Raw genomic sequence first — 57,099 nt, 5'->3', positions numbered from 1 at the left:
GCGTCGCGGGTCATCACCCGTCTCGGCCCGGCCCGCCTGATGGTGATGTCGGTGGCTCTAAGCCTGGCGCTGTTCCTGCTCCTGCCCGTCTTTCCGAACGTCTACGCCTGGTTCCTGATCCGCTTTCTGCTGGGTTCCGCCAACGCGTTTCTATGGATCGCCGGCGAAGTCTGGGTCAACGAGATTGCCGAGGAACGCTCGCGCGGCCGTATCGTGGGTTTGTACAGCGCCGCGCTGGCCGGCGGCTTCGCGCTAGGACCGCTGGTGCTGGCGCAATCCGGCAGCGAGGGCTGGCTGCCCTTCATCCTGGCCGCGTCCTTGATCGCGGTTTCAGCGATACCCCTGTTGTTCGCGCAATCGGTCGCGCCGGTCATGCATGGCAAAACGTCGGCGCGCCTCTTCATGTTCCTGCTGCTGGCGCCGGCGGCGATGTTGGCCAATTTCACCGCCGCCGCCGTCGACAGCGTCCTGATCACCTTTCTGCCGCTCTATGCCATTGACCGAGGTCTGATGGAGGATCTCGCGCTCTATATGATCGTCGCGATGGGTGTCGGGGGTATCGCCTGCCAGGTACCGATCGGCTGGCTGGCCGATCACATGGACCGTCGCCTTTTGCTCGCGGTCAGCGTCTTTGTCGTCGCGGTCGTTTTTGCCGCGCTGCCGCTTGTGGCTGCTGCCATACCCTGGAACTGGCTCTTCATGTTTGTTGTCGGCGGCATCCTCGGCAGTTTCTACACGCTGGGCCTGGTGCTGTTGGGCGAGCAGTTTCGCGGTGCCGATCTGGCGGCCTCCACCGCCGTCTTCAGTTCCATGTGGGGCATCGGCAGCATTGTCGGTCCGCCGGTCGCCGGTGCCGTCATGGATCTGTTGCCGCCCCACGGTCTGCCGATCGCGGTTGTCGGCCTGCTGCTGATTTACCTGCCGTTTCCGATCGTCTCGTTCATGAGACGCCGGAAGGCCGGCGACGAAAACGACGAGACCGGAACCTAGGCGGCGGATTGCGTCGCTGACGCGAAACGGAAGGTTCGGAACGGCGTGATCGAGGCCGGACCCGCGGCAAGGTGTAGCGCCGGCGGCTCGTCAAGCTGATAGACCGCCGTGCCGGCTGTGTAGCTCGTGGCATCCCGGTTGTCGGGGTCGAGCCGGCGCGCGATCGGGAAGCGCCCGTCGTCCTCCGACGCAAGCGCCGCCTTGACGTCGTCGAGGCTGGCCGGACGCCCGAGTTCACCAAAACGCTGCGCCATTGTGGCGAAGCGGGTCACCGTGTTGTCGTCCAAGCCCTCGGGATCGCGGTTGCTTCTCGCCAGACGATCCTGGAAGTGGCCGGTATCGTCGTTGCTGAGCGGATGGTTGGTGTGCCAAAGGCGGGCGCCGCCATCGTCGGGCGTATAGGCCGCGACGCTCGAACCCGAGCATTCCAACGAGACGACCTTGCCGGAACTGCCGATGACGTAGTTCTGGCCCGACGCATGCTTGATCTGACGCACGAAGGCGGCCGCCTCATCCACGTCGCGGCGGGCGAGTACGCCGCGTACGACGGCCGCCACGGGCAGACCATCGTCACTGTGATCAAGCTGCAGAAGCGCGTTGCAGCAGATGCCGACGCCATGGCTATTCATGCCGAGCAGGCCGAGATAACCGGCGAAGGTGAAGATGAAGGTCTCCGACCCGTCCTCCTCGCGCACGTGAAGCAGGGCCTGCAAGCCTTCCGACCAGGACTCGATGTCCATGGTCTGGCCGACAAGCGTCGCGTCGCCGGCTTCGCCGAATGCGGTGCAGCCCTTGCCCTGGGCCGTGATCGCCTTTGCCTCGACGTCGGCCTTGCGCTCCTGGTCGAACCACCATTGTTCGTCGCCGAACTGGATGGCCAGGATCTCGCGCTCCGCCTGGCCGGCGCCCTCGGCGATGCCCTCGATCTCATCCATCAGCCCCGGCGTCCAGCGCTCGAGCGCGGCCGGAAAGCGGTTGGCGTTCAGGAAGGCGTCGATGAAACCATCGACATCGGGGTCGTAGTCTGCCGCGATGGACTCACGCCAACGCGCGACCGTCTCGGTGATCGATGGGCGCAGCGCCTCGCCATGCGCTTGACCGCGTTGGCGCGCTGTGCCCTTGATCTCGACAACCGGCATGTTGGCTGTATCCACGATCGCCTCCTTAGCGGCATGCGTGCCGCGCTCTTGGCGCCACGGCGCGGTTGCGGCACGACCATCAAGTGATCGCGAAGTGTCTTTCACCAGACGACGTGATGTCGAGTCCGTTGCGGTTACGTTGCGCCGGAGGGACGCGGCTTACGCGCTGACCAGCGCCGCAACGCCGGGCAGCTCCTTGCCTTCCAGCCATTCCAGGAACGCGCCGCCGGCAGTCGAAACATAGCTAAAGTCCTGAAGCACGCCGGCATGGGCCAAGGCGGCGACCGTGTCGCCGCCGCCGGCGACAGAGAGCAGCTTACCTGCTTTTGTCAGTTCGGCGGCCGCCTGGGCAACGCGGTTGGTGCCGTGGTCGAAACCTTCCAGTTCGAAGGCGCCGATGGGGCCGTTCCAGACGAGGGTGCGGCAGTCCGCGAGGCGGCAGGCCAGGACCTCCGCGCTCTTCGGGCCGACATCCAGGATCATGGCATCGCCCGTTACGTCGGCGACACCGACGACGGTTGACGGTGCGCCGGATTCGAACTTGGTCGCCGTCACCGCATCGTTCGGTAACACGATCTCGCATCCCGCGTCCTTGGCGCGTGCCAGAACGTCGCGGGCGGTGTCGGCCATGTCGCGTTCGCACAACGACGCGCCGACCTCGACACCTTGCGCGAACAGGAACGTGTTCGCCATGCCACCGCCGATCGCGAGCAAATCGACCCGGCCGACCAGGTTGGCCAGCAGATCAAGCTTGGTGGAGACTTTGGCGCCGCCGACCACTGCCGCCACCGGGTGTTCGGGGTTGCCGAGCGCCTTATCGAGCGCGTCCAGCTCTTCCTGCATCAACCGCCCGGCCGCGGCAGGCAGCCGCTCGGCCAGCCCAACGACCGAAGCATGGGCGCGGTGGGCCGCGGAGAAGGCGTCGTTCGTATAGAGGTCGCCGAGCGCAGCCAGCGCGTCGCCGAAAGCCGGGTCGTTGGCTTCCTCGCCGCCGTGAAAGCGCAGGTTTTCGAGGAGCAGGACATCGCCGTCCTGCAAGCCGGCGACGGCTGCAGCTGCCGTCTCGCCAATGCATTTGCCCGCAAAGGCGACCGGCTTGCCGAGCGCGTCGGCAAGCGGATGCTGAAGCGGCGCGAGCGACATGTCGGGAACGACCTTGCCTTTGGGCCGGCCGAAGTGGCTGAGCAGGATCACGCGGGCGCCGCGGTCGGCGAGGTCGCGGATGGTGGGGACCGCGCGTTCGATGCGGGTGGCGTCGGTCACCCGGCCGTCGGCCATCGGTACGTTGAGATCGAGGCGTACGAGGACGCGCTTCCCGGCGACGTCCAGGTCGTCGAGGGTGCGGTACGCAGTCATGGCGGCGTCGTGCGGCTTAGAGCAGCTTGCCCATGGCGACGGCAGTGTCGCTCATGCGGTTGGAGAAACCCCATTCGTTGTCGTACCAGGCGAGGACGCGCACGAAGCTGCCGTCGATCACTTTGGTCTCGGTCAGATCGAAGGTCGAGCTGGCCGGACTGTGGTTGAAGTCGACGGAGACAAGTGGCGCGTCGTTGACGTCGAGGACACCCTTCAGCTTGCCCTCGGCCGCCTTGATCATGGCGTTGTTGATTTCTTCGCCCGTGGTCTTGCGTTTGGCTTCGACCTTGAAGTCGATCAGGCTGACGTTGGGTGTCGGCACGCGCACCGAGGTGCCGTCCAGTTTGCCGGCGAGCTGGGGCAGGACAAGGCCGACCGCCTTGGCGGCACCGGTCGACGTCGGGATCATCGAGACCGAGGCGGCGCGGGCCCGGCGCGGGTCCTTGTGCAGGGTGTCGACCGTGCGCTGATCGCCGGTGAAGGCGTGGATCGTTGTCATGAAGCCGTGTTTGATGCCGACCGCCTTGTCCAGAACCATGGCGACCGGAGCCAGGCAGTTGGTCGTGCACGAGGCGTTGGAGACGACCTTGTGGCTCTTGCGCAGCTTGTTGGAGTTGACGCCGTAGACGACGGTCAGGTCGGCGTCGGCGCAAGGGGCTGAGACCAGGACCTTCTTGGCACCGGCATCCAGATGCATCGACGCCTTTTCCTTGGTCGCGAAGATGCCGGTGCATTCAAGCGCGATGTCGACGCCCAGGCTGTCCCAGGGCAAGGCCGAGGGATCGCGCTCGGAAAACACGCGCACGCTTTTGCCGCCGACGCGGATCGACCGCGAGCTCGCCGAGACCTTGCCCGGGAACCGGCCGTGCACGGTGTCATACGCCAGCAGGTGCGCGTTGTCGGCCGGTGAGCCCAGATCGTTGATGGCGACGAACTCGATGTCCTTGCGGCCGGATTCCATGGCGGCGCGAAACACCAGGCGGCCGATGCGGCCAAACCCGTTAATGGCGACACGAACGGTCATGCTGATCTCCCGATGGCGGTAAGGCGTTGCGCGCGTCGGCGCGACTTGATGGCGCCTTCCTAGCCAGCGCCGTGCGGCAGGTCAACGACAATGGGCGCGGCCTCAAGCGAGCATGGTCGGCGCGCTGCCAAAGGGTATTGTTTGTTATATCATAACATGCCATGGATGCTGAGAATTCAGGGAGCTGACGTACAACCATGAGAAACTATCTGCTAAGCGGTGTAGCCGCGCTTTGCCTCGTTCCGGCTGCTGCTGTCAGAGCCGCGGACGCACCCAACGTGGTGGTCTCGATCCAGCCGATCCATTCGCTCGTCGCCGGCGTGATGGACGGTGTCGGCGAGCCCGCGCTGATCGTGCGCGGCGCCGGATCGCCCCATGCCTACGCGCTCAAGCCGTCGGAAGCGGAAGCATTGCAACAGGCCGATCTCGTGGTTTGGGTCGGCGAAAATCTGGAGTCTTTCCTGGTCGACGCCATTCCGAACCTGGCGACCAATGCACATGTGGTGGAACTGGTCGAAACGCCCGGTGTTATGACGCTGGAGTATCGCGAAGGCGACAACTGGGAGGATCACGCCCACGACGACCATGACGATCATGCGGAGCACGATGATCACGACGATCATGCGGAGCACGACGATCACGACGATCATGACCACGACGATCATGCGGAGCACGACGATCATGACCATGACGATCATGCCGAACACGACGATCATGATGATCACGACGAGCATGGCGAACATGACCATGACGATCACGGCCATGACGATCATGCCGAACACGATGACCACGATGGTCACGACGACCACGCTCACGAAGGCGCCGACGCCCACATTTGGCTCGATCCCGACAACGCCAAGGCGATTGTCACGATTGTCGTCGATGAACTGGTCGAGATGGATCCCGACAACGCCGCGGCCTATCAGGCCAATGGCGATCGGTTAACGGGCGAGATTGATGCGATGTCTGCCGAGATTGCCGCCAAGCTTGAGCCGGTCGGCGATCGGCCCTACCTGGTGTTCCACGATGCCTATCAGTATTTCGGCGATCATTTCGGGGCGGACGCCGTGGGCTCGGTGGTCGTCTCTCCGGAACGCCAGCCGGGCGCCGCGCGCATCGCGGCGATCCAGGATCGTCTGGCCGATGAGGAGATTGTCTGCGTGTTCCGCGAGCCGCAGTTCTCGCCGCGCGTCATCGACACCATCATCGAGGGCACAGATGTCAGGGTCGGCGTTCTCGACCCGTTGGGCGCGGAGTATGAGCCGGGTCCAGCGCTCTACGGTCAGCTGATGAACGGCATCGCCGACGGCCTGGTCGATTGCCTGGTCGAGGGGTAGAGCAGCTGCGCTTTAGCGTTTCGCGTCAGACGCGCTGCTTGACCGCCGCGACCACCGCGTCGGCGGTGATGCCGAAGTGGTTGTAGAGGTCGCCGGCCGGCGCTGAGGCGCCGAAGCCGGTCATGCCGACAAAACCGCCGTCGCCGCCCAGGATCTCCTGCCAGCCAAAGCCGGAGGCGGCTTCGACGCCAACCTTGGCAACGCCGTTGCCCATGACGCCGTCGCGGTAGGCGGCGTCCTGATCGGCGAACAGCTCCCAGCATGGCATGGAGACGACCCGGGTGCCGATGCCGTCGGCCTCCAGGCTGTCGCGAGCGTCGCAGGCCAACGAGACCTCCGAACCGGTCGCGACGATGGTCGCCTTGTGATCGCCGCCTTCGGCCCGCAGCACATAGCCGCCGCGCGCGCAAGGATTGTCGTCGCTGGGTTCAAGGCGCAGTTGCGGCACGCCCTGGCGGGTTAATGCCAGAACCGAAGGGGTCTTGGCCGCCCCAAGCGCGACCTGCCAGCACTCCAGTGTCTCGACCACATCGGCCGGGCGGAACACGTTGAGGTTCGGCATGGCGCGCAGCGACGCCAGGTGCTCGACCGGCTGATGGGTCGGCCCGTCCTCGCCAAGGCCGATCGAGTCGTGGGTCATGACGTAGATGACCCGCTGTTCCATCAACGCGGCAAGCCGGATCGACGGGCGGCAATAGTCGGTGAACACCAGGAACGTGCCGCCATAAGGGATGATACCGCGATGCAGCGCCATGCCGGACATGGCGGCGGCCATGGCATGCTCACGTACGCCGTAGCGCACGTAGCGACCGGCGAAGTCGCCGGGGGCGATGTCCTTCATGTTGCCGGTACGCGTGTTGTTGGAGCCCGTCAGGTCGGCTGAGCCGCCGATCATTTCTGGGGCGGCCGGAATCAGAACGTTCAGCGCCAGCTCGCTCGCCTTGCGGGTCGCGACCTTCTGCGGCTCGGCCATCAGGTCCTTCTTGTAGGCCGCGACGGCCTTGGCGATGTCGCCCGGCAGGTCGCCGGCGATGCGCCGGTCGAACTCGTGGCGCAGCGCGGCGCTGGTGCCGTCATGGGTTTTCAGCCATGCCGTCCGCGCTTCTGCGCCTCGGGCGCCTGCCTTGCGCCATGCCTGGACGACCGCATGGGGAATGTCGAACGGTTCATGCGGCCAACCGAGTTCGTCCCGGGTGGCGGCGACCTCGTCGTGACCAAGCGCCGCGCCGTGGGTCGCGGCGGTGCCCTGTTTGTTGGGAGCGCCGTATCCGATAATCGAGCGGCAGGCGATCAGGCTCGGCTCACTAGTCTTCTGGGCCGCCTCGATGGCCGCGGCGACTGCATCGTTGTCGTGGCCGTCGACCGCCATGGTGTCCCAGCCATAGGCATCGAAGCGCTGCAGCGTATCGTCGGATTCGGCGAGCGAGGTCGGCCCGTCGATCGAGATCTCGTTGTCGTCGAACAGCACGATCAGCTTGCCGAGCTTGAGATGGCCGGCCATGGAGGCAGCCTCGTGGCTGATGCCTTCCATCAGGCAGCCGTCGCCGGCGATGACATAGGTGTAGTGGTCGACGAGATCGGAAAACTCGGCGGCCATGATGCGTTCGCCAAGTGCCATGCCAACGGCGTTCGCGAAACCCTGGCCGAGCGGACCGGTGGTTGTCTCAATACCGGCGGCGTGGCCGAACTCAGGATGGCCAGCCGTCTTGCTGCCGAGCTGACGGAAGTTGCGCAGCTCGTCCATCGTCATGTCCTGATAGCCGGTCAGGTGCAGGAGCGCATAAAGCAACATCGAGCCGTGGCCGGCCGATAGGATGAAGCGGTCGCGGTCAGGCCATTCGGGCGCGCCGGCGTCGAACTTCAGGAACCGGGTGAACAGCACGGTCGCAACATCGGCCATGCCCATGGGCATGCCGGGATGGCCGCTATTGGCCTTCTGCACGGCGTCCATGGCCAGCGCCCGGATCGCGTTGGCCATGTCGCGTTCCGAAACCTGGCTTGTGGATTCGCGCGTCATTCGATGGATGTCCCGAAAGAAAAAACCGCCGCGATTGGCGCCGGTCGAAAGCGGGCGCAACATGGCGTCACCGGCCCAGAGCGTCAACCGACTTATCCCGCGCAAGACCCGCATTTCAGGGGCGGTCGATAGGGATCACCAGGTACTTTATCGGCACGCGATAAGGCGCTATGGTAGAAAGCCAAGGCAACGTATTGAAAAGTGCCGCAAATGACGGTTGAGGACACCGCCCTTAGAAAGCTGGAACGTGCGATCACCCACCTTGAGGCCGCGCTGACGGAGCGTGCGCAACAAGGAGGCGACGCCAAGCTTGGGCAGATCGAACAGGAAAACGAGCAGCTTCGCGCCGCGTTGAGCGAGGCCAAGGCCGCCCGCGCGGATCTTGAAGGCCGGGTGCGCGATGCCGGCAAGCAGATCGACGGCGCGATCAACGACCTGCGCACCGTGCTTGGCGCCTGACATGGCTCAGATACAGGTCATCATTAACGGGCGCGCGTACTCCGTCTCCTGCGGCGATGGCGAGGAGCAGCGGATCGAACAGCTCGCCGCCTATGTCGACAGCAAGATCGCCGGCCTGAAGGGTTCGCTCGGCAATCTCGGCGACCAGCGGTTGCTGGTCCTGGCGGCGCTGGTGATCTCTGACGAGCTGTGGGAAGCCCGTGAAACCGCCGGTCAGCCGGTCGTCGATCAGGTCTCGGAAACCCGCGCCGCGGCGATCGAAAATCTGGCCGGGCGCATCGAGGCGCTTGCGGGCCACCTGGAGAGCCACTAACTAACATAGCTTGGACGGGCGCTGCGCGGTGCGATGGCCGTATCCGTTCCCTGGGGCCAATGCGCTTTCACTGGGAGCTGTCTCTGTCGGGGGTCTTGCCCTCGTTACGCGGCGCCCACCTGCTGATGCAGGCCACAGTGGAAGGTAGACTGCGGTTGCCGGCCGAGGCGGCCCCGTCCAGACCGATCCGGGGGCTATGGACGTCAAGAAGCAAAAAAAGCTCATGCGCGCCGAAGCGCGCGCGCGCCGCGCCGAGGCTCATAGCCGCCAAGCCGGCGCGACGGAGCGTGCGCTCGGACACTTTCAGGACGCCATAGGTTTTCCCAACGGTGCCGTCGTGTCGGGCTACTTGCCGGTCGACGACGAGTTTGACGTCGTGCCGTTTCTCGCCGCCGCCAACCAGCATGGCTGCGCGACCGGACTGCCGTTTGTGCCGGGCAAGGCCGAGCCCCTGGTGTTCCGCGCCTGGGCGCCCGGCGACCCGCTGGTCGACGGTGCGCTCAACATCCCGGTGCCGCCCGATGACGCGCCGGTCGTCGCGCCCACCTTGCTGCTGGTGCCGATGCTAGCCTTTGACTCCGTCGGCTACCGCCTGGGTTACGGCGGCGGCTTCTATGACAGAACGTTATCGTTGCTGAAGGCGTCCAACTCGTCGACGCTGGCGGTCGGCGTTGCCTATGCGGCGCAGCGGGTCGATGCGGTGCCCCGCAATCACTTCGATCAACCGCTGGATTGGATCGTTACCGAGGAGGGCGCGACGGCGTTCGAGCGAGCATGATTTGTCCCGATCCCAACGAGCCTGCCGTCATCACCGACTTCCCCTGCGCGATCAAAGAGATCGAGCACCAGTGGATACCGATGGGCGACGGTGTTCGTCTGTCCGCGCGCATCTGGCTGCCCGACGACGCCGAGACCGATCCGGTGCCGGCGATCCTGGAATACATCCCCTACCGCAAGCGCGACGGCACGCGCGGCTGGGACGATCCGCGCCACGCCTATTGGGCGGGCCACGGTTACGCGTCGATCCGTCTCGACATTCGCGGCACCGGTGAATCGGAAGGCCTGATTACCGACGAATACACCCTGCAGGAACAGGACGACGCGGTCGAGGCGATCGCCTGGATCGCCGCGCAGCCCTGGTGCACGGGCAATGTCGGCATGACCGGCATCTCCTGGGGCGGATTCAACAGCCTGCAGGTCGCCGCGCGCCGGCCGCCGGCACTCAAGGCGATCATCACCCACTGCTCGACCGACGACCGGTACGCCGACGACGTGCATTTCATGGGCGGTTGTGTGCTGTCGGACGGCTTCTTTTGGGGCTCGGGCTTCCACATCATCTCGTCCAAGCAACCCGACCCGGCGATCGTCGGCGACGGCTGGCGCGAGGCATGGAAGGTGCGTCTGGAAAACGCCGAACCGGCGCTGACGTCGATCTGGATGCAGCACCAGCGCCGCGACGCCTACTGGAAACACGGCTCGGTGTGCGAGAACTATGACGACATCACCTGCGCGGTTTACGCGGTCGGCGGCTGGAACGACGGATACTCGAACGCGGTTCCGCGGATGCTGGCGAACCTCACGTGCCCGCGCAAAGGTCTGGTCGGGCCGTGGGGACACAAGTACCCGCAGGACGCGATCCCTGCGCCCTCCATCGGCTTCCTGCAGGACTCGCTGCGCTGGTGGGATCACTGGCTGAAGGACCAGGACACCGGCATCATGGACGAGCCGATGTACCGCGTCTGGATGGGCGAACCAGCCAAACCGGAGGCCAGCCAGGCGGTGGTTCCCGGTCGCTGGGTCACCGAGCCGACGTGGCCGTCGCCGAACATCGCGACCGAGACGCTCGCCATCAATGCCGACGGCTTGGCGGATAAGGCGGGCGACGAAGCCGTACTGGAGCACCGCTCGCCGCAGACGGTCGGTGTCGCGGCCGGCGTCTGGTGTCCTTATGGCCTGGGCGGGTCGAGCCCAGATCTGCCGATCGATCAGCGCGAAGACGACGCACGCTCACTCTGTTTCGATGGCGCGCCGCTGGCCGAACCGATCGCCATCATGGGCGCGCCGGTGGTGCGCTTGAAACTCGCCATCGACCGGCCCCAGGGTTTTGTCGCCGTGCGCCTGAACGATGTGCACCCGGACGGTCAGGTGCAGCGGATTACCTTCGGCGTGCTGAACCTGAGCCACCGCAAGAGCCACGAGTTCCCCGAGCCGATGACGCCGGGCGCATTCGACGAGGTCACCGTGCAGCTCAATGACATCGGTCACGTGTTCCGGCCGGGCCACAGGATCCGCGTCGCCATCTCGACAACCTATTGGCCGATGGTCTGGCCATCGCCGGAACCGGTCACCCTTTCACTGGCTGCTGGGACCAGCGCGCTGGTCCTTCCGGTGCGCGGTACCGATACGGACGTCACGGCCTTCCCGGCGCCGCAAATGGCGCCGCTGGTTGAAACGCGGGTCATCGAAGACGGTGCTGGCACGCGCACGGTCGAACGCAATTTGGCGACGGCCGAACAGCTTGTGCGCGTCGTCGAGGATGGCGGCGTCTGGTACCTGGCGCCGGTCGATGTCACCTGCGCCGACGGCGTGACGTGGGAAGCGTGCATCCAGGACGACGACCCCTTAAGCGCGCAGATCACCTATCGCTGGCACAACGGCAGGCGGCGCGACGGCACCGACTATGACGTTGAAACCCGCAGCGCCATGACCATTCATGCGACCGCCAAGGACTTCGTTTTCGCGGCGGACATCGACGCCTTCGATGGCGGCAGGCGCATCTTTTCCCGGCGCTGGGACGAGACCATTCCGCGCGACAACGTGTAGACTGCCGCCGCCCGCATCCATAGGAGTTCTACCATGTCCCGGGAGACCATAACCAACGCGACCGCAGATCGTTTCCGTTATCAGCGCTTGATGGAAACCTTCGACACGCCCGCCGCGCCCGCGTTCGAGGATGCCGGCCAGCAGGAGAAGATCTGGGGCGCCGTCTGGGGCGCAGACAGCGAAGTCGGCACGTTGCGCACCATCCTGGTCCATCGGCCGGGCGACGAGATCAAGCGGGTGACCGAGGACTGGTACGATCCGGAGCTCGAGAGTTACTGCAACCGCGAGGAAGGGATCTGGTGGCGCGGCCGCAACGGTCCCGATCTGCCGGCGATGCAGCAGGCGCACGACCAGTTCACATCCATTCTGCGGGAGAACGGTGTCGAGGTCGCCTATATCCACGAGAACGGCCAGCCGACCAACCGGCCGGTGCCGATCAAGCAGATGTCGCCGCGCGATATCGTCATCGGTGTGCCCGGCGGCGCGATTGTCTGCCGCCCCAACGCCAAGGGACGCCGTGAGGAGAGTTTTTGGGCGGCGCGCCGGGTGATGGAGATGGGTTGCCCGATCATCCGCACGATATCGGGCACCGGCATTGTCGAAGGCGGCAGCTTCATGTGGATCGACGCGAAGACCGCTGCGCTCAGCACCGGCCTTTGCGCCAACCGGGAGGGGGTCGAGCAGGTGCGCGAGGTGCTGGCCCATGTCGGAGTCGATCTGATTACCGTCCAGGTGCCGGGCTATGGCCAACACCTTGACGGCTTTTGCTCGATGATCGACACCGACAAGGCGCTGATCAATCCGACGCTGCTACCCTATGACTTCGTTCAGGTCTTGCAGGAGCGCGGCATCGAGCCGATCGCGCTGTCGCCAGAGGATCCGCCCTTTGCCGTCAATCTGGTGCCGCTTGGGCCGGGCCGCGTGATCGCCAGCGAAATGTCGCCGCGCACCCGCGAAACGCTGGAGGCCCGAGGGGTCGAGGTCATCCAACTTGACTATGAGGCGTGCTGGAGTTCCGGCGGCGGTTTGCGCTGCAACTCCGCGCCGCTTGCCCGCGATTCCGTCTAACGCAAGGAAAACACCATGGCGAAGAAGGAAACCGCTCTCATCGTCGGTGCCGGATCAGGCCTCAGCGCCTCGGTCGCCCGCCTCTTTCAGATCGAGGGCATGGATGTCTCGTTGTCCGCCCGCAACACGGACAAGCTCAAGGACCTCGCCAGCGAGATTGGCGCCAAGACCTATGCTGTCGACGTCGCCGATCCGGCCTCGGTCGCGGCGCTTTTCGAGGCCGTCGACGCCGACACGGGAACTCCGGACGTCGTCGTCTTCAACCCCAGCTACCGCGTGCGCGGGCCGGTCGCTGAACTTGATCCCGAGGAGGTTCGCAAGACGCTGATGATCACCTGCTTCGGCGGTTTTCTGGTCGGTCAGCAGGCGACACGGCGCATGGAGGAAAAGGGCGGCGGCACCATCCTTTTCACCGGTGCGTCGGCCGGCGTGAAGGGGTATCCCAACTCCGCGCCCTTCGCGATGGGCAAGTTCGGTCTGCGCGGTCTGATCCAGAGCATGGCGCGCGAACTGCAGCCCAAGAACATCCACGTCGCGCACTTCGTGATCGACGGCGGCATCGGCAAATCGGACGACGACACCAAGCTCGATCCCGATGCCATCGCCAAGACCTATCTGGATGTCCATCGGCAACACCGCAGTGCCTGGACCTGGGAGGTCGAGCTCAGACCATGGAAGGAAACGTTCTGAGAGCCGCACAATGAAACCGTTCGAGCCGATCGATCCGATCGAGGCGGGGTTCGCCGCCGATGCGCTGGCTGAGGCTGTTGCCCATGCCGAAGCGAACGAGACGTCGTGGCCTCGGGACGTCGGCCAGCACCTGGAGAATGGCCGGTTCCTGGACCGCGAACACGGCGCCATCATTGGACCGACACGTCCGCGCGGCGGCCCCGCCGGTCTGATCGTCCGCGACGGCCGGCTCGTCACAACATGGGGTGATGTCGGACGCGCCGATATGACGTTCAGTGTCACCAAGAGTGTGATGTCGGCGCTCGCCGGCATCGCTTACGACCGCGGCCTGTTGCCCGATCTCGATGCGCCGGTCGCCGAGCTGGTCGACGATGGCGGTTTCGACAGTCCGCAGAACGCATCGATCACGTGGCGCCATCTGCTCCAGCAGACCAGCGAGTGGGAAGGCACCTTGTGGGACAAGCCCGATCTGGTTGACCGCAACCGCGATGTCTCCGGCGGCGACAACAGCCGCAAGGGCGAGCACCGCGACTTGCAGGCGCCGGGTACCTATTGGGAGTACAATGACGTCCGGGTCAACCGGCTCAGCCTGGCCCTGATGCGGTTGTTCAACCAGCCGCTGCCGGTCGTGCTGAAGGAGGCGATCATGGAACCGGTCGGCGCTTCGGACGGCTGGGAGTGGCATGGCTACGAGAACTCGTGGATCGAGCTCGACGGCGAACGCCACCAGTCGGTCTCGGGCGGCGGCCACTGGGGCGGCGGCATGTTTGTCTCAGCCTCGGACCTTGCACGGCTGGGTCTGCTTTACCTGAACGACGGACGGTGGGGCGAGCGGCAGATCCTGACAAAGGCGTGGATCGACCTCACCAGGACACCATGCGACATCTATGCGCCCTATGGCTTCCTTTGGTGGTTGAACACGGGCAGGGCGATGTTTCCGGCCGCGCCGGAGAGCAGCTACTTTGCGTTGGGTTCCGGCGGCCACGTGATCTGGGTTGATCCCGACCGCGACATGGTGGCGGTCATGCGCTGGCTCGACGACGAGGCCCAGGACGGCTTCATCGAACGCACTTTAGCGGCGGCAAGATAGGATCTTTCTGGCGCGCTGCCGCGCGCAACCCCTCACCCCACCCCTCTCAGAGAGAGCGCGGCTTTGTTTCCCTCGCCCCTGGAGGGAGAGGGATGTGAAGGGTTAGGCGCGTAGCGCCTTAGCCGGAGCTGGGTGAGGGGGTATCGCGACCTAGCCCATTGCCGCCAAGCCGGCGAGCATGCGGCGCTGGGTGTCGTGGGCGCGCTGCCAGACATCGCGCTTCCAGGCATCGTCGTCGCCATAGAAGCAGCGGCGGATCTCCGCCTTGATGGCGCGGCCCTGGTCGCTGTCCAGATCGCCGTGGTTGTGCAGCCAGCAGTCGGCGCGCAACGAGCCCAGGACCTCCGGTACAGGCTGCGTGCCATATTCGAGCGTCACCAGAGTATGGCTGGCATGCGGCGAGGCCTCTTTGATGGTCACCGCGTTGACCCCGGTCAGGGGTGCGGAGGTCGAGGACCCATCATCGGTCGATGTCACATCATCGCCGATCCACTGTACGAGGCGGTCGTGGCCAGCCTCGCCGGGCGTGTGATCGGAAATCGGCTCGCCATAGCCATAAGGCCCAAGGCCGGTGTGATAGTCGATGAAACCGACATGACGGGCGCCCGTGGCATGGCGCGCGACGATGTCTCGCATGCGGCCGGCCGACCAGACCTCGAACTGACCGCCGAAGAAGAGGCCTTCCGGGTGAACGTGCTGGCCCTGCGAGATCGCGCCCTGAAGCGCCATGTCGCCATGCTTGTCCGCATAGGCCTGCAGGATCTCGTCGGCCGCGGCGCGCGCGTCGTCCGACCAGTCGGCCGGGCAGATGGCGTGCTGCAGTTCCACATAGCCGTGGTTTTGGGGATAGGGCGCTGAGTGATCGACATGGTTGCGGTTCAGGTCGACATTGTCCTCGTTGACCCGGCGCAGCCACGAAAAGCCGTGGGGATTGATTGCGTGGATCAGCACCATCGCGGTGTTGTCAGGCAGTTCGCCGGCCTGACCAGAGACCAGCGTGCCGACCTGCGCGCCTGAGCCACAGAAACCTTCGACCCCATGGGTCGCCGACATGGTGAAGAGAACGATATCGGCGTCATCGGGCCCGATGCGCACGACATCGGTCGCGATCTCCTCACCCGCCATGCCCTTGTTGGGATTGACGTGATGCTCGGGCTCAAGCCCGGCCTCGGCCGCGGCACCAAGAAACTTGCGCCGCGCGTCGTCATAGGAAGCGGAGAAGTAGTCGCTGGGGTTAGCCATTACGTTGATCCGTTCGAGTGGTGCCAGCCGAAAGCTAGCACGCGCCCAGACGGGGTGTTCAACCCCGGCGTGTCGAATCAGGCGGTCTGGTGGCGCGCGCGTGCGCCGCGCTCGATGGCGGCGGCGGTCAGGCGGTCGATGCTGAGCCGCCAACGCAGCTGCTGCAGGACCGTCATTTCCGATTCCACGATGTCCAGGTCGGCGGCCGCCACGTCGCAGGCCAGCGCATAGGCGGTCTCACGCAGCTTGGCGGGCAGCGCCTCGAAGATGACGGTCAGCACGGTCTCGAAGCCGTCATCCTCGTTCAGCATGGTCGCGCAGGACTGGGCGATCTTGGGCAGCTCGTCCTCGTTAAAGTCCGTGAAGACCGGCAGCCGGCGGACGATGTCGCCAATCGCGTGCAGTTCGCTGTCGGTCATATTGCTGTCGGCCGCCGATACCATGACCATGGTGTAGATAAGCGCGGCGTGGTGGTCGAGCTGCGTCATGGCGCGTCGCTAACCTCTTGAACGTGTTGACGGGATGTCCCCTGAAACAGATGGCTGAATCCGCCCTAACCGCTTGGTGTCTGGCGGACTCGGGGCGGAATGTAGGTATTGAAGAGCCCCTTGTCGAGGGCAGTCGATTCAAGGTTCTTTCGGCAGGAATTCGGCGATATCGGCAATCGCCTGGGCCAGCCCGACGCGCTCTACCTCGACCTCCGCTGGAAAGGCGGTCAGCAGCCTTGAGGGAAGCGCTTTGTCGAGCATGACAAAGACGCCTTTGTCGTCGGCCCGGCGCACCAGCCGCCCGAAGGCTTGGCGCAGGCGCAGCCGGGTCAAAAGATCGTCATAGCGATTGCCGCCAAAGACCTCGCGCCGGGCCTTGTGCACGATATCCGGGCGCGGCCAGGGCACGCGGTCGAAGACGACCAGGCGAAGGGATCGGCCGGGGACATCGACACCATCCCGTACCGCGTCGGTTCCCAGAAGGCAGGAATCGGTCTCGGCGCGGAAGATATCGACCAGGGTGCCCGTATCCATGGCATCGACATGCTGGGCATAGAGTGTCAGGCCCGCGGCATCGAGGTCGGCGGCCATGGTCTTGTGCACGCGGCGCAGGCGGCTGATGGCGGTGAACAAGCCGAGCGCGCCGCCGCCCGCCGCCTTGAACAGCTCGCGATAGGCGGCAGCGACCTGGTCCGGCTGGTTGCGTCCGACATCGGTGATGACGAAGACGCGGGTCTGGGTGGCGTAGTCGAAGGGTGAGAGCACCTCCGCCACGTCAGCCGGTTCGGCCAGATGACGCAGGCCCGTGCGCAGCCGCGCGGAATCCCAGTCGTCGGTTTCCTCATCGCCGGCGCGGTCGCGCAAGGTCGCGGAGGTGATGATAAGGCCGTGACTGCGTTCGGCGACGTGGTTGGCGAAGGGCAGGCCGGGATCGCGCCAGTGCCGGTGCATACCGACATCAAGCTCGCGGCCATCGATGCGGTCCAGGCTAAACCAGTCGACAAAGGCCTCCGGTGTTTCCTGTTCGAGCTCCGCCAGCATGCGACGCCATGCCGCGAGCGTGACCAAACCGCGCCGCTTGAGGCCGCGGATCACCGCTTCCATGCGTACCCGCGTCGATGACTCCAGGCTGTCCGCATTGTCGTCCAACTGGGCCTTGATGTTCTGGGCCAACCGCAGCAGCGGCTCGAGCAGATCCTGAAGCGCGCCATCCAGGACGCGCGCCGCGTCGATCAGCCCGTCGACGGCGGGCGTCACCTGGCACTCCAGGTTATAGCCGCGATCGTCCTCGCCGACGCGGGCCAGGACCTGGCGGCGGATATGGGCCAGGAACTTTTCGGCCGGTGTGCGCGGCACCTCGTCCACCAAGCGCTGGCGCCAGCCCTCCGCCGGCAGGCAGCGGGCTGCCTGGAGCGCGGCCTGAAGATGCTCAAGCCCCTCGTCGTCGATCAGGTCGGAGACGCGCCGCTCCAGACCGCGCGCTCGGGTGCGCCTGCCCTCCGCGCCCAGGATCCAGCGGCGCAGTTCGGCGCCTTCCATGCCGGTGATATGGGCGGAGAAAGCGCCATCGGCGGCGTCGAACAGGTGATGTCCCTCGTCGAAGATGTAGCGGGTCGGCAGCAGACCGTCGTTGTCGTCCTCGGCCATGGCGGCCTGGATCAGGACCAGCGCGTGGTTGGCGACGACGATGTCGGCGCGCCGCGCCTTGCGGATCGAACGCTCGATATAGCAGCGGCGGTAGTGTGGGCAGGCCGAATAGATGCATTCGCCGCGTTGATCGGTCAGCGCCAGCGTGCGCCGTGTTCCCAGGATGTCGGTCAGCCAGGACGGAAAGTCGCCGCCGACCATGTCGCCGTCGCGGGTCGCCACCGCCCAGCGCGCGACCAGACCCAATGCCACCGCATCGGACACGCGGCCGCCGAGCGCCTGGACGGCGTTCTCCATGTTCAGCAGGCACAGATAGTTTTCGCGCCCCTTGCGTACGACGACACGGCGTGACTTTTCGGCGGGGTCCGGGAACAGGCGGTCGAGTTCCTGGTCGACCTGGCGCTGCAGGTTCTTGGTAAAGGTGCTGATCCAGACGGCCCCGTCGTTCTTCCTGGCCCAAACGCTGGCTGGCGCGATGTAGCCCAGCGTCTTGCCGACGCCGGTGCCTGCCTCGGCCAGCACCGCATGGGGATGACCGGTGCGCTCGCGCGGCTGAAACGCCGGGATCAGCGCTGCCGCATAGTCAGCCTGCTGGGGCCGCGCCTCGGCACCGTCGCCGAGCAGTTCGGCGAGGCGCAGGCGGGCTTCGTCCTCAGTAACCGGGTTGTGGCCAGGTGGCGTGCGCGGCGCTGTCTCGTCCCACTCATCAATCTGGTGCCACACATCCAGTCCGGCCCGGACCGTCGGTTCGGCGCGCAGCGCGAACAAAACGGCGTCCGCCCAAAGCCAGCCGCCGCGTCCCATGGCGGCGGCGACGGCCTGGGCTTTCTCCCGTTCATCGGCGACCAGGCCAAGCAGGTCGTCGAGCAGGATCTGGGCGGCGCGCCGCAGCACCAGCGCCTGGTCGGCGAGATCGTGGGGCAAGGCGATGGCAAGCGCCTCGGCCATGCCATGGGGCGTCGGCACGCAGAACTGGGCCGGGCGCACGAACGCCCACAACTCCAGAAGATCAAGTGCCGGCGCATCACGCGCGCCGATGCGCCGGCGCAGCGACGCGGCGTGGCAAACCAGCGGTGCCGGACCGGCTTCCCAGCGCCGGCGCGCGTCGGCGGCGGTCAGCTCATCGATCTCGCCGTCGCCGTTCAACAGCAAGGCGCCCGCGGTTCCGGCGACCAGAACGTCGGCGGCGCGTTGACCGGGCAGGGCGTCGGCATCGTGAAGCATGGGCCAGCACTATAGCCTGAGTGGGCGCACGGCCAGCCGAATCAAGCGTCGAAGAGGCGCTGGTGCTTAGTCCTGTATCGAGCGTGTCGCGTCGTCGAAGATCTTGGTCGTGACGCTGGTGACCGTGCCGGGATCCAGGCACCGCAGGTTGACGCTGATATCGTTCGGGTGCGAGCGGGGGATATAGAACGACTTGATGCCGCAGGCCGAGCAGAAGTAGTGCTTTGCGATGCCTGTGTTGAACGTATAGAGCGTCAAGTACTCGTCACCCTGGGTCAGTTCAAAATCTGATGTTGGCACGATCAGGTGCAGATAGCCGATCATCTGACAAAGCGTGCAGTTGCAGTCCAGAACCGTCACATCCGACGGCGCGGAGACGCGGAACCGGACCTTGCCGCAGTGGCAGCCGCCTTCGTGTTGCATCGCGTGACCTTCCGATTTCGAGGGTAGGCGATGTAAGCACGTCGCGGCGCCGGTGTCATGACGCCGGCGCGCACCAGGATTGCTGCTTTGTGGGCGAGCGCTCCACACTCAATTCATGCTATGATTGCTTGCGGCCGACGGATTGTGGGGGATTGAGTTCATGATTGCGCTTCTGTTTGCGTTGTTCGCTGTGGCGATGGTGTTGGCGTGGTTCGACCGCTGGCGGTCGGCCTATTGGTTGTTCGCGGTGTCGCTCCTGTTGAGCATCTACTGGTTCGACTACCACGCGACGACAACACTCGAAATCAAGCTGTGAGGGCCGGGCGATGATTGTTGCACCGCATCCGTCACGGACCCTGAATGCCATTGGCCTTCTGGTCATCTGTTTCATCCTGATCGCGGCCTATGCCTTTCAGTTCGCGCTCGGCGAGCTGCCGTGTCCGCTCTGCCTGCTACAGCGGGTCGGACTGGTCGCGGTTGGTTTCGGCCTGTCGCTCAACCTGATCTATGGCGCCAAACCGCACCATTACGGCATCATGCTGATCGGCGGGCTGTTCGGCATGTCCGTCTCGATCCGCCAGATCCTGCTGCATATCGTTCCGGGCACCGGCGCCTACGGTTCGCCGTTCCTGGGTCTGCATTACTACACCTGGGCGGGCCTCGCCTTCTTCCTGGTGCTGGTCGGCACCGCAATCATGTTGCTGTTCGAAGGTCAGTACAAAACACCGCTGAAGGATCAGCCGGGCCACGAAAAATTCGGCGGCCACAAGCTCGCCAAGTTCGCTTTCGTCCTGATGCTGGTGCTGGTGCTGGCAAACGCGGTCTCGACGCTGATCGAATGCGGACCCGGCATTTGCGCCGATCCGCCGACCGATTACAGGCTGATCGAGGATCTGGAAGGCAGTGGTTAACGGCGGGTATGTGACCGCAATCAATTGACGCCCGGGCGCTCTCCACCTAGTTTCCGCCGCGCTTTCTTTAGTTGGAGGATAGACCGATGGCGTCGCTGCGCGAGCTCGCCCAGGACAGCAAAGCATGGCCGTTCGAGGAAGCGCGCAAGCTGATCAAACGGCTCGACGGCAAGCTGCCTGAGAAGGGCTACGTGCTGTTCGAGACCGGTTACGGTCCCTCCGGTCTGCCACATATCGGCACGTTCGGCGAGGTCGTGCGCACGACCATGGTGCGTCACGCTTTCTCGGTCCTCAGCGACATGCCGACACGCCTCTTTGCGTTCTCCGACGACATGGACGGCCTGCGCAAGGTGCCGGACAACGTGCCGAACAAGGACGTCATGGAGCAGTACATCGGCCAGCCGTTGACCAAAGTGCCCGATCCCTTCTCGAATGAGTACGACAGCTTCGGCCACCACAACAACGCGCGCCTGCGTGCGTTCCTTGACCAGTTCGGATTTGAGTACGAGTTCCAAAGCTCGACCGACTGGTACAACAGTGGTCGGTTCGACGGCGAACTCCTGAACGTGCTGCGCCATTACGACGACGTCATGGCGATCATGCTGAAGACCTTGCGCGAGGAACGGCGCCAGACTTATTCGCCGTTCCTGCCGATCTCGCCTAAGACCGGCAAGGTGCTCCAGGTGCCGACGATCGCGACCGATCCGGACGCTGGCACGATCACGTTCGAAGACGAGGACGGCACGGTGGTCGAACAGCCGGTCACCGGCGGCCACTGCAAGCTCAACTGGCGCCCGGACTGGGCGATGCGCTGGAAGGCGCTGGATGTCGACTACGAGATGTCGGGCAAGGACCTGATCGATTCGGTCAAGGTCGCCAACACAATTCTGAAAGTCCTGGGCGGCAAGCCGCCGGCCGGTTTCCACTATGAACTCTTCCTGGACGAGGATGGCGAGAAGATCTCGAAGTCGCGCGGCAACGGCCTCACCATCGAGGAATGGTTGCGCTACGGCACAGAGGATAGCCTCTCTCTCTTCATGTATGTGAAGCCCCGTACAGCGAAGCGCCTCTTCTTCGACGTCATTCCGAAGAACGTCGACGACTACGCGGCCTACACGGCGCAATACGCCGGCGATGACGACCCGGCCAAGCGCATCGACAATCCGCTGTGGCACATCCATAACGGCGACCCGTCGCTTGCCGAACAGCCGCTGAGCTACGCGGTGCTGCTGAACCTGGCGAGCGTGTGCAACGCCGAGGACAGGAGTGTCCTGTGGGGTTTCATCAGCCGCTATCTGCCTGGTACGACGGCGGAAACTGCGCCTTTGCTCGACCAGCTCGCCGGGCTCGCGGTCAACTACTATCAGGACTTCGTCAAGCCCCAGCGCGTGTTCCGCGCGGCGAGCGACATGGAGAAGAACGCCATAGAAGATCTGGCGGGACGAATTGCGGCGCTGCCGGACGATGCGGACAGCGAGACGATCCAGGCCGAGGTCTACGCGGTCGGCAAGGAACACGGCTTCGATCCGCTGCGGGCCTGGTTCAAGGCGCTCTACGAGGTCCTGCTGGGCCAGAGCCAGGGGCCGCGCTTCGGCTCGTTCGTGGCGCTCTATGGTCGTAGCGAGACCCTGGCGCTGATCGAGGAGGCGTTGCGCGGCGACCTCGTCGCGGGCGGCGCGCCGGCGGCATGATGGACCGGGCGCTCGTCGGGCTCGTTGCATTGGTGACCGGCTCGGCGGACGGTATCGGCAAGGCGATCGCCTACCGGCTGGCCGAGCAAGGCGCGTCGATCATCCTGCACGACATCAAGACCGACAAGCTCGCGGCGACCGCAACGGAAATCCGCGACCTCGGCGTCGATGTCGCAACCATAGCCGTCGATATCCGCGATGCAGCGGCGATGCGCTCGACCTACGATGACGCCGTCGCCCAGTTGGGCGATGTCGCCCTTCTGGTCAACAACGCCGGCGTCGGGTTGATGGGACCGGGTGACCTGGTCGATGTCACGGAGGAAGACTTCGACCGCATGTTCGCTGTGCACGTGAAGGGCGCCTTTCAGGTCACACAGATGGTGGTGCCGGGCATGAAGCAGCGCGGCTTCGGTCGCATCGTCAACATCGCGTCCAACCGGGGGCAGGTCGGGTTTACCTCGGGGTCGCACTATTCGGGCGCCAAGGCGGCACTGATTGGCCTGACCAAGGCCTGGGCCAAGGAACTGGCGCCATCGGGTATCCAGGTCAACGCCATCGCGCCGGGTGTGGTGAAGACGCCGATGACCATGGCGCACGGTATCGACGCAGTGCACGAGGAAGCCCAGGACAACCTGATCAAGCGCTGGGCCGAACCCGACGAGATCGCCGCCACGGCTGTCTTTCTGATGTCGCCCGACGGTGCCTATTACACCGGCCAGGTGTTGTGTCCCAACGGCGGTGATCCGGTGGTCGGCATTTAGGGCCTCTCTGCTTCTCCCGCGACGGAAGGCGACCAGAGCAGATCGCATTCTATCTGAATCGCTTGCGATCTAGATAGAATGCGTGAATCTGCTCTAATTATGTGATCGAGAGCGGATTCACGCGATTAACGAGAGCCGCTCGATGGCTCTGATTAATTGCGATCCGCTCTAAGGTGTCACGACACGTCGATACCGAGGGTCGAAACGCCGCGCGGCTGTCGATAGGGGATCGGGGGTACGTCACGTGATCAGCAGCGAAAGCCGCAAGTGGTGGGTGTTGATCGCCTTGGGCGCGGTTGCCGGGCTGTTGCTGCTCGACGAGACGGTGGTCGGTGTTGCCCTGCCGTCCATGCGGCAGGACCTTGGTATGACTCAGACCCAGGCCCACTGGGTTATCAGCGTCTACTTCCTAGCCTTCACGGCATTCGCCGCGGTTTGCGGCAAGTTGGGCGACATCATCGGCTTCAAGAACGTTGTCTTGGTTGGCGGAACTCTGTTCGGCTTGGCTTCGGTGGTCTGCGGTTTCGCCTCCGATGGCGCGGTCCTGATCGCGGCGCGTGCCGTTCAGGGACTCGGCGCGGCCGTCTTATTCCCGGCCTCCATGGCCATGGTCGCGGTTGCCTTCCCGCCCGAGCAACGCGGCATGGCCATTGGTGTCTACGGCGCCATTGCCACCATATTCATGGCGACCGGTCCGCTGGTCGGCGGTCTGCTGACCGAACTGCTGTCGTGGCCGTGGATCTTCTGGATCAACGTGCCCGTGGTGCTCGGGATCATCGTCGTCATCACGTTTGCCTGGGACGACCCGCCGCGTGACAGCGAGCGGCCGCGCCTGGATTACGCCGGTCTTGTCACGCTGGTCGCCGGCCTGGGCATGGTCACCTTCGCCGTCATGCAGGGCGCGAGCTGGGGCTGGACGCAGCCCGTCATTCTCGGCCTGATCGTGGGCGGCCTCGTCGCCATTGTGCTCTTCGTCGTGATTGAAAGCAGGACCGAGACGCCCTTGCTGGAGGTCGATCTTTTTCGTTCCGCCTCGTTCAGCGCAACGACCTTGGTGCTCTTCATCGGTCAGTACTGCAAGCTTGTCGTCGTCGTCTTTGGCGCGGTTTATCTCCAGGATGCTTTGGGCATGAGCCCACTGACTACCGGGTTTGCGCTGTTGGTTGCGGTGGCGGGTTTCCCCATTCTCACTGGCCCCGTGGGCCGCATCGCCGACAAACACGGCGCCAGGCGACCTGTCCTGGCCGGTCTGGCGGTCGCCACCGTGGCGATGGCCTGGCTTGGCGTGGCATCCACGTGGGACGATTATCTCCTGCTGTTGCCCGGCCTGATCGGCTGGGGCCTTAGCATGCCGTTTTGTTATGTCCCGGCATTGCGTTTGATCGCCAATTCGGTGGCGCCGGAAAAGCAGGGTCAGGCCAGCGGCATCAGCGCGACGTCGCGCCTTGTTGGCGGGACGGCCGCCGTGTCGATTTCCAGCACGGTTGTCGTGGCGACCGGCAGCTTCGCGATTGTCTTTCTGGTGACGGCCGCGCTGATGCTCGTGACGTTGTTGTTCGGCTGGGCGGCGATCGAACAACGGCGCCGCGGTGTGGACTGACCCGTAAAGCGCGACTTGGTAGAGTTGCCCGGTATTGCTCACCGGCTGCGGTGATGCGGCCGGCCTATCGCCGGGACGATGCTCGGACGATTTGAACCCAGCCAGCGAGGGATCGGGCATGGCGCTCGATCAGGAGGAGTTTGATTCAGTCCGACCCTGATGACGGAGGATGCTCAAGAGGGCCAATGCTTGAAGATTTTGTCTCGGACGTGAAAGACCTGTTGCAACCGGAACAGATTCTGGCGGGAAAAGACGAGATTGCTAAGCAGGTGGAGAACGTCACGTCATATGACGTCGACGTGCCCCTGATCCTCTATCCTGAATCGGCTGAAGAGGTGCGCCACATCGTCCTGGCCGCGAACCGGTTCAAAGTCGGTTTGCAACCATACAGTACGGGGAAGTCCTGGGGGCTTGGGTCCAAGCTGTCGACGCGAGGCGGGCTCGTGCTTGTCGACCTCCATCGGATGAACAAGATCATCGACGTGAATGAGGATTTCGGTTACGCGATTATCGAACCTGGCGTTACGCAGCGTCAGCTCTTCACGCATCTCCAAGAGAACGGCTCGGGCTATATCTGTGACTCAACGGGGTCCGGCGCAGAAACGAGCGTCTTGGGAAACGCGCTCGATAAGGGCGTGGGGTACAATGTAGAGCGCTTCAAGCAACTGACTAATCTTGAGATCATCTTAGGGGATGGCCGGATGTTCAAGACCGGCTTTGGGCACTACGAGGGGTGTAGAGCAGTCCATACGTTTCCCGATGGTATTGGCCCTTCCTATCTTCGGATGTTTCTGCAGTCGAATTTCGGCATCGTTGTCCGCGCCACGGTCCAGCTGCTGCCACGGCCGGAAAAGAACTGCATGTTTATCACCGTTCTGAAGAGCAAAGACCACCTTGGTGAGGCGATTGGAGCGCTCAAGAAACTCAAACAACGGAACGTCGTGACCTCGGTGACCCATTACTATGAAAAACTGCGCGTGCAGAACGGTCTCGCTCCGGTGCTCCATCAAGAGCTTGAGGACCAGGGAGTTCAGTTAAGCCGCGAGGAGGTCATGGCGTTTCTTGACCGCTACACCTTCGGCGACGGCATGATCTTTTCGAACATCGGCGGCTCCAAACATCATGTGAGGGCAGCGCGAAGAGCCCTGAGGGCGCTGCGGCCCTATGGGAGGACGTTCTATGTCACCGACGGGCTGATTTCGCTTGGGCTCTCTGCCACCAAGCTTGTCGGCTGGAAGAAGATGCATTGCTTTGTGAAGTCTTGCGCCGGGTTTTACGGCATGGCCCTGGGAGAGCCGACCGATCAGACGCTGATGAGCCTTTACTGGTCGACCGCGACCGAGCTTCCCGACGGTTGGACTAACCCCGATCACACCGATATCGGCATGCACTTCATCGTCCCGACCGTTCCAATGGACGTCAAGCTGGTACAAGAGGCGGACGCCATCGTCCACGAGGTCAACGCGCACTACAAGAAGGTGGAGGCGAGTTACGCGTTCGGGCTCGTGGATGACAAGACCACCCAGTTCAGCATCTCGACCCATTTCGATCGCAATGATGATGAAGCGCGTGACGAATCATATGCTCTGGCCAAGGAACTCAATCAGGCATTCATGAAGGCCGGGTTCCATCCCAACCGCCTGTTTGTCGGTTTCATGGATCTTGCCGTCGATCCAGACGACGTGTTCTGGCAGGTCACACGGGATATCAAGTCGGTTCTCGATCCAAATGGCATCATCGCGCCGGGGCACTTCAACCTTGCCTGACCAACGCCACGGTATAGAGGCAGCCGAAAGACGTGGGAGTTTCGAAGTCGATTCGGCGTTTCCCCGCATGGGGTTCAACCGCGCCCCCTCTCTAAGCGCTGGTCCCCTCGCGGGGTGCTGACGACGGCTGATCACGAGGATGACTGCGCGACGATCCAATCGCGGAAACGCGCGACCTCCGGCCGCGCGACGGCGCCCGGTGTCGTGACGAGGTCGTAGCCGATGTCGGTAACGGCGATTTGGGGAAGTGGGTTGACGAGCAGCTTGGCGTCGACGAGATCGCGCAGAATGGGCGCGCTTCCCAGGACAACGCCCTGACCGGCAATGGCCGCCTGAAGTGCCAGATTGTAGTCGCTGAAGCGCAGCCCGTGGCTGGGCCGAACATGCGGCGCGCCGACTTCGCCGAGCCAGTGACGCCAGCTGTTCCATTGGGCCGTGACCGACGCCCAGCGGGACTGCGAGAGATCCCAACGCAGCAAAGGCACCCGTTCGAGATCTTCGATGCGCCGCAGACCTGGCTCGCCATTGGCCAGGGAGGGGCTGCAATAGGCGGCGAACGTTTCATCGAACAGACGCTGGCAGTGGAGGCTTTCGTCACGCGGCACGCCGAAGCGAATGGCGATATCGGCCGCCCCGCTTCTGAGGTCGGCGATCTGTGTCGAGGAGTCGACCAACACGTCGATGCCCGGGTTGTCCGCTTTGAAGGACTCCAGGCGGGGGACGAGCCAGACTGCCGCGAAGGATGGATCGCTCGTGACGATAAGACGCCCGCCGCCATCGGCGTGACGCATCGTCTCGACCGCATCGATGATCTGGCGAAACCCCCTGGAAAGATCGTGAAGTGCCGCAGCGCCGGTCTCGGTCAGCGCGAGACCGCGTCCGCGGCGCTCAAGCAGCGCTGTCCCCATCGTCTCTTCGAGCTTGCGCACGAGCTGCTTGACCGCGGCCGGACTGACGCTGAGCTCTTCGGCGGCTTTGCGGTAGTTCAGATGTCGCGCCACAGTCTCAAAGGCGCGCAGCGCGTTTAGGGACGGCAGCCAGGATTCCATAAAGGTAAGATTATCTAACTTCTAACGTCAGCACAAATGCCTTGGTAAATCCCGCCTTCTGTCGATACTGAGGCGATCTTTGTTGTTGGCCATCCGGTTCCTCAACATGTCCTTCTCGGTAAGAAAACCTTCATTCTGTAGCTATGGGAGGTGAAGTGCCATGAGCGAGTCCATTCACGGCGATGCCAGCCGGACCGTACCCATCAGCGCCAGGCGGTTCGAGCAGTCGCCCTACTTTCCCTGCTACAGCAGGCCGGACATGGTGTGCGGTGTCTACGCCGGGCGCCTCTATCCGATGTTCAATGGCGACGATCCCGCTGAGAAGTATTGGGCGCTGCGGCGCCGGGCAGCGATCTACGACGTGCCGGAGCGGCCGGTAGAGATCTCGGGGCCCGACGTCGTGCCGTTCCTGGAAAAGGTCTTCGCCCGGCACGTCGGGACGCTGAAGGAAGGGCGCGGGCGTTACGCGATCGCCTGCACACCGCAAGGCGGCATTTTCATGGATGGGCTTTTGTTCAAGCTCGCAGAGAACCGCTTCTGGTATGTGCAGCCCGACGGCGCGCTGGAGACCTGGCTGGTCGCCCACAGCGGCGGTTACGACATCACGGTCAGCGATCCGAAGTCGCGGGTGCTCCAGATCCAAGGACCGGCATCGTTGGAGATCATGCGCGCGGCGTCCGACGGCGCCATCGACGAGAGCATGGGGTACTTCCATGCTGGCTTCTTCGACCTGGGCGGCCAGGAGCTCTATGTCTCACGGACCGGCTGGACCGGCGAGCTTGGCTACGAGGTCTATAGCCAGGGCGATAAGACAGAATATCAGCGGCTGTGGGATCATCTGACGGCGGCCGGCGAGCCGCACGGCATGGCGTTTTCCAGCGGTAGCTCAATGGAGATTCGTCGCTTGGAGGCCGGCATCCTGGACAACATCACCGACATGGATTGGTCCATGACGCCGTTCCAGGCCGGGCTGGAACGCTTCATCGACATGGACAAGAACGACTTCATCGGTCGCGACGCCTTGGTCGATGCCGACCGGGCGACGCGGATCTATGGCGTGAAATCGACAGACGCGATGCCGGTCATGAACGGCGACGTGCTTGACGGTGACCGGGTGGTCGGGCGCACGACCGCCGGCGCCTATTCGCCCTTTCTCAAGACCAATATCGGCTACGTGCAGTTCGGCGAAGCGGGCGACTGGTCGGGTCGCCGATTGACCCTGGGAAAGCAGGACGGAACGAGCCATGCCTGCGAGATCGTCGATCTGCCGTTCTACGATCCAGAAAAGAAGATCGCGCGCGGCCTGGACAAGACAATTCCCTGACGGCGCCCTGCCGCCGGGCGGGCTTCACGCCTTGTCAGAGAGGGCGTTCCAGTCGGCGGCGCTGATGTCGCGACCGGGATAGGCGACGTTCTCGAACGGCCAGTCCCGAGTGATCCACGCTTTGACATTCGCATAGAGTTCGTCGTCGAGACCGCTGTCCAGCTCGGACGCGCGGACCCACAGCACGACCATGGCGTCATAACCCTGCTTGATGCTGGGATTGATATAGACACAGCCCAGGCAGACCGACTCGTCCGGCGCCATCATGGTGTAAGCGAACGAGGAGCGGATCGTGAACTCGCGCTGATGCCAGGCCAGATCGACCAGGTCTTCTTCCAGCGTCAGCCCTTCCGGCCAGGTGCTGCCGGAGACGTCACTGTAGCTGCCTTTCAGATGATCCTTGCTCGACATGACGGCGTCGTAGTCCTTGACCAGATCGTGGATGGTCAGCATGCGCAGGATGAAACGATCGGTTTCCAGCCTCTCCGGTATGTCGAACGCGGTCGGCACGAAGGGTTTGTGATGGTTCATGTCGGATTCCTTCGAAACGAATCAGCTAAGCTGGCCGGTGCTGTCGTCGATGGTCTCGGCACCGATGAAACGCCGGAGGCGCTCCAATTCGGCCTGGCACGCCAGGACGCGACCCTTGCCGGCCTTGACCTTCGGTTCCCACCACAGGCCGTTGACCGCCAGCCGGCCCTCGGCGCGATGGTGTTTCATGTCGATGCGGCCGACAAAGCGCTCGCCCTCCAGGATCGGCAGCACGTAGTAGCCGTATTGCCGTTTCGCCTGGGGTACGAAGGCTTCGAAACGATAGTCGAAGCCAAACAGGCGCTGGGCACGGTTGCGGTCGCGAATGACCGGATCGAACGGGCTCAGGAAGCGCAACCGCGCTGCCGGCTCGCGCACGCGCGCCAGTCGGTCTTCCAGGTCGCGCCAGGCGAACGCCGCGCGTGGTTTGCCTCGGTCGGCCGGGGCGACCTCGACAACCTGCAGCCGGTCCTTGTTTTCCGCGCACCATGTTTTCGCGACATCCGGCGAAAAGGCGTCCCAGAACTGAGCGAGCTCGCCGGGCGTTGCCGTGCCCAGACGGTCGAGCGCCGCCGAGCAGTGCCAGTCGACGCATTGCTGCCAATCCGGTTCGGGTTCGTGATGTTCGCCCGGGATGATGCGTTCGGCGAGGTCATAGACCTTCTGGAAGTTGATGCGCTTGGCGACGGCCAGTTCGCCGGTCAGCCACAGGTACTCCAGCGCTGCTTTCGACGGACCCCAATGCCACCAGCCGCCTTTGACGCCGTTGTGCTCGTCATCAGTGAAGTCGCGCGACATCGATTGACCGTTTTCGCGCACGTGATCGATCAGCCTGGCGATGACCTCATGGCCGTTCTCGCCGACTCGTTCATTAAACCAGGCGTTGGCGTGCAGCTCGTCGCGGCGGCGCGTGAACCGGTGCTTCCAATAGGGATAGAACCGGGTCGGGATGACCGACGCGTCGTGGGTCCAGTTCTCGAACAGCAGCCGATCCTTTTCGATCAGCCGCTCCAGATGGCGCGGACGATAGGTCTGATAGCGCGAATAGAGCGTCAGATGATGGGCACGCTCGACGGTCGAGATGCTGTCGAGCTGGACGAAGCCCATGCGCTCGATCAAGTCATAGAGCGCGTCCTTGGTGAGCTTCAGGTGGCAAGGATCGGCCAGACCCTGCAGGTCCATGAACAGATGGCGGGCCTGCCGGTTGCTGAGCTGAAGGGGCATCTCGGTCATGGCCCCAGTCCTACTAACTTCTGGGGCGCGATGCCAGCGGCCGCTTGCCTACCTGCTGACACCTGCTGTCTTTGTCCGGCATCCGCGCTAGGCTTGGCCTAACGTGCCGCCATGATCCAATCGGGCCAGATCGGCGAACCATTGAAACCCTAATGCAACACTTCGCCGGGTTGCCCTGCCGGTCTGCCGGTGCCATCTAGCGGGTGTCAAACGGGGGAAGGAACATGCTTGTTTTGCAAAGGTTTCTTGCGGTCGTCATCGTGGCTGCCGCGGCTCTGACGGTCGGAACACCAGCGATGGCCGCCGAGCCGGTCGGCGAGGTGACACGGCTGCAGGCCGAGGCAACCGCCAAGAACGTCGACGAAAACCGCACGCTTCAATCGGGTTCGGACATCTTTGACGGCGATGTGCTGTCGACGGGCCGCCAGGCGCGCCTTGAAGTGACGTTTGTCGACGGCACGGTCGTCACGCTCGGCCAGAACGCCGTGCTCGAGGTCACCGACTTCATCTACGATCCCGATGGCGACAACAGCGTCAGCACGCTGGACATGATCACCGGCGCGTTCCTGATGGCGACCGGTGACATCGGCAAACAGGACCCCGACAACGTCACCGTCAGAACCAATCTGGCGGTGGTCGGCATTCGCGGCACCCAGTTCTGGGGTGGCCCGATCGACGGCAACTACGGTGTTCTGCTGCTGGAAGGTTCGATCTCTGTGACGACCGATGCGGGGACCGTCGTTTTGTCAGCGACGGGCGAGGGCACGACTGTGACCGATGCCGGAACGCCGCCGTCCGATCCAGTCATCTGGCCCGACGACAAAACGGCGCGCGCCTTCGAGACGGTTACGTTCGATCCCTGAGTGTTAGAGGAAGGCGCGTACGAACCGGGGCTTGGAGGTTTGCGTCTGACCCGGGGGGCTGCCGGGCGGCGCAGGGGACTTTGAAGGGCGTCACCCCGGTCCGTCGCGTCATGTGCGCGAATGCCGCTGTATCCGGCTGTCTCACGCGTTGCCGGCGGTTGGACCGGCAAGGCTATGAGGCGCGCCAATCAGGGCGCAAGTTAGGGCGTTTTGTGATGATTCCGTGGCTTGGTGGTTGACCTGTTTGCGCTAACTCGGCCCGGGCCCGCTTCCCCGCCCGGCCACCGATGGCAGCATCCAGATGCCAGCTAAGCCTAGTCCGCGGCTTCGCCGGTTGGCCGGCGTTCGGGCGGCGGCGGGATCAACTGGATGGCGGCGACCGCGCCCATGATGATCAGGCCACCCAACGCGATGTTGAAGGTCAGGCTTTCGCCCAGCATGACAATGCCGCCGGCGACGCTGGTGACCGGCACCAGCAGGATGAACGGCATCACCTGGCTGAGCCGATAGCGCCCGACCAGCCTGTACCACAGCGCATAGCCCGCTGCAGTCATGATGAAGGCGAGATAGATAACCTTGGTCCAATCCATGGCGCTCGCCGTCGCGACCGCCTGCCACTGCCCGTCCTCGACGATCAGCGAGACGACCAGCATCTGCGGCGCGACGAAGGCGGCGAAATAGGTGATCAGACGCAGGCCGCCGAAGTCGCCGAGGGTCTTGATCAGGACCTGCCCGCCGGCCCAGGCGATACCGCCGATGATCAATAGCGTCAGATGAAACAGGCTGTTGTGCAGGCTGGGCTCGCCGGCGATGAGGCCGATGCCGATGAAGGCCGAAGCCATCGCGCCCGCGCGCACCCAGCCGATCCGGTCGCCCAGAAAGACGGCGGCGAAGATGGTGGCGAACACCACCTCAAGCTGGACGATCAAGGCCGCGGTCGACGCGTCGAGGCCCTCCAGGCCGGTGAACTGCATGCCATAGGCCAGGGTGCCGCCGACAAAGGCGATGAGCGCCAGGCGCGGCGCTTCGCCGGGCCTTAGCCTGCCGACGAACCAGATCAGCACCAGGGCGGCAAACCCGAAACGCATACACATCAGGAAGATCGGCGGAAACTGGTCGAACGCGTCCTTCGCAAGCGCGAATCCGAACCCCCAGATCATCGGAACGGCGATGGCAGTCAGGATATCGATGAGGCGCATGGTGGGATCCGGCAGGGAGGCGCCATTGGTCACCAGCGCGCGTGGCGTGGCAAGCAGAAACGGGGCCGTCGCCACCTGGTCTTGTTTATCGGCCCCCGGGGCGGCATCGTGACGCCATGTTGAAGCTCACCACCATTGTCGGTTTGGCGACTGACGACGATGTGCACGAACGTCTGCACGACCTCGCTCATCGCGATGCGGTCGAGACGATCCGCCTGGAGCGCGGCGATATGAAACGCCACCGCCTGCGCGCGGAGACCGACAGGGGCACCGTCTGCGCCGTCGCTCTGCCGCGCGATCGGGATCTGGAAGACGGCGCCGTGCTTCTTCTGGATGACGACCGGGCGATTGTCGTGCGCGCTGCCGATGAACGCTGGCTGCGGCTGGAACCTCGCGACGCCGCGGCCGCGCTGGAACTGGGCTATCACGCCGGAAACATGCATTGGCGCGTCCACTTCAACGCCGGCACCCTGGCGATCGCGCTTGAAGGACCTGAACAGGTCTATCTGGATCGGCTCGAGGCTTACCTGGCCGATGGCCGCGCCCTGGTGGTTGACCATGACTGACGCAAGCGCCCTCCTGGTCGCGCTGCAACATGGCGACAGCGCCTTTCCCTCCGGCGGTTTCGCGTTTTCGTGGGGATTGGAAACGCTGAAGGCTGATGGCTTGGTGCGCGATGCGGCCGGCGTTGTGGCTTTCGCGCGCAGCCAGTTGGCCTTCCGTTGGGCGACATCGGACAGGGTGTTCCTGCGCCGTGCTGCCCAGGCACCGGACGACCTCGAGCATCTGGTGGCGCTCGATCAGGAAGTTGAAGCGCTGACCTTGCCGGCGGAGATGCGCGCGGGTTCGCGCCGCGCCGGACGCTCGTTGTTGCGCGCCCATGCCAAGCTGGCGACACCGGGCGTCGCTGCTTATCAGGCGTCGGTCAAGAGCGGCGACGCCTATGGCCACCTGCCAGTCGCACAGGCGGTCGCCTGGTCGGGCGCGGGACTTGGCTTGCCGGAGGTCGAGACGGTTGCGGCCTTCACGCTGGCCAGCGGTATTACCCAGGCGGCCATTCGTCTGGCGATCCTGGGGCCGCTCGAGGCCCAGGCCCTGCTGGCGGATCTGCGCGAGGACATCACGGTGCTATTGGACCAGCCGGTTCCGGACCTGCCCCATGCCTTCACGCCGGCGGCCGAGATCGCTGTCATGCGCCACGAAACCGGCGATGCCCGCCTGTTCGCCACTTAACGCCGAGAGGAAGCAACGATGAGCCTTGCACAATCGTCCGAACCCGGTGCGGCACGTGTCGGCATCGGCGGCCCGGTCGGTTCGGGCAAGACGGCGCTGGTCGAACAGCTGATTCCTCGTTTTGGCGCGCGCGGTAACGCGCTCGCCGTCATCACCAATGATCTGGTGACCAAGGAAGACGCCGAGCGGCTGCGCGAAAGCGGCCTGATTGAGCCTGATCGCGTCATGGCGGTCGAAGCGGGGGCCTGTCCCCATACGGTCATCCGTGAAGACCCGACGCTGAACCTGGATGCCGCCGACACGCTGGAGGCGCGCTTCGCGCCGCTCGATCTGATTCTGCTGGAATCCGGCGGTGACAACCTGGCCTCGACCTTCTCGCTGGAACTGGTCGACTACTGGCTCTTCGTCATCGATGTCGCCGGCGGCGGCGACATACCGCGCAAGCGCGGACCGGGCGTCGTGCAGGCCGATCTCCTGATCATCAATAAGGCCGATCTCGCGCCTCACGTGGGTGTCGACCTCGACCGGATGGTCGCCGAGGCCCGAGCGATACGCGGTGACAAACCGGTTATCGTGACCAACTGCCGGGCCGGAGAGGGGCTGGACGCGGTAGTCGACCAGATCGCCCGCGACGTCCTGTTCGATGAATAGGGCACTCGGCGATCCCGCCCGCATCGGCCGCCAGCTCGATCTCACGTTCCGGCGTGCGCCCGATGGCGCGACCTTTCTGGCGAGACAGACCGCCGGTTTCCCATTCCATATCACCCGGCCGTTTTCGCTCGATACCAAACCGGAGGGCATGGCGACCTTGATCGTCCAATCGATCGGCGCCGGCATTCTGCAGGGCGACCGCATCGACATGGCGCTCGAGGCCGAAAGCGCCGCCGCCGTCCATCTGACGACCCAGGCCTCGACGGTCGTGCACAGCATGAGCGAAGACCATGCCGAGCAGACCGCCCACGTCACCGCGCGCGCCGGCGCGTTCGTCGAGTATCTACCCGACGCGCTCATTCTGTTTCCCGAAAGCCGGTTGAAAACGCGGCTGCTGCTCGACATCGAACCGGGCGCGACCGCCCTGTGGTGCGACGGGGTCATCATGCATGACCCCAAAGGCGGCGACGGCCGATTCTCGGAACTGGCATCGGAGACCGTGCTGTCGCGCAGTAACGAGGTGACGGCGGTCGACCGGTTCGTGATCGATGGTGCCGTGATGTCAGCCGATGGCGCCGCAGCGACTGGCGGTTATCCCATTCACGCTTCGTTTGGTGTCGTCACCGACGATGACCGCGAAGGCTTGCTCACCGTCTTGCGCGAAGCCGTCGACGGTGTCGACGGCACCTATTGCGGCTTGTCGACCTTGCCGGGCGAGAGCGGCCTATGGGGCCGTATCCTCGCGCGCGACGGCGTTGCCTATCGCGCGGCGATGGACGTGCTTTGGCGCACGGCGCGCAAGCACCTGACCGGCATTGAACCGCCTTCTCGGCGGAAGTAAGCGTAACCTGGTTTTAGAGATCGCGTGTTTCGCTGTTTTCCCTCGCCCCTTGAGGGAGAGGGAAACGTAGGCTTGGGCGCGTCAGCGCCATTGCCGGAGTAGGGTGAGGGGTGCGTGCGCTGGAGACGCCAGCGCCAGTTATCCATGCGCGCTGTCCCGCGCGGCCCCCTCACCCCGGCCCTCTCCCTCGCTGGGGAGAGGGAGGGTTGCAGGTCCTGTCGTGCGTTAACTCCAACAGACGTCAGACCAACGCGCGCATGGCGTCGTCGAGGCCTTCGAGGGTCAGCGGGAACATGCGGCCTTCCATGATCTCGCGGATCATGCCGATGGAGCCGGTGTAGCGCCAGCGGTCCTCAGGGATCGGATTGAGCCAGACGGCCTTGGTGTAGAGCGCCAGCATGCGGCGCAGCCAGATTTCGCCCGCTTCCTCGTTCATGTGCTCGACGCTGCCGCCTGGCACGGCGATCTCGTAAGGGCTCATGGAGGCGTCGCCGACAAAGACCAGTTTGTAGTCGGCGGGATAGGTGTGCATGAGATCAAAGGTCGGCGTGCGCTGGCGGTGACGCCGCGCGTTCTCGCGCCACACGCTCTCATAGAGGCAGTTGTGGAAGTAATAGTGCTCGAGGTGTTTGAACTCCGTGCGCGCGGCGGAAAACAACTCCTCGCAAGCGCGGATGTGCCAATCCATCGAACCGCCGATATCGAGCAGCAACAGCACCTTCACGGCGTTGTGGCGTTCCGGCACCATCTTCAGGTCCAGCCAGCCGCCGTTCTTGGCGGTCGAGCGGATGGTGTCGTCGATATCGAGCTCGTCGGCCGCGCCCTCGCGGGCGAAACGGCGCAGGCGGCGCAGCGCCACCTTGATGTTGCGGGTGCCGATCTCCGATTCGCCGTCCAGGTCGCGGAACTCGCGCTTGTCCCACACCTTGACGGCGCTGAAGTTGCGGTTGCCGTCCTGGCCGATCCTGACACCTTCGGGGTTGTAGCCATAGGCGCCGAAGGGTGAGGTGCCGGCGGTGCCGATCCACTTGCTGCTGCCCTGGTGGCGCTTCTCCTGCTCCTCCAGGCGCTTCTTGAGTGTCTCCATGAGCTTCTCGAAACCACCCATGGCTTCGATCGCTGCTTTCTCTTCGTCGGTCAGGTTGAGTTCGGCGAGACGCTTGATCCACTCCTCTGGGATTTCGGCGGTGCCGTCCTTGCCGTCAGGCGCCTCCAGACCTTTGAAGACATGACCGAACACCTGGTCGAAGCGGTCGAGATACTTCTCGTCCTTCACCAGCGCTGTGCGCGAGAGGTAATAGAAGTCGTCGACCTTGTAATTGGCGAGCCCGTAGTCTGTCGCTTCCAGGAGATCGAGATACTCCCTAAGCGAGACCGGCACGCCGGCATCACGCAATTCGGTGAACAGCGTGACGAACATCTGGCGTCAGCCTCGTTCGCGGCGATTGAGGAACGCCAACCGTTCCAACAAATGCACGTCTTGCTCGGACTTGAGCAAGGCACCGTAGAGTGGCGGGATGAGCGTGCCGGTGTCTTGCGCGCGCAGCGCGTCCGGCGGCAGGTCCTCGACCATCAGGAGCTTCAGCCAGTCGAGCAGTTCCGACGTTGACGGTTTCTTTTTCAAGCCCGGCACGTCGCGCAGTTCGAAGAAGACGTTGAGCGCCTCGCTGACCAGGCGCGGTTTGATCTGGGGGTGATGCACCTCGACGATCTGCGCCATGGTGTCGGCGTCGGGAAACCGGATGTAGTGGAAGAAACAGCGGCGCAGGAAGGCGTCGGGCAGTTCCTTCTCGTTGTTCGAGGTGATGACGACGATCGGGCGTTGTTGCGCGCGCACGGTCTCCTGGGTCTCGTGGACGAAGAACTCCATGCGGTCGAGTTCCTGGAGCAGGTCGTTGGGGAACTCGATATCGGCCTTGTCGATCTCGTCGATCAGCAGCACCGGCGTGTCGTCGGCGACAAACGCCTGCCACAGCTTGCCGGGCACGATGTAGTTGGCGATGTCGTGGACACGCTCGTCGCCCAACTGGCCGTCGCGCAGGCGCGCCACAGCATCGTACTCGTAGAGTCCGTGCTGCGCCTTGGTGGTCGACTTGATGGTCCACTCGATGAGGTTGCGCCCCAGCGACTTGGCGATCTCGGCGGCCAGGATGGTCTTGCCGGTGCCGGGTTCGCCCTTGATCAAGAGCGGGCGCTCCAGCGCGATGGCGGCATTGACGCTGACCGCCAGATCCTCGGTCGCAACATAGGTATCGGTACCTTCAAAACGCACGGGGCAACTCCACAGGGCTAACGAACCGAGCCGCGAACCTAATGTAGTTGGGCGTGGAGTGGAATTGCCTTTGCGACCAGTCTCTAAGGTGTCGTCAGCACCGGTGTCTGCAGAATGCGGCAGATGGCCGTCGTCAGGTCGGCGCGGTTGAGGGTGTAGAAGTGAAACTCTTCGATCCCGCGTGCCTGCAGGTAGCGGCACAGCTCCGCGGCGGCGACGGCGCCAACCAGATTGGTCGTCTCCTCGTCGTCCGGCGCGATGCCGTCGAACAGCGCGATTAGCCATCCGGGCACGGTGGCGCCGCAGCGCTCGGCGAAGCTTATGGTGCGCTGAATGTTGGTGACCGGCAGGATGCCCGGCACGATGGGCGCCGTGATCCCGGCGGCGCGGGCGCGCTCGACAAAGTCGAGGAAGAGATCGGGATCGAAGAAGAACTGGGTGATAGCGCGCGACGCGCCGGCATCGAGCTTGCGTTTCAGGTTATCCAGATCGGCGCCGGGACTGGCGGCGTCCGGATGGACCTCCGGGTAGGCGGCAACGGAGATGTCGAAATCCGCGACCTCGCGCAGACCGGCAACCAGATCCGCCGCCGAATGATAGCGTTCGCCGACCACCTCGTCGCTGCCGTCGCCCGGGAGATCACCGCGCAGGGCGATGATGTGTTTGACATCGGCCTCCCAGTAGCACCGTGCGATGTCGTCGACCTCCATGGTGGTCAGCCCGACGCAGGTCAGGTGCGCGGCCGGTTGCAGGCGCGTCTCCTGGCGGATGCGCGTGACGGTCGCCTGGGTCGTGTCGCGCGTGCCGCCGCCCGCACCGAACGTGACCGAGACAAAACGCGGCGCCAACGGTTCAAGCCGTTTGATCTCGCGCCACAGCGCGCCTTCCATCTTGCGGGACTTCGGCGGGAAGAACTCGAAGGATACGTGGGGCAGGGAGAGCGGGTGAACGCGCTCGCTCATCGCGGTCAGGTTAAGCGCTGAGGTCATCGGGCACTCCTGTTCGGTCGGGTATCGGCAGGTGGGCGGCGAAGGATCCAGATGAGAACGGTGAGCTCACCGCCGGGCAGGTCGACCGTGTCGTCGACAGCAAGGCCTGCGTGGGCGGCCCACGCGGCGACATCGGAGGGATCAAAGCCGAGCCAGCGATGGGCGTGGTTGTCGCGAAGGTCAGTCCGCTCGTGGCGGGCGAAATCAACGATGGCAAGCGGTGCCCCGTCGCGCAGCACGCGGCCGGCCTCCGCGATCGCCTCGGCCGGGCGCTCGGCGTAGTGCAGGACCTGGTGCATGACAACGCCGTCGAACGAACGCGGTGCCATGGGCAGGCTGTACATGTTGGCACGCTGGACCGAGCCGTTCTTGATCCCGTGGCGTTCCAGGGTGGCGCGCGCGACCTGCAGCATGGCGCGCGACTGGTCGATGCCGATGGCGCGGCCGACATGGGGCGCCAGCAGTTCCACCATGCGTCCGGTGCCGGTGCCGATGTCGAGCAGGTCGTCGACGGTCTCGCCCGTCATCGCATCGATCAGGCAGCGTTCGATTTGGGCATCATCAACATGGAGCGAACGGATGTCGTGCCAGCGCGCAGCGTTCGCCGCGAAGTAGGCATCGGCGCGTTCGATGCGCGCGCGGATCAGACCGTCCAGGCGTTCGAGGTCGCCCTGCAACACGGTGTCACTGGGGCCCAGGAGGTCGACCAGATGGCGGCTGAGATCAGCCACCGCACCACGGTCGGTGACGCGAAAATAGGCCCAGTTGCCTTCGCTACGGCGCTCCAAGAGGCCGGCTTCGCACAAGAGCTTCAGATGCCGGGAGATCCGCGGCTGGCTCTGGCCCAGGATCTGGACCAGTTCCGAGACGGTCAGGTCGTTGTGGGCACACAGGCACAAGAGGCGCAGCCGCGTCGGCTCACCGACCGCCCTGAGCGCCGCCAGCATGGAATCGAACGTAGCGTCTCCAGGCATGGGAACATTAGTATATAAAGATATCTTTATGTCAAGGGTCGAGTGTCTTATGGCTCCATCGAGGAGCCTTCATGGCCTTACCAGCGCGCCTTGAAGCCGAGCAGCAGGGGAATGCGCAGACCAGCCTGCTTGCGGTACCAGTAGCCGTCCTCGGCGATCTCCATATCCGGCAGCATGCGCCAGGCGCCGAACGGGTACTCGCGTGTCTCGAACACGGTCAGGCCCGCGTCCTCCAGGGCGCCGTACATGTCCTGCAGCGGCCACTGGAACTCGTGGGTGCCCGACTGGATCGTATAGTTCTCGTCGGCATAGCTGACGCTGCCGGGCGGATCGATGATCGGCTCTTCGTTGTGGAAGTAGTCGTAGGCCAACGTCAGATCGCTCTTGCCCTCGTCGTACATCAGATAGGTCGGATGGCTGTCGAGGAAGTAGAAGAAGCCGTCCTTGGCGAGGTTTTGGGCAATCGTCTGGCCCCACTTTTTCAGATCCGACAGCCAGACAATGGTGCCGAAGGAGGTGTAGATGACGTCGAAGCCACCGCCTTCGACCACGCCGACTTCCTGGACGTCGCCTTCGACAAAACGCACGCACTCGGCGAGCCCCGCTTTCTGCGCGAGGTCCGTGGCCGCCTTTACCGCTTCACTGGAAAAGTCGACGCCGATCGCCTCCTTCGTTCCCAGCCTGGCCCACGACATCGTGTCCAGGCCGAAGTGACACTGCAGATGCAGGAGCCGCTTGCCGGTGACGTCGCCGACCGCCTCGCACTCGACCGCGCCCAGCTTGTTCTCGCCGGCCAGAAACCGGTCGACCGCATAGAAGTCGCTGCCGACATGCACCGGCGTTACCTCGTTCCACCATTTCTTGTTGATCTCGTGTGCTTCATTCATCGTTCTCATCCCATCGGGATCCGTCAGTAAGTGGTGGCGGATTCCCGTGCAAAATCAAAATAGAGCTCGCGGGCCTTGCGATAGATCGGGCCGGGCTGCAAATCGCGGTCGTCGACCTTGGTAACCGGCAGGACCTTGCTGTAGTTGCCGGTCGAGAAGACCTCGTCGGCGCTCGCCACGTCATCATAGGTCATCGAGCGTTCGACGACCTCGACGCCGGTATCGCGAAGCTGGCCGATCACCCGTTGGCGCGTGATGCCGTTCAGGAAGGTGCCGTTGGGCACCGGCGTGTGCACGACGCCGTCCTTGGCGGTGAACAGGTTCGAGGTCGCAAACTCCGCGACATGGCCTTCGTGGTCCAACATGACCGCGTTGCCGAAACCCTTGGCCCGGGCCTCACGTAGCGCTTCGCCGGTCACCGGATAAAGGCTCGAGGCCTTGGCGAGAGTCATCGCCATGTCCGGCGCCGGACGGCGAAACGATGACAGCATCACGCTTCCTCCCTTAGGTTCCTCCATCGGCGCCTCGTGAACGCACAGCAGGAACTTGGTGAGATCCGGGTCAGGATAAAGCGCGTCGGTCTCGCCGCACCAATAGGTCGGGCGGATGTAGAGCTGCATGTCACGCGGAAACTTGCGCGCCATGGTGATGGTCAAGTCGATCAGCTCCTCCAGCGTTTCCTTCGGCTCCATGCCCATGATGCGGGCGGACTTCAGGCAGCGCTCGCTGTGCTTCTCGATATCCGGCAGGACGCCATCAAAGGCCCGCGCGCCATCGAAGATCATCGTGGCAAACCAGAAGGACTGATCCATCGGTCCCATGATCATGGGATTGCCTTCGGTAAAGTCGCCGTCGTAATAGGTCAGGGACTGCATGGCGCGATCCTTCTTGCTGGGAATCTGGAGGGGCGGCTTGTTATCACGTCTCCAGCCTTCTGTGCAGTCTTACGCGCTTGCGTTAGGCTGACGGGCGCGTCAACTCGCGGTGAGGGAATGTGCCGGATCCATTTCGTCTGTTCGGCCCCGTCTTACGTTGTTTGGAGCCGGAGGCGGCGCACAACCTGACCTTGCGCGCCCTGGAGGCGGGGCTTGCCGGTGGTGGCGGCGCCAGAAGCGACCCGATCCTGGCGACAAACTGCTGGGGTCGCGCCTTTCCCAACCCGGTCGGCCTGGCCGCCGGCTTCGACAAGGACGCCCGCGTCTTCAAAGCGATGCTGGCGCTGGGTTTCGGATTTGTCGAAACAGGCACGGTGACGCCGCTTCCCCAGCCCGGGAACCCCAAACCACGCGTTTTCCGGCTGGTCGACGATGCCGCGGTGATCAACCGGCTGGGTTTCAACAATCACGGTCTGCAGGCCGCCGCGCGCCGCCTCGTGGCCCGAACCGGTGATGGCTTGGTCGGCGCCAACATCGGCCGCAACAAGGACAGCACCGACGCCATCGCGGACTATGTCGCCGGGCTTAAGGTCATGGCGCCCTTGGCCGACTACGTCGTCGTCAACATCTCCTCGCCCAACACGCCCGGCCTGCGCGACCTGCACGCGATCGACAGTCTTCGCCCGCTGCTCGAGGCGCTGATCGCCGCCCGGCAGGGATTGAGCGGCGCGGCGAGCGCGTGTCCGATTTGCCTGAAGATCGCCCCGGACCTGGCAAACGAGGATGCCGTGGAGGTCGCGCACTTGGCGCTTGAACTGGGCCTGGATGGATTGACTATCTCGAACACGACGGTGGTCCGGCCTGATGACCTGGTCTCGCACCACCGGGACGAAGCTGGCGGCTTGTCGGGCAGCCCCCTGTTTGCCCGTTCGACCGCGCTTCTAAGTCACGTCTATCGTGAAACGGCCGGGCGGCTGCCGTTGATCGGCGTCGGCGGCATTGCGAGCGCAGAGGACGCCTACGCCAAGATGAGGGCCGGTGCGACATTGGTCCAGCTCTATACCGGACTCGTCTATGGCGGGCCGCGCCTGATCCGGCTGATTGACAGTGGTCTGGCGGATCTGTTGCGCCGAGACGGCTTCAAGACCGCCGCCGATGCGGTGGGCGCCGATCATGCCTGATGCCGCGCCGGCACCGGTCTTCGCATCCGGCGGCGGGTCGTGGCAGAATTGCCGGTGTTGGAAGCTTTATGGGAGCCCTCCGACTTGACGAGCGATCTTGAGAAGGCCCGCAGCCAGGCATGGGTTGAGGCCATGGACCGGCTCAACAACGCGCAGCCGACCCTGCGGATTGATGAGGCCGTCTATGCCGAAGTCTTCAACCAGATGCCAACGCCCATCTGGATCGAGGACTGGTCTGGCGTGATGCCGGCACTTGAAGAAAAGGGACTGCGAGAGCGTCCTGATCTGCAGCAAGAGCTTCAGCAGAACCTGCCGTTGTTGATGGACGTCTACAGTCATGTCGTTCAATTGGACATGAACGACGCGGCACTGGCGTTCTTCTCGGAGACATCGAAGCGCGCTCTGGTCGAACGTCTGTATGACGACCCGCCCTTTGGCTCCCTGTCATCGGCAGCCGTCATGCTGGCGGCGTTGGACAGCGGTGCCGTCAGCCACTCCTGGACCAGCCAGTGCCAACCCTATCCGGATGGCGCGCCGCGCTGGATCAAGGAGAGCTATTACGTCCCGCCGGCCTATCGCGAAACCTGGGCACGCGTCATTTACACCGTCCACGACGTCACCGACCTGAAGATGACCGAGCGCAACGTGGAACGCGCCAGGCTGGAGGCGGACGCCGCGAACCGTTCGAAGACAGAGTTCCTGGCTAACATCAGCCACGAGTTCAGAACGCCGCTGCATGCGATCAGCGGCTTTTCCGAGTTGCTGATTGACCAAAAACTCGGAGCCCTGGGCCACGATGCCTACCGTGACTACGCCGTCTTCATCCGTGACAGCGGCGAACATCTACTGGATCTGATCAACGACATTCTTGACCTCTCCAAATACGAAGCCGGCGAACTGATACTGCGCGAGGAAGAGGTCATTGTCCGTGAGGCCTTCGACTCATCCATCTGGTTTTTGCGCGAGCGCGCCAGCCGTATATCGATTGGGCTGGAGACTTGGTCATCACCCGACGACGCGGTGTTGCTGGCTGACGGTCGGAAGCTCAAGCAGATCCTGCTGAACCTGCTCGACAACGCGGTCAAGTTCACCAGTCATGGTGGCAAGGTCACGCTGTCCGGCTTCGTCGAAAGCGACGGGGACTTCTCGATCTGCGTCGAGGACACCGGTGTCGGCATTGACCCGGCCGACCAAGACCGCGTCCTCGAGCGCTTCGGCCAGTCCGGCGAATCACGCAATCAAGGCACAGGACTGGGCCTACCGTTGTCCAAGGCGCTGACCGAGCTTCACGGTGGCACCCTTCGCCTCGACAGCCGGCCGGGCGTCGGTACCAAGGTGTCGATCAGGCTGCCGGCCTCTCGCATGATCTCGCCCCGGCACGGCGAGCGCGACACCGGCTGAACCCTTTAGGTTCTCCTTGGTAGGCTCTAGTCGAAGAGGCCTTTGATCGCGTCAGTCGCGTCGTCGGAGCCGTCCTCGCCGCCGCCGGTAACCCCTTCAAGCAGATCGCCGACGCCACCCGAACCGTCTTCGCCGCCACCCAGGCCGTCCTGAAGCTGCTCCAACTGGTCGCCGATGGCGTCGGGGTTTTCCAAGAGACCGCGCGCCATGGCTTCCATGTCCGGCTGAACCGACGGGTTGTCCCAGGAACCTGTGATCTTCAGCGGCACAGGAACGCCATCCTGATCCGTCTCGCCGCCCTGGCCCTCCAGCGAAGCGACGGCCTTGGCCACCACCAAGTAGTCGAGCGTGCGTGGGGGCATGGGGATCGTGCCTTCGCCGGTCACGCGCAGCAGCGGCGCGACCATCAAGAGGTCGTTGTTGCTGACGATGCCGTTGTTGATGGTGAAGGTGCCCGACAGTTCCGCGAAGTCGGTCTTCTGCGTCGAGTCCATGGCGCCCTGCAGCGCGTCCAAGGAGAAGTTGCGCAGCATGCTGGCCAGATTGATGCCTTGGAAGGCGCCATCCTGGAACATGATGCTGCCGTCGCCGTTCAGCGTGTCGACCATGTCCTTTTGCGAATTGCCGTAGGCGGTGACCTGCATCTGAATGGCGCCGGTGCCTGAGAGATTGTCAAAGCCGGCCGCATCGGTCAGCAGCGGTTGGGCCTGGATCGACTGAACATTCAGGGTCTTGTTGATCTGCGGTACCGAACCGCCGCGGTTTAGTTCGACGGTCGCCGTGCCCTGGCCATCGTAAAGCGCCATTTCCTTCAGGTTCACGTTCATCGAACCGTCGGTGATGTCGACGTCGACAGCGCTGGGACCGATCTTGATCTCCTGGATCGTGATCGCCTGGGCGGTGAGCGAGAGATCGGCATTCAGAAGGTCGAGCGCGGAGAAGTCAAACGGCTCTTCGCTCCAGCCCTGCTGCTGGCCGCCCGTATCGCCGCCTTCTGTTCCGCCGGTGCTGTCGCCATCGCCGGAAGCGCCGGCATCATCGCCGGCCGGCTCGCCCATATAGGGATTGAGGTTGATGTGATCGACGGCCAGCGACGCGGTCACCATCGGAACGGCGCCGCTCATGTCGACGGCCATGTCGCCTTCGGTCGTCATCTCGTCGATCTTGATCGAGGCGCTGTTAAACGCGTAGCGCGCGGCGGCCAGGTCGAGTTGACCCGTGATCGAAATGGTCTCCGGTGCCGGCGTCTCTTCGGGCAGGGGTTCGGCGACCCACGCGACGAGGCCAGACAGGCTGGGGATCTGAAGATCCAATTCGCCGTTCAGCGCAGGGCCGTCTCCGGTTGCCATGGTGCCGTTGAATTTTGTCGTGATGCTGTCGCTGGTCAGCTCAAAGGACGCGTCAACCGGCTGGCCGGCTTGGAGCGCCGCCGGCGCGCCCGTCGAAATCGTGAAGTTCACCGGCTGGTTGTTGAAGGTCAGGCTGCCGTCGCCGACAAAGGGGCTGTCCATATCCGGCAGATCGAACGTGATGTTCAGATCGGAAATCTCGGTCTTTTCGCCGGTCGCCAGGTCGGCATAAGTCAGGCGGCCGTTTTCGATCCGCACGTCGCCAAGCTTGATGCTGCCCAGATCTGTGCCGCCGCCCGATGACGTGTCGCCGGAGGTGTCTTCGGCGGTCGTCGTCGTGTCGCCGCCTTGGCCTTCGAACACCCAGTTGCCCTGGCCCTGTTCGTCGACCTCAACATGGATATTCGGCTCGATCAAGACGAAGCGGTTGATTTCAAGCTGGCCGTCAATCAGCGGAAACAATCCGACATCCAGTTCCAGACCCTTCAGCGTGATCATGTCCGCGACATCGCTGCCCGGCCGATTGCTCAGCGCGACGTCGGTCAATGCCACCGATGTTGTGGGCAACAGCGAAACGCTGACATCGCCGTCCAGTTTCAGATCGCGGCCGGTGCTCTCCTTCACCTGCGCGATGACCTTTTCCTTCACCCAATCGATTGGGATGAACATCGGCGCTATCAGCACGACCAGGATCAAAACGACGATGACGACGCCAACGCCAATCAGAATCTTTTTCATAACAGTCCCCACTCAACAGCCCCGGCCGAATCAATAGGGCCAGAATGTGTTCTTGATAAGACGTCCATCGGTCCCGGAGCAATGGCCGATTGCGCTTTTTGTCAGCGTCGGGGGCGTCCAAAAAGGGCCATCAAGGCGATCGCATTGATGGCCCTCATCACACCTTTTTGTCACCGCGGTGAGCGGATCAAAAGGGGTGTTTTTGTGGATTGGCGGGTTTTTGGGGTGCAGACATGAAGGCCCCCGCTGTCCCGAGGCCTGGCTCAGCGGGGGCTAAAGTGCTGATTCGAAGAGGTTTGCGCTGTCTTCGAAACTGGTTGTTCTTATGAACAACCTAAATGTTGGTCCGTCGGGTGAAATTGCTAGTGATCATGGTCACCTGGCCGGGGGTTTCGGGCGATTGGCAGGGCGCGGCGGTACGTCTAGAAGCTGGAGGCGTGGCGGGTTTGTTCCGCCCACAGAGGAGGTAGCGCGATGGCAGACATTCATTTGGGCGGCGAGGCGATCGGCATCGCCGAGATTGTGGCCGTCGCGCGTGGCGGGAGCACGGTGGCGTTGGATGACATGGCGCGCCAACGCATGAACCAGTCGCGCGCGTTGATCGAACGTTTCGCCGACGAGGGCAGGCCCGTCTACGGCATCACCCGGGGACTCGGCGGACGGGTGGTCCACGAGATCCAGGAAGGTGAACGCGAAGGGTTCAGTCGCATTGTCGTCCTGGCGCGCGCCTGCGGCGCCGGGCCCTACTTGCCGCAAGAAGTAATCCGCGCAGCACTCGCCGCGCGTGCCAGCAGCATGGCCCAGGGCGGCGCCGGCGTCCGGCCGCTCATCGTCGAGACCCAGTGCGCCATGCTGAACGCCGGCGTCCATCCGCTTGTGCCGTCGGTCGGCTCCGTCGGCGCGTCGGATCTGCCGCTGCTGGCCAATCTGGCGCTTCCCCTGATCGGCGAGGGCCGCGCGGTCTACCGCGACGAGACCGTCGCAGGCGCCGAGGCGATGGCGCGGGCCGGTCTTGAACCGGTTGAGCCGCTCGAAAAAGAAGGTCTCGCGCTGTGCAGCGCTAATTCGATCTCGGCCGGGTACGGCGCGCTTGCGCTTCACGACGCCGCCCATATCGCCGAACTGCTCGACGGCATCGCCGTTTTGACCTTTGAAGCGTTCCGCGCCAACCCAAGCCCGCTTGATCCCCGTGTCGTGCGGTCGCGCGCGGCACCGGGGCAGGCGCGGGCGGCGGCAAGCCTGCGCGAGAAGCTGGCGGGCAGCGCCTTATTCGATGCCGGCGAGCCGCGGCGCCTGCAGGACCCGATCAGCCTGCGTTGTGTCAGCCATGTTCATGGCAGCCTGCGCGCGGCAATCGACTTCTGCGCACCCAACGTGCTGGTCGAAATCAACGGCGCCGGCGACAACCCACTGGTGCTGGCCGATGACGAGGAGATCCTCTCGAACGGGAACTTCCATACCCCGGCGATGGCCGTGGCCTTCGATACCCTAGCGCTGGCTTTGTCGCAGACCGCATCGCTGGCCGCGCAACGGGTCGCTCGGCTGATGAAGAACGAGTTTACCGATCTGCCCGATTTGCTGACAAAGCGTGGGATGACCCATACCGGCGTCGCGCTGCTGTCGTTGACGGCCGAGACACTGGCCAAGGAAATCGCCATGAAGGCGCAACCGGCCAGTGTGTTCGACTCGATGGGTTACCCTGTCGAGGATCACGCACCGATGACGCCGCTTGCGGTGCGTAAGGCCGCCGAGGCGCTGGACCTCATGGAGCAGTTGATGGCGACGGAACTAATCGTCGCTGCCCAGGCGCTCGATCTGCGCGGTCTGGACCAGATCGCGCCGGTGGCACGGGCACTTCGCGACCGCGTTCGCGAAACCGTCGAACCCCTGGACAACGACCGCAGCATGACGGCAGATCTGGAGAGGGTTACGACCATGCTGCGCGACGGTGCGTTCGATGCGTGCCTTGACGCGGGTAGCGGTTAACCGCCGGGTGGCCTACCATGACGGGTATCCGACACACGAATCGAGGTTTGTAATGGGTAGCGGCGGCATTCCGGTCATCGACATCAGTGCGCTGAACACGGGCGATGAAGCCTCATACAAGCGCCTCGGCAGTGAACTGCGGGCCGCCTGCATCGATGTCGGTTTCTTCTTCCTGGCCGGGCACGGTGTGCCCGATGACACGGTCGATGGTGCCTTTGCCGAGACCCGCGCGTTGCATGCGCTACCACTTGACGTCAAGCAGGCCTACACGATTAACGAACACAACATCGGCTACATGGCCTCGCAAACCAGCATGCAACGAACGTCGACCGTGCATCAGGCGACGCGTCCCAATCTGGTGGCTTCCTACTTCATGAAACGCGAGCGCGACCCGGACGACCCCGCCGTCGTTGCGGGTTTGCCGTTGCGCGGTCTGAACCAGTGGCCCGCGGAGCTGCCCGCGTTCCGACCCGCCATGCTGACCTACATGAACGCGATGGAGGCGTTGGGCCAGCGCATGTTGCCGCTGTTCGCCGCGTCGCTCGACCTGCCGCTCGACCACTTCGGTAAATCGTTCCGCGAACCAAGCATCACGCTGCGGATTTCGCACTACCCGCCGCAGGACGCGTTCGACGGCGAGGAGTTTGGCACCGGGCCGCATACCGATGCCGGCTTTACCACCTATCTGGCGCAGGCCGATGTACGCGGGCTCGACATACAAAGCCGCGACGGCGAATGGTTCCCCGCGCCCGTGATGCCCGGCATGTTCCTGGTCAACATTGGCCAGATCCTAAGTCGCTGGACCAACGGGATCTATCCGTCGACGCCGCACCGGGTCGTCAATCTGGCGGGCGTTGAACGGTATTCGATCCCGTTCTTCTTCGATCCCGATTTCGAGGCGGAGATCGCGTGCCTGCCGACATGTCAAAGCGCCGACAGACCGCCCGAGCATCCGCCAATCCGCTATCTCGATCACATCCTGGCGTTCACCAACCGCAACTTCGATCACCGGCGCAAGTCGGCCTGATCAGCCATCGTCGGGTCGCGCGATGGCGTAGTAGACCTGTCGGCCCTGATAGGCGGTGACGTCCTTTTCATAGGTCATGCCGAGGCGTTCCATCAGCCGGCGCGACGGCCAGTTGTCGGGGCTGGTGATCGCGGCGACCTGGCGGCTGCCCAGGACGTCGAAGGCATAGGTCATGGCGGCCTTTGTCGCCTCAATCGCCAGGCCCTTTCCGCGCTGGTCCGGCGCCAGCGCCCAGCCGAGCTCGATGCTCTCGGCGGGGTCGAGTTTCTCGCCGTGTTCAATGACAAAGCCGGCGTAGCCGGCAAAGACCGCCTGGTTTGGGTCGGGATGGCGCAACGACAGGCTCCACAACCCCGCGCGGTAGTGCTGCCAACTCCACATCGAACGCTCGATGTAATAGCGTGCCAGACCGTCGCCATCGCTTGGTCGGCCGGGAATGCCTATCAGGTCCCACATTGCGTCGGCGTCGGCGAACAGCTCCGCCATCGCCCCATGATCGCCATCATCAAGCGGCCTTAATATCAGCCGTTCAGTAGAGAGTTCAGGCACTTCGACCATGCCGCAATCCACTAGACCAGTTCATGCGCCCATGCTTGGGGCCCTGCGGTGAAGAAAGCAAGCCCGTGACGCGCCGGCTTTTGTTCCGGACCGGCCTTGGTCTGGTCCTCGTCTGCCTGCTTGTCGTCGGCTTTCTGCTGTGGCGTTTCGCCACGCCGACCATGGTGCTTGAGGACATGGTGGCTGCCGGTGGGTCCAGCCTGATCAAGGAGATGACCGACGAGCCGGTCCGCTCGACCGGGTTCGTGCCGATGTCCGGCGACACCCTGGCGGTCGACACTTATGTAGACCGCAACGGCTATCGCGGTCATCTGATCCTGGTGCCCGGCTTCTCGCCCGCCGGCAAGGACGACGGGCGGCTGATGGCGCTCGCCAAGACGTTCGCGCGCGCCGGTTTCGCGGTTCACGTGCCCGATCTGCCGGGATCACGCAGCCTGATGGTCAGCGAGGTCGACGTCGAAGGACTGATCGCGACGATCAAGGCACGGACCGGCGAGGCGGTCGACGAGACGCCGGTCGGTATCGCGGCGGTGTCCTATGCCGCCGGACCGGCGATGGTCGCCGCGATCGACGCGCGCGTTGCCGACCGGGTCGATTACGTCGTCGCCCTGGGCGGCTACCACGACGCCGAAAGCGTGATCACCTACCTGACCACTGGCGCCTTCCGCGAAACGGGCGAGACCGAATGGCAGTATGGCCCTGGCAATCTGCGCGCCGGCTGGGTCTTCATGGCGGCCAACGCCGAGCGCTGGCCTGACCCCGCCGAAGGCGAATTGTTGCAGGAAGCAGCGCGGCTGCGGGCGGAGAACCCGGATGTCGATCTCTCCAACCTACGCGCCTATCTGGGGAGCGATGCCGTCGCGCTGATGGAGCTGTTCGAGAACCGCGATCCCGACAGGTCGGGCGCGCTGCTTCAGGCGTTACCGCCGTCCATTCTGACCTCGCTGACGACGCTGTCGCCGTCACGCCATGACCTCGAATCCCTGGGCGGCAAGCTTATCTTGGTGCACGGCCTGGACGACCAGATCGTGCCCTATACCGAGAGTTTGAATCTTCGGACAACCGTACCGGACACCGAGCTCTTTCTGGTGTCGAGCTTCACCCATGTCGACCCCGACGACGTGGATTGGCAGGGCTACGTCACCATGATGCTGGCGGTCGAGACGATCCTCGATCGCGGTCTGGGAAGCCTGCAGGAGCTCTAGAAAGCAAGGCCAGGAGAAGTGCCGGCCGTGTTCGGTCCTTGACGGCATGTGGTGCCTATCTGGCATTGTGCGCCGGGCGCCGAAATCTGGGGAGATCGCCATGATCCGACGAACCGTTCTGATGCTGATGTTTGCCGTTGCTCTGCCAGGCCTGGCGGCGGCCAACGATGACTTTGTCATCAAACCAAGCGCCCATTCGGTGCAGGAGACGATGGATCGCCTGGAGGCGATCGTTCAGGAGAAAGACTTCGTTGTCATCGCGCGGGTTGATCATGCGGCAGCGGCCGCATCTGTCGATATGGAACTGGCGGCGAACCAGGTCCTGATCTTCGGCAAACCCGCGCTCGGCACGCCGTTGATGGCAAAGAACCCGCTCATCGGCATCGACCTGCCGATCAAGGTGGTCGTCTATGAAGACGCCGACGGCAACGTCTGGCTCGCCTACGCCAAACCTGAAGCGCTGATCGTCGAGCGCTACGGCATCGAGGGCGAGGCCGAGCGCATCGAGATGATGAACAAGGGCCTCGGCGGCATGACCGATGCCGCGACCTCCGGCGGCTGAGGCGTGACATCGGGCGTACCGAGACTGGCCGGTCTCCAGGAACTGGGCGCCGGCTACGACGTCTACGTGGTCGACCTGTGGGGCTGTCTTCACAACGGCATTGCGGCCTATCCAGACGCGCTTGACTGGATGGCGCGGGTCCGGGGCGACGGCGCCAAGGTCATCTTCCTCTCCAACGCGCCGCGCCGGTCCTCGGCCGTCGCTCAGCAACTGGTGCGCATGGGGGTCGAGCCCGGCACCTACGATGCCATCATGACGGCTGGCGAGGCGGTCAGGCTGGAGATCGAGGAGGCGACCGATCCCTGGTATGCCGGTCTGGGCCGCCGTTTCTTCCATATCGGTACCGAGCCCGACGCCAAGCTCTTGGATGGCCTGGACTTCGAGCGTGTGCCGGACGCCAAGAACGCCGACTTCGTCCTGTGTTGCGGCATCAGGAGCCGGGACGAGCAGCTCGGTGACTTCGAAGACATGTTGGCCGAGTTCCTGGAACTCGGATTGCCCATGGTCTGTACCAATCCGGACAAATCGGTGCTACGCGGCAGCTCGCGCGAACTCTGCGCTGGACGCATTGCCGAGCGGTATGTCGAGCTGGGCGGTGACATGCGCCAGGAGGGCAAGCCGCTGCCCGGCGTCTACCGCCATTGCCTTGATGTGCTCCACGAGGCGCCAAGCGCTTCAGCGCTGGCGATTGGCGACGGTTTGCACACCGATATCCTCGGTGCGCGCCTGGCCGGCCTTGACGCGGTCTGGATCACCGGCGGCCTGCCGGCCCACGACTGGGGTATTGCACCTGACGTCATGCCTGACCAAGACTTGGTCGACACCGCCTGCCGCGAGGCCAATGTGAGCCCGGTGGCGGCCATACCCCTGTTGCGCTGGTAGGAGAGGACGATGGATTTTTCCGGCAAGAAGGTTCTGGTGACCGGTGCCACCCGTGGCATCGGACGCGCGACGACGGCGGCCTTTCTCGAGGCCGGCGCGAGCGTGGCAGTCAACGGCCGCAGCCAGGCAAGCGTCAACCGGTTGATGGACGAGCTTGGCGGCGACCGGATGGTGGCGGCACCCGGTGATCTTTCCGAGGTCGCCGTCTGTGAGGTGGTCGCCAAGAACGCCGTCGATGGCCTTGGTGGGCTGGACTATCTGGTCAACAACGCCGGGATCTATGTCGTCGCTTCCATGGAGGACAGCGACGAGGCGGCCTGGGACAGCCTGAACGACATCAACGTCAAGGCGACGTTCTTCCTGTCGCGCGCGCTGTTGCCGGTGCTGCGCGCGTCGAAGGGCGCCGTCGTCAATCTCGGTTCCAGCGCTGGCCTCGCCGGCTCCGCCCAGACGACAATCTACTGCGCGACCAAGGGCGCGGTGGTGAACCTGACCCGTGCGATGGCGCAGGAATTGGCGCCCGACATTCGCGTCAACTGCGTCTGCCCGGCGGTCATCGCGACCGAGATGGGCGATCAGAACCTGGATATCTTCGGCAAGCCGGGCGCGACCCGAGACGACCTGAAGGAATGGTACCCGCTGGACCGTATCGGGACGCCTGAGGAGGTCGCCCAGGGTATTCTGTTCCTCTGCTCGCCAGCGGCCGCGTTCATGACAGGTTCTATGCTGGCCATGGATGGCGGCGCGCTATCGAGCGATTCCAGCTGATTCCGCGATGAATCCCGAGCTGGCTGCTCGGAAATGAGAACATCGCGAAACAAAAGCCGAACGAAGTACTAACCAATAGGGGGTAAAAGAAGACACCCCTTGTGGATAAGTCTTCCTAATACTTTCGATCCAATAGAGCAGGTCCTTTTGTGATGGCATCGCGGCGCGATGCCGGGAAGGCAGGTGAACCCGCTCTACTCAATCAATGGAGAGCGGATTCACGCGGTGAGGTGAAACCGTCAAGCGGTTCCACCTCACCGCGATCCGGTCTCAGTGCTTTGTCGGCAATCCAAGCTTCTGGCGGGCCTCTTCGGGGTTCAGGACCTTGCCGCCGAGGCGCTGGATGATCTCGCCCGCGCGGGCGACCAGATCGCCGTTTGACGCCAGAACGCCACGGTCGAGATAGATGTTGTCCTCCAGACCGACACGCACGTTGCCGCCCAGCAGCATGGCCTGCGCGACCATGGGCATCTGCATGCGGCTGATGCCGAAGCCCGCCCAGTTGGCGCCTTCGGGCAGGCCGTCGACCATGGCGGCCATCGAGCGGGTGTCGGCGCCCGCGCCCCAGGGAATGCCGAGGCAGACCTGGAACAGCGGCGGATCGGCGATCAGACCTTCGGTGACCAACGTGCTCGCCAGGCGCACCTGGCCGAGGTCGAACACCTCAAGCTCCGGCTTGACGCCGAGGTCTTTGATGTCGGCGGCCATCTGGCGGATGAAGGCCGCGGTGTTCAGATAGGTCTCGTTACCGTTGCCGAAGTTCATGGTGCCGCAGTCCAGGGTGCAGATCTCCGGCATCAGCTCTGCGACATGGGCAAGCCGCTCTGAAGGACCGATCAGGTCGCTGCCCTCCGCAGGCACCGACGGGTTGTCGGGATCGGCGACCAGATCACCGCCCATGCCGGCGGTCAGGTTAATGATAACGTCGACATCGCTGGCCCGGACCCGTTCGACGACGTCGCGGAACAAGCCGACATCGCGCGACCCCTTGCCGGTCTCCGGGTCGCGCACGTGAATGTGGGCGACGGCGGCGCCGGCCTTGGCGGCGTCGATGGCGGCATTGGCGATCTGCTCGGGCGTGACCGGCACCTTATCGCTCTTGCCGGTGGTGTCGCCGGCGCCGGTGACGGCGCAGGTGATGATGACATCGGTGTTCATGGTCGTTTGGTCCTCACGTGTTGGTACGACCCCGGTTTCAGTAGGCTTGGGGATCGCAGCAGGATTAGTGACAATTCGCGGCGACATAGGCCACGGCGATAGGGGTTAGCTGTTTCATGGTCCAGGCAATCGCCTCGCGATCGGCCTCGGTCCACTGGCGCGGCGCTTCGATCGTGCAGGGTTCCAGGATGCCGTAGAGCTTACCGTCATGCTGCAGCGGCGCATGGACCAGCGCCTGGTGTTTGAAGTGTTCGCGCTCATAGGCCGCGTTGACCAGATCGGGCGAGGCGGTCTCGATGTTGTCGATGTAGAGCGCTTCGGGATTGTGCATGGCCTCCGCGAACATGGGGTCGTCGCCGACCAGGTTCTCCGGTTCTGCCGCCCAGCCATCATCGGGCCGGTCAAGCGCGTAGGAGGGTTTGGTCTGATAGCCGTGGGTACAGCGCGACTTCCGACTGTCGGGGTCGCGTAGAAAAAGCAGGCAGCGATCGCAGTGCAGCACATCGCACATGACCTTCATCAGCGCGTCCAGTTTGGCGTTGTCCGATGTATCGGCCCCGAACACGGCCTTCAGTTCCGCCGGTACGGCCATGGCGCCTGCCCCTTTGCTAATCGCGATTCGTTCTGGCGCATCCTTCACGATCCCATCGGGCGCACCAAGCGAATTTCGACACGAAAAGCGACGTTCCCGTCAGCCTGACATCGCCCTGATGGCGTTGAGCGCCTTGGCGATAGCGACCAGGCTGTCGTTCATTTCGCGGGTCAACTGGCGGAAGTCCTTGTCGCCGGCCATCCGGTCGCAGCCCTCGATCATCTTCGCGCGCAGTTCCGGCGTTAGCTCCGGCGCCACCAGGCGGGTCCACGGCAGTTTCAGTGCCGGGCCGAACTGCTCCAGGCAATACTCCATGCCGCCTTCGCCGCCGCCAACGTGATAGACCATGCACGGTCCCATGATGGCCCAGCGCGGCCCCGGCCCGTTGACGATGGCGGTGTCGATCTGCTCCGGCGTGGCTTCGCCCTCGTTGACCATGTGAAGGGCTTCGCGCCAGATCGCTTCCTGCAGGCGCGTCGCGACAAATCCCGGCACCTCGGCGGTCATCATCAAGGGCGCCTTGCCGGCGTGCTCGTAGAACGCGCCGGCCCAGGCAACGGTCTCGGGCGCCGTCTTCTCGCCGCCGACGACCTCGACCAGGGGCATCAGATAGGGCGGGTTGAAGGGATGGCCGGTCACCGTGCGTTCCGGCGTCGAACACGTGGCCTGGATGTCGGTCATCATCAGGCCCGAGGTGCTCGATGCAATGACGACGTCGTCGGGCACCAGATCGCCCAATTGGGCGTAGATCGACTGTTTGAGGTCGAGGATTTCCGGCACGCTTTCCTGAACGAAATCGGCTTCGGCGACGGCCGCCGCCAGATCGGTCGTGCAGGTCAGCCGGTCGCGCGACGCGCCGTCGGCCACGCCCAGCTCTTCCATCGCGGCCCAGGCGTTGTCGATAAGCGCGCGCAGCGGCTCCTCTTCGCTGGCGTCATGGATATAGGCGGTGACGTCATAGCCTTTGGCCAGGAAATAGGTCGACCAGCCGCCGCCGATCGGACCGGCGCCGATGCTGGTGATGCGCGTGACTGCGCCGGGTTCTTTTCTTGCCATCGCGAGGCTCCTAGGCGCCTTTGAAGTTGGGTTTGCGTTTCTCGACGAACGCGCGCACGCCTTCCTTGGCGTCGTCGGAGCGCAGCATATGACGATAGGTCGGCAGATCGCCGGTGCGCATGGTGTGAAAGGCGTTCTGAATGGTGTCGTCTTCGACCGCGCGCAACACCTCCTTCACCGTTTGGACGGCGAGCGGCGCCGACTCGGCGAGCTGATCGGCCCAGGCGCGCGCCGTTGCCATAAGATCTGCCGCCGGCACGATCAGGTTGACGAGGCCATAGCGCTGGGCTTCCTCGACCGGCATGCGCCGGCCCATCAGCAGCATCTCCAGCGCGATGGTGTAGGGCAGGCGGCGCGGCAGGCGCTGAAGGGCGCCGGCATCAGGCACGATACCAAGCGGCATTTCCGGCAGTTGGAACTGGACGTGGTCGGCCGCGATGATGAGATCGCAGGCGAGCGCGATCTCGAAGCCGCCGCCGATCGCCATGCCGTTCAGCGCAGCGATCACCGGCTTGTTCAGGTCCCACATCTCGGTGATGCCGGCAAAGCCGCCGGACGCCGCGTCCTCGGTCTCCCACCAGTTGTCGAGGGCCTGATCGCCGCTGTCGAGCGCCTTCAGATCCCAGCCGGCGGAGAAGATCTTCTCGCCCGCGCCGGTAATCAGACCGACACGCAATTCGGGATCATCGCGCAAGGTAACGAACGCCTTGCCGAGTTCGCGACTCATGGCGTTGTCGATCGCGTTGACCTTGCCCCGATCCAACGTGATCTCCAGAACATGGCCGCGCCGTTCAAGACGCATGCCGGTGTCGGTGTCAGCCATGGGCGATGTCTCTCCTGTTCTTATTGCGACATGCCACGTCGCGCGGTCCGCGGCAATCGCGGATCCGACGTCAACCGGCCGTCAGACGAGTACTCTGTGATTTCAAGCGGAGGCGGATAGCGAGACGAAGTTGCGGTCGAGATAGACCAGGGGATTGACCGTCTCGCGCGGCAGCATGATGTCACTGACATTGCCGATGAAGACCATATGCGTACCGTGCACGACGCGCTGCGCGACGTCACAGAAGATGGCGGCCTGGGCGTCGCCCAGATAGGGCAGGCCGTCATGATCCCGCCATTCGCCGTGTTGGAACCGGGTGTGGCGCGCGTCAGGGCGGCCGAAGCGCGCGCAGTGGTCGCGGTGATCGTCGGCCAGCACGTTGACGCAGAACTGGCCGCGCTCGTCGATCGGCGCGCAGGTGGCGGCGTCGCGGTTGATGCAGACCAAAATCGATGGCGGCGCCATCGACACCGACGATACCGCGGTCGCTGCCATGCCGTACCAGGCGCCTTCCTTGTCGACCGCGGTGATCAAATGCGCCGTGCCGGCGACGCCGCGCATCGCCTGGCGAAAGGCGTCGTGAAAGCCGAGACGGGGAGCGCACTCGAAAAAGCTCATGATCGGACCTCTTGCCTATGGCCGCTTGCGACAACCGGCAGTAGAGGCGCTTCGCGGGGCCACGGTAAACTTGAAAAAGGCTGATCTTCGCGTAAGCTTTTTTTCATGCAAAGCCTGCGTATGCGCCTGCCGCCGGTCAACAGCCTGGTCGCCTTCGAGGCGGCCGCCCGGCATTTGAGCATCACCCGCGCGGCCCAGGAACTGACCGTCAGCCG

General features: G+C 64.1%; 55 protein-coding genes (1 of these 55 only partly in view). 30 read left to right on the top strand and 25 right to left on the bottom strand.

Features of this window, described 5'->3' with window-relative positions:
* Positions 1-990, top strand: partial view of an MFS transporter gene (locus AAF563_16610; protein MEM7122905.1) — the 3' portion only. The gene continues 201 nt to the left of window position 1, outside the view; only the last 990 of its 1,191 coding nucleotides appear in the window; its start codon lies beyond the left edge, outside the window; its stop codon occupies positions 988-990.
* Here AAF563_16610 and AAF563_16605 read toward each other — a convergent pair.
* The 3 genes from AAF563_16605 to gap all read right to left on the bottom strand — a co-directional run bounded on the left by AAF563_16605 (position 987) and on the right by gap (position 4,509).
* A complete protein-coding gene (locus AAF563_16605) occupies positions 987-2,144 on the bottom strand; it encodes a C45 family peptidase (GenBank protein MEM7122904.1) in 1,158 nt (385 codons plus the stop codon). The genes AAF563_16610 and AAF563_16605 overlap by 4 nt on opposite strands.
* A 144-nt stretch (positions 2,145-2,288) precedes the next feature.
* Positions 2,289-3,485 carry a phosphoglycerate kinase gene (locus tag AAF563_16600; GenBank protein MEM7122903.1) on the bottom strand — a complete coding sequence of 399 codons (1,197 nt, stop codon included), beginning with the start codon at positions 3,483-3,485 and terminating at the stop codon, positions 2,289-2,291.
* 16 nt (positions 3,486-3,501) lie between these two features.
* Positions 3,502-4,509 carry a type I glyceraldehyde-3-phosphate dehydrogenase gene (gap, locus tag AAF563_16595; protein ID MEM7122902.1) on the bottom strand — a complete coding sequence of 336 codons (1,008 nt, stop codon included), beginning with the start codon at positions 4,507-4,509 and terminating at the stop codon, positions 3,502-3,504.
* Between the two features lie 197 nt (positions 4,510-4,706).
* Here gap and AAF563_16590 point away from each other — a divergent pair, with 197 nt between their 5' ends.
* A complete protein-coding gene (locus tag AAF563_16590) occupies positions 4,707-5,846 on the top strand; it encodes a zinc ABC transporter substrate-binding protein (GenBank protein MEM7122901.1) in 1,140 nt (379 codons plus the stop codon).
* Positions 5,847-5,871: 25 nt separating this feature from the next.
* Here AAF563_16590 and tkt read toward each other — a convergent pair whose 3' ends face one another.
* The gene (gene tkt, locus AAF563_16585; GenBank protein ID MEM7122900.1) at positions 5,872-7,863 is read right to left on the bottom strand and encodes a transketolase; all 1,992 of its coding nucleotides are present in this window, start codon (positions 7,861-7,863) and stop codon (positions 5,872-5,874) included.
* 210 nt (positions 7,864-8,073) lie between these two features.
* Here tkt and AAF563_16580 point away from each other — a divergent pair, with 210 nt between their 5' ends.
* The 7 genes from AAF563_16580 to AAF563_16550 all read left to right on the top strand — a co-directional run bounded on the left by AAF563_16580 (position 8,074) and on the right by AAF563_16550 (position 14,306).
* Positions 8,074-8,322 (top strand): hypothetical protein, encoded by a 249-nt coding sequence (locus AAF563_16580; protein MEM7122899.1) that lies wholly within the window; start codon positions 8,074-8,076, stop codon positions 8,320-8,322.
* Between the two features lies 1 nt (position 8,323).
* Positions 8,324-8,635, top strand: a complete 312-nt coding sequence (locus AAF563_16575; GenBank protein ID MEM7122898.1) for a cell division protein ZapA — start codon at positions 8,324-8,326, stop codon at positions 8,633-8,635.
* Positions 8,636-8,831: 196 nt separating this feature from the next.
* On the top strand, positions 8,832-9,413 hold the full coding sequence (locus AAF563_16570; protein MEM7122897.1) for a 5-formyltetrahydrofolate cyclo-ligase: 582 nt from the start codon (positions 8,832-8,834) through the stop codon (positions 9,411-9,413).
* The gene (locus AAF563_16565) at positions 9,410-11,458 is read left to right on the top strand and encodes a CocE/NonD family hydrolase (GenBank protein ID MEM7122896.1); all 2,049 of its coding nucleotides are present in this window, start codon (positions 9,410-9,412) and stop codon (positions 11,456-11,458) included. Before AAF563_16570 ends, AAF563_16565 begins: the two co-directional genes overlap by 4 nt.
* A 33-nt stretch (positions 11,459-11,491) precedes the next feature.
* Positions 11,492-12,526 carry an arginine deiminase-related protein gene (locus AAF563_16560; GenBank protein MEM7122895.1) on the top strand — a complete coding sequence of 345 codons (1,035 nt, stop codon included), beginning with the start codon at positions 11,492-11,494 and terminating at the stop codon, positions 12,524-12,526.
* A 15-nt stretch (positions 12,527-12,541) separates the two neighbouring features.
* Positions 12,542-13,216 (top strand): SDR family NAD(P)-dependent oxidoreductase, encoded by a 675-nt coding sequence (locus tag AAF563_16555; protein ID MEM7122894.1) that lies wholly within the window; start codon positions 12,542-12,544, stop codon positions 13,214-13,216.
* A 10-nt stretch (positions 13,217-13,226) separates the two neighbouring features.
* Positions 13,227-14,306, top strand: a complete 1,080-nt coding sequence (locus AAF563_16550) for a serine hydrolase (GenBank protein MEM7122893.1) — start codon at positions 13,227-13,229, stop codon at positions 14,304-14,306.
* A gap of 150 nt (positions 14,307-14,456) precedes the next feature.
* Here the strand turns inward: AAF563_16550 and AAF563_16545 are convergent, their stop codons facing one another.
* From AAF563_16545 to AAF563_16530, 4 genes are all read right to left on the bottom strand, one after another.
* Positions 14,457-15,548 (bottom strand): M14 family metallopeptidase, encoded by a 1,092-nt coding sequence (locus AAF563_16545; protein ID MEM7122892.1) that lies wholly within the window; start codon positions 15,546-15,548, stop codon positions 14,457-14,459.
* 77 nt (positions 15,549-15,625) lie between these two features.
* Positions 15,626-16,036 (bottom strand): tellurite resistance TerB family protein, encoded by a 411-nt coding sequence (locus AAF563_16540; protein ID MEM7122891.1) that lies wholly within the window; start codon positions 16,034-16,036, stop codon positions 15,626-15,628.
* A gap of 138 nt (positions 16,037-16,174) precedes the next feature.
* The gene (locus AAF563_16535; GenBank protein MEM7122890.1) at positions 16,175-18,907 is read right to left on the bottom strand and encodes an ATP-dependent DNA helicase; all 2,733 of its coding nucleotides are present in this window, start codon (positions 18,905-18,907) and stop codon (positions 16,175-16,177) included.
* A 66-nt stretch (positions 18,908-18,973) separates the two neighbouring features.
* Positions 18,974-19,330, bottom strand: a complete 357-nt coding sequence (locus AAF563_16530; GenBank protein MEM7122889.1) for a GFA family protein — start codon at positions 19,328-19,330, stop codon at positions 18,974-18,976.
* Positions 19,331-19,490: 160 nt separating this feature from the next.
* Here AAF563_16530 and AAF563_16525 point away from each other — a divergent pair, with 160 nt between their 5' ends.
* The 6 genes from AAF563_16525 (at position 19,491) to AAF563_16500 (ending at position 26,059) form a co-directional block, all read left to right on the top strand.
* Positions 19,491-19,646 (top strand): DUF5993 family protein, encoded by a 156-nt coding sequence (locus AAF563_16525; protein ID MEM7122888.1) that lies wholly within the window; start codon positions 19,491-19,493, stop codon positions 19,644-19,646.
* 10 nt (positions 19,647-19,656) lie between these two features.
* Positions 19,657-20,241, top strand: coding sequence for a disulfide bond formation protein B (locus AAF563_16520; protein MEM7122887.1), 585 nt, complete (start codon positions 19,657-19,659; stop codon positions 20,239-20,241).
* Between the two features lie 86 nt (positions 20,242-20,327).
* Positions 20,328-21,932, top strand: coding sequence for a lysine--tRNA ligase (locus AAF563_16515; GenBank protein ID MEM7122886.1), 1,605 nt, complete (start codon positions 20,328-20,330; stop codon positions 21,930-21,932).
* Positions 21,929-22,693: an SDR family NAD(P)-dependent oxidoreductase gene (locus tag AAF563_16510; protein MEM7122885.1), complete on the top strand. Its 765-nt coding sequence runs from the start codon at positions 21,929-21,931 to the stop codon at positions 22,691-22,693. Before AAF563_16515 ends, AAF563_16510 begins: the two co-directional genes overlap by 4 nt.
* Before the next feature lie 244 nt (positions 22,694-22,937).
* Entirely contained in the window at positions 22,938-24,293 is a 1,356-nt protein-coding gene (locus AAF563_16505) for an MFS transporter (GenBank protein ID MEM7122884.1), read from the top strand.
* Between the two features lie 185 nt (positions 24,294-24,478).
* Complete coding sequence (locus AAF563_16500) at positions 24,479-26,059, top strand: FAD-binding protein (protein MEM7122883.1); 1,581 nt, start codon at positions 24,479-24,481, stop codon at positions 26,057-26,059.
* Positions 26,060-26,190: 131 nt separating this feature from the next.
* Here AAF563_16500 and AAF563_16495 read toward each other — a convergent pair whose 3' ends face one another.
* The gene (locus AAF563_16495; protein MEM7122882.1) at positions 26,191-27,108 is read right to left on the bottom strand and encodes a LysR substrate-binding domain-containing protein; all 918 of its coding nucleotides are present in this window, start codon (positions 27,106-27,108) and stop codon (positions 26,191-26,193) included.
* Between the two features lie 160 nt (positions 27,109-27,268).
* On the opposite strand from AAF563_16495, the gene AAF563_16490 reads away from it, so the two are divergent.
* Entirely contained in the window at positions 27,269-28,432 is a 1,164-nt protein-coding gene (locus AAF563_16490; protein MEM7122881.1) for an aminomethyltransferase family protein, read from the top strand.
* Positions 28,433-28,456: 24 nt separating this feature from the next.
* Here AAF563_16490 and AAF563_16485 read toward each other — a convergent pair whose 3' ends face one another.
* Both AAF563_16485 and AAF563_16480 read right to left on the bottom strand, forming a co-directional pair.
* Entirely contained in the window at positions 28,457-28,963 is a 507-nt protein-coding gene (locus tag AAF563_16485) for a GNAT family N-acetyltransferase (protein MEM7122880.1), read from the bottom strand.
* Between the two features lie 21 nt (positions 28,964-28,984).
* Positions 28,985-30,196, bottom strand: coding sequence for a crosslink repair DNA glycosylase YcaQ family protein (locus AAF563_16480; GenBank protein MEM7122879.1), 1,212 nt, complete (start codon positions 30,194-30,196; stop codon positions 28,985-28,987).
* A gap of 224 nt (positions 30,197-30,420) precedes the next feature.
* On the opposite strand from AAF563_16480, the gene AAF563_16475 reads away from it, so the two are divergent.
* A complete protein-coding gene (locus AAF563_16475) occupies positions 30,421-31,059 on the top strand; it encodes a FecR family protein (GenBank protein MEM7122878.1) in 639 nt (212 codons plus the stop codon).
* Positions 31,060-31,373: 314 nt separating this feature from the next.
* Here the strand turns inward: AAF563_16475 and AAF563_16470 are convergent, their stop codons facing one another.
* Entirely contained in the window at positions 31,374-32,333 is a 960-nt protein-coding gene (locus AAF563_16470; protein ID MEM7122877.1) for an EamA family transporter, read from the bottom strand.
* 41 nt (positions 32,334-32,374) lie between these two features.
* On the opposite strand from AAF563_16470, the gene ureE reads away from it, so the two are divergent.
* From ureE to AAF563_16450, 4 genes are read left to right on the top strand one after another with little or no spacing between them, the layout of a single operon-like run.
* Complete coding sequence (gene ureE / locus AAF563_16465; protein ID MEM7122876.1) at positions 32,375-32,824, top strand: urease accessory protein UreE; 450 nt, start codon at positions 32,375-32,377, stop codon at positions 32,822-32,824.
* A complete protein-coding gene (locus AAF563_16460; protein ID MEM7122875.1) occupies positions 32,817-33,491 on the top strand; it encodes an urease accessory UreF family protein in 675 nt (224 codons plus the stop codon). The genes ureE and AAF563_16460 overlap by 8 nt, the downstream gene beginning before the upstream one ends.
* Positions 33,492-33,509: 18 nt before the next feature.
* Positions 33,510-34,142: an urease accessory protein UreG gene (ureG, locus tag AAF563_16455; GenBank protein ID MEM7122874.1), complete on the top strand. Its 633-nt coding sequence runs from the start codon at positions 33,510-33,512 to the stop codon at positions 34,140-34,142.
* Positions 34,135-34,983, top strand: a complete 849-nt coding sequence (locus AAF563_16450; GenBank protein ID MEM7122873.1) for an urease accessory protein UreD — start codon at positions 34,135-34,137, stop codon at positions 34,981-34,983. Before ureG ends, AAF563_16450 begins: the two co-directional genes overlap by 8 nt.
* Positions 34,984-35,224: 241 nt before the next feature.
* Here AAF563_16450 and AAF563_16445 read toward each other — a convergent pair whose 3' ends face one another.
* The 6 genes from AAF563_16445 to AAF563_16420 form a co-directional block, all read right to left on the bottom strand.
* Positions 35,225-36,403 (bottom strand): VWA domain-containing protein, encoded by a 1,179-nt coding sequence (locus AAF563_16445; GenBank protein ID MEM7122872.1) that lies wholly within the window; start codon positions 36,401-36,403, stop codon positions 35,225-35,227.
* A gap of 6 nt (positions 36,404-36,409) precedes the next feature.
* Positions 36,410-37,255: a MoxR family ATPase gene (locus AAF563_16440; GenBank protein MEM7122871.1), complete on the bottom strand. Its 846-nt coding sequence runs from the start codon at positions 37,253-37,255 to the stop codon at positions 36,410-36,412.
* Positions 37,256-37,338: 83 nt separating this feature from the next.
* A complete protein-coding gene (gene metF / locus AAF563_16435; protein MEM7122870.1) occupies positions 37,339-38,244 on the bottom strand; it encodes a methylenetetrahydrofolate reductase [NAD(P)H] in 906 nt (301 codons plus the stop codon).
* Entirely contained in the window at positions 38,241-39,218 is a 978-nt protein-coding gene (locus AAF563_16430) for a metalloregulator ArsR/SmtB family transcription factor (protein ID MEM7122869.1), read from the bottom strand. The genes metF and AAF563_16430 overlap by 4 nt, the downstream gene beginning before the upstream one ends.
* A gap of 77 nt (positions 39,219-39,295) precedes the next feature.
* Positions 39,296-40,105 (bottom strand): class I SAM-dependent methyltransferase, encoded by an 810-nt coding sequence (locus AAF563_16425; protein ID MEM7122868.1) that lies wholly within the window; start codon positions 40,103-40,105, stop codon positions 39,296-39,298.
* A gap of 23 nt (positions 40,106-40,128) precedes the next feature.
* The gene (locus AAF563_16420; protein ID MEM7122867.1) at positions 40,129-40,980 is read right to left on the bottom strand and encodes a branched-chain amino acid aminotransferase; all 852 of its coding nucleotides are present in this window, start codon (positions 40,978-40,980) and stop codon (positions 40,129-40,131) included.
* A 119-nt stretch (positions 40,981-41,099) separates the two neighbouring features.
* Here AAF563_16420 and AAF563_16415 point away from each other — a divergent pair, with 119 nt between their 5' ends.
* Both AAF563_16415 and AAF563_16410 read left to right on the top strand, forming a co-directional pair.
* Positions 41,100-42,161 (top strand): quinone-dependent dihydroorotate dehydrogenase, encoded by a 1,062-nt coding sequence (locus AAF563_16415; protein ID MEM7122866.1) that lies wholly within the window; start codon positions 41,100-41,102, stop codon positions 42,159-42,161.
* Positions 42,162-42,245: 84 nt separating this feature from the next.
* Positions 42,246-43,562 (top strand): ATP-binding protein, encoded by a 1,317-nt coding sequence (locus tag AAF563_16410; GenBank protein ID MEM7122865.1) that lies wholly within the window; start codon positions 42,246-42,248, stop codon positions 43,560-43,562.
* A 26-nt stretch (positions 43,563-43,588) separates the two neighbouring features.
* Here the strand turns inward: AAF563_16410 and AAF563_16405 are convergent, their stop codons facing one another.
* Entirely contained in the window at positions 43,589-45,649 is a 2,061-nt protein-coding gene (locus tag AAF563_16405; protein ID MEM7122864.1) for an AsmA family protein, read from the bottom strand.
* Between the two features lie 474 nt (positions 45,650-46,123).
* Between AAF563_16405 and AAF563_16400 the strand changes: the two genes are divergently transcribed.
* On the top strand, positions 46,124-47,635 hold the full coding sequence (locus AAF563_16400) for an aromatic amino acid lyase (protein ID MEM7122863.1): 1,512 nt from the start codon (positions 46,124-46,126) through the stop codon (positions 47,633-47,635).
* A 52-nt stretch (positions 47,636-47,687) separates the two neighbouring features.
* The gene (locus tag AAF563_16395) at positions 47,688-48,662 is read left to right on the top strand and encodes a 2-oxoglutarate and iron-dependent oxygenase domain-containing protein (GenBank protein ID MEM7122862.1); all 975 of its coding nucleotides are present in this window, start codon (positions 47,688-47,690) and stop codon (positions 48,660-48,662) included.
* Here the strand turns inward: AAF563_16395 and AAF563_16390 are convergent, their stop codons facing one another.
* Positions 48,663-49,220, bottom strand: a complete 558-nt coding sequence (locus AAF563_16390) for a GNAT family N-acetyltransferase (protein MEM7122861.1) — start codon at positions 49,218-49,220, stop codon at positions 48,663-48,665. It lies immediately after the preceding gene.
* Positions 49,221-49,285: 65 nt separating this feature from the next.
* Here AAF563_16390 and AAF563_16385 point away from each other — a divergent pair, with 65 nt between their 5' ends.
* The 4 genes from AAF563_16385 to AAF563_16370 all read left to right on the top strand — a co-directional run bounded on the left by AAF563_16385 (position 49,286) and on the right by AAF563_16370 (position 52,637).
* On the top strand, positions 49,286-50,425 hold the full coding sequence (locus AAF563_16385) for an RNA methyltransferase (protein MEM7122860.1): 1,140 nt from the start codon (positions 49,286-49,288) through the stop codon (positions 50,423-50,425).
* Between the two features lie 100 nt (positions 50,426-50,525).
* Positions 50,526-50,987, top strand: coding sequence for a DUF302 domain-containing protein (locus tag AAF563_16380; protein ID MEM7122859.1), 462 nt, complete (start codon positions 50,526-50,528; stop codon positions 50,985-50,987).
* A gap of 3 nt (positions 50,988-50,990) precedes the next feature.
* Positions 50,991-51,869 carry a TIGR01459 family HAD-type hydrolase gene (locus tag AAF563_16375; GenBank protein ID MEM7122858.1) on the top strand — a complete coding sequence of 293 codons (879 nt, stop codon included), beginning with the start codon at positions 50,991-50,993 and terminating at the stop codon, positions 51,867-51,869.
* 9 nt (positions 51,870-51,878) lie between these two features.
* On the top strand, positions 51,879-52,637 hold the full coding sequence (locus tag AAF563_16370) for an SDR family NAD(P)-dependent oxidoreductase (protein ID MEM7122857.1): 759 nt from the start codon (positions 51,879-51,881) through the stop codon (positions 52,635-52,637).
* A 270-nt stretch (positions 52,638-52,907) separates the two neighbouring features.
* Here the strand turns inward: AAF563_16370 and AAF563_16365 are convergent, their stop codons facing one another.
* The 5 genes from AAF563_16365 to AAF563_16345 all read right to left on the bottom strand — a co-directional run bounded on the left by AAF563_16365 (position 52,908) and on the right by AAF563_16345 (position 56,884).
* Positions 52,908-53,795 carry a 3-keto-5-aminohexanoate cleavage protein gene (locus AAF563_16365; protein MEM7122856.1) on the bottom strand — a complete coding sequence of 296 codons (888 nt, stop codon included), beginning with the start codon at positions 53,793-53,795 and terminating at the stop codon, positions 52,908-52,910.
* Positions 53,796-53,859: 64 nt separating this feature from the next.
* The gene (locus AAF563_16360; GenBank protein MEM7122855.1) at positions 53,860-54,387 is read right to left on the bottom strand and encodes a GAF domain-containing protein; all 528 of its coding nucleotides are present in this window, start codon (positions 54,385-54,387) and stop codon (positions 53,860-53,862) included.
* Between the two features lie 99 nt (positions 54,388-54,486).
* Complete coding sequence (locus tag AAF563_16355; GenBank protein MEM7122854.1) at positions 54,487-55,443, bottom strand: 3-hydroxyacyl-CoA dehydrogenase NAD-binding domain-containing protein; 957 nt, start codon at positions 55,441-55,443, stop codon at positions 54,487-54,489.
* 10 nt (positions 55,444-55,453) lie between these two features.
* Complete coding sequence (locus tag AAF563_16350) at positions 55,454-56,266, bottom strand: enoyl-CoA hydratase-related protein (GenBank protein ID MEM7122853.1); 813 nt, start codon at positions 56,264-56,266, stop codon at positions 55,454-55,456.
* A 102-nt stretch (positions 56,267-56,368) separates the two neighbouring features.
* On the bottom strand, positions 56,369-56,884 hold the full coding sequence (locus tag AAF563_16345) for a flavin reductase family protein (protein MEM7122852.1): 516 nt from the start codon (positions 56,882-56,884) through the stop codon (positions 56,369-56,371).
* Positions 56,885-56,998: 114 nt separating this feature from the next.
* Here AAF563_16345 and AAF563_16340 point away from each other — a divergent pair.
* Positions 56,999-57,099: transcriptional regulator (locus AAF563_16340; protein ID MEM7122851.1), on the top strand; the 101-nt coding region annotated here is incomplete at its 3' end.

Source organism: Pseudomonadota bacterium (assembly GCA_039028155.1).
Classification (GTDB): domain Bacteria; phylum Pseudomonadota; class Alphaproteobacteria; order SP197; family SP197; genus JANQGO01.
This window is presented reverse-complemented; position numbering and strand designations above follow the sequence as displayed.

Coding starts and splice junctions, on each gene's coding strand:
- AAF563_16425 (MEM7122868.1), bottom strand. CDS start 40,105: ATGAATGAAGCACACGAGATCAACAAGAAATGGTGGAACGAGGTAACG.
- AAF563_16565 (MEM7122896.1), top strand. CDS start 9,410: ATGATTTGTCCCGATCCCAACGAGCCTGCCGTCATCACCGACTTCCCC.
- AAF563_16490 (MEM7122881.1), top strand. CDS start 27,269: ATGAGCGAGTCCATTCACGGCGATGCCAGCCGGACCGTACCCATCAGC.
- AAF563_16345 (MEM7122852.1), bottom strand. CDS start 56,884: ATGAGCTTTTTCGAGTGCGCTCCCCGTCTCGGCTTTCACGACGCCTTT.
- AAF563_16520 (MEM7122887.1), top strand. CDS start 19,657: ATGATTGTTGCACCGCATCCGTCACGGACCCTGAATGCCATTGGCCTT.
- AAF563_16570 (MEM7122897.1), top strand. CDS start 8,832: ATGGACGTCAAGAAGCAAAAAAAGCTCATGCGCGCCGAAGCGCGCGCG.
- AAF563_16350 (MEM7122853.1), bottom strand. CDS start 56,266: ATGGCTGACACCGACACCGGCATGCGTCTTGAACGGCGCGGCCATGTT.
- ureE (MEM7122876.1), top strand. CDS start 32,375: ATGTTGAAGCTCACCACCATTGTCGGTTTGGCGACTGACGACGATGTG.
- AAF563_16420 (MEM7122867.1), bottom strand. CDS start 40,980: ATGCAGTCCCTGACCTATTACGACGGCGACTTTACCGAAGGCAATCCC.
- AAF563_16360 (MEM7122855.1), bottom strand. CDS start 54,387: ATGGCCGTACCGGCGGAACTGAAGGCCGTGTTCGGGGCCGATACATCG.
- AAF563_16550 (MEM7122893.1), top strand. CDS start 13,227: ATGAAACCGTTCGAGCCGATCGATCCGATCGAGGCGGGGTTCGCCGCC.
- AAF563_16600 (MEM7122903.1), bottom strand. CDS start 3,485: ATGACTGCGTACCGCACCCTCGACGACCTGGACGTCGCCGGGAAGCGC.
- AAF563_16365 (MEM7122856.1), bottom strand. CDS start 53,795: ATGAACACCGATGTCATCATCACCTGCGCCGTCACCGGCGCCGGCGAC.
- AAF563_16390 (MEM7122861.1), bottom strand. CDS start 49,220: ATGGTCGAAGTGCCTGAACTCTCTACTGAACGGCTGATATTAAGGCCG.
- AAF563_16445 (MEM7122872.1), bottom strand. CDS start 36,403: ATGTTCGTCACGCTGTTCACCGAATTGCGTGATGCCGGCGTGCCGGTC.
- AAF563_16405 (MEM7122864.1), bottom strand. CDS start 45,649: ATGAAAAAGATTCTGATTGGCGTTGGCGTCGTCATCGTCGTTTTGATC.
- AAF563_16430 (MEM7122869.1), bottom strand. CDS start 39,218: ATGCCTGGAGACGCTACGTTCGATTCCATGCTGGCGGCGCTCAGGGCG.
- AAF563_16510 (MEM7122885.1), top strand. CDS start 21,929: ATGATGGACCGGGCGCTCGTCGGGCTCGTTGCATTGGTGACCGGCTCG.
- AAF563_16545 (MEM7122892.1), bottom strand. CDS start 15,548: ATGGCTAACCCCAGCGACTACTTCTCCGCTTCCTATGACGACGCGCGG.
- AAF563_16355 (MEM7122854.1), bottom strand. CDS start 55,443: ATGGCAAGAAAAGAACCCGGCGCAGTCACGCGCATCACCAGCATCGGC.
- AAF563_16500 (MEM7122883.1), top strand. CDS start 24,479: ATGCTTGAAGATTTTGTCTCGGACGTGAAAGACCTGTTGCAACCGGAA.
- AAF563_16580 (MEM7122899.1), top strand. CDS start 8,074: ATGACGGTTGAGGACACCGCCCTTAGAAAGCTGGAACGTGCGATCACC.
- AAF563_16400 (MEM7122863.1), top strand. CDS start 46,124: ATGGCAGACATTCATTTGGGCGGCGAGGCGATCGGCATCGCCGAGATT.
- AAF563_16460 (MEM7122875.1), top strand. CDS start 32,817: ATGACTGACGCAAGCGCCCTCCTGGTCGCGCTGCAACATGGCGACAGC.
- AAF563_16540 (MEM7122891.1), bottom strand. CDS start 16,036: ATGACGCAGCTCGACCACCACGCCGCGCTTATCTACACCATGGTCATG.
- AAF563_16590 (MEM7122901.1), top strand. CDS start 4,707: ATGAGAAACTATCTGCTAAGCGGTGTAGCCGCGCTTTGCCTCGTTCCG.
- AAF563_16370 (MEM7122857.1), top strand. CDS start 51,879: ATGGATTTTTCCGGCAAGAAGGTTCTGGTGACCGGTGCCACCCGTGGC.
- AAF563_16475 (MEM7122878.1), top strand. CDS start 30,421: ATGCTTGTTTTGCAAAGGTTTCTTGCGGTCGTCATCGTGGCTGCCGCG.
- AAF563_16535 (MEM7122890.1), bottom strand. CDS start 18,907: ATGCTTCACGATGCCGACGCCCTGCCCGGTCAACGCGCCGCCGACGTT.
- AAF563_16560 (MEM7122895.1), top strand. CDS start 11,492: ATGTCCCGGGAGACCATAACCAACGCGACCGCAGATCGTTTCCGTTAT.
- AAF563_16575 (MEM7122898.1), top strand. CDS start 8,324: ATGGCTCAGATACAGGTCATCATTAACGGGCGCGCGTACTCCGTCTCC.
- AAF563_16515 (MEM7122886.1), top strand. CDS start 20,328: ATGGCGTCGCTGCGCGAGCTCGCCCAGGACAGCAAAGCATGGCCGTTC.
- AAF563_16530 (MEM7122889.1), bottom strand. CDS start 19,330: ATGCAACACGAAGGCGGCTGCCACTGCGGCAAGGTCCGGTTCCGCGTC.
- metF (MEM7122870.1), bottom strand. CDS start 38,244: ATGACCTCAGCGCTTAACCTGACCGCGATGAGCGAGCGCGTTCACCCG.
- AAF563_16395 (MEM7122862.1), top strand. CDS start 47,688: ATGGGTAGCGGCGGCATTCCGGTCATCGACATCAGTGCGCTGAACACG.
- AAF563_16485 (MEM7122880.1), bottom strand. CDS start 28,963: ATGAACCATCACAAACCCTTCGTGCCGACCGCGTTCGACATACCGGAG.
- AAF563_16450 (MEM7122873.1), top strand. CDS start 34,135: ATGAATAGGGCACTCGGCGATCCCGCCCGCATCGGCCGCCAGCTCGAT.
- tkt (MEM7122900.1), bottom strand. CDS start 7,863: ATGACGCGCGAATCCACAAGCCAGGTTTCGGAACGCGACATGGCCAAC.
- ureG (MEM7122874.1), top strand. CDS start 33,510: ATGAGCCTTGCACAATCGTCCGAACCCGGTGCGGCACGTGTCGGCATC.
- AAF563_16480 (MEM7122879.1), bottom strand. CDS start 30,196: ATGACCGAGATGCCCCTTCAGCTCAGCAACCGGCAGGCCCGCCATCTG.
- AAF563_16380 (MEM7122859.1), top strand. CDS start 50,526: ATGATCCGACGAACCGTTCTGATGCTGATGTTTGCCGTTGCTCTGCCA.
- AAF563_16525 (MEM7122888.1), top strand. CDS start 19,491: ATGATTGCGCTTCTGTTTGCGTTGTTCGCTGTGGCGATGGTGTTGGCG.
- gap (MEM7122902.1), bottom strand. CDS start 4,509: ATGACCGTTCGTGTCGCCATTAACGGGTTTGGCCGCATCGGCCGCCTG.
- AAF563_16495 (MEM7122882.1), bottom strand. CDS start 27,108: ATGGAATCCTGGCTGCCGTCCCTAAACGCGCTGCGCGCCTTTGAGACT.
- AAF563_16555 (MEM7122894.1), top strand. CDS start 12,542: ATGGCGAAGAAGGAAACCGCTCTCATCGTCGGTGCCGGATCAGGCCTC.